Genomic DNA, 43,851 nt, shown 5'->3' with positions numbered 1-43,851 from the left:
GAGGTTCTTGAAGGGAAGAAGAATTCGAACGGCGAGTACGAGTATGTAATCCGTCAGGTTACACAGAATATCGTTCTGAAATTCGGTCCGGACTATGTAGCGAATATGTCGGTTAACGGTACGGCTGTATGGTCGCACGGCGAAACGATTTACATCCGTGTAGAGCGTGAAGATATTGCCAGCATCTACTCGGTAGCCGGTCAGCTGGTGAAGAGAGTCGAACTGCCTGAGGGCGATACGCCGATCCCGATGCAGCGTGGCGTATATGTGGTAACGCTCAAAGACGGTTCGGTACATAAGGTGATTGTGAAATAAGAGTACAGCTTAGTTAAAGTCTTGTGAAAGAATGAAGTTGTCAGATATTTAAAGATTGGGGAGGGTGTGTCAAAAAACGTAATGTTTGGGCACACCCTCTTTAGGTGTGTAAGAAAGTGTGAAATGCGAGGCGCTAAGGATGAGAGCTAAGGTATGTGACCGAGCCCACATTCCGTAAGCAACGAAGCAGTTTACTCGTTAGATACATCGTCTTTTTTAATTTCTATGCGTCAAACTTGTACATTCCTTCCTCAAGATGTTGTGGAGCATGGCGGAACCATGTCCTGAGGAAGGAATTTCCATTCTTTTCAATTCCTCCACCTCCCTGAATACCAAGACCGGATATGAATACGTACCATGCTCTTTTCCTATGGGGAAGAAACTGTTTATCAAATAACTTAACCGTCTTCCTAAGTGACAATTCGCCAGGTCGTTAAAAGAGGCATCCGAAGCGAAGGGTAAGTGAGGTAAAGCGATTACCTTCGAGGTGTTTCACGTTGAATCCTTGGGTCAGTGTACCGTTCATGGCCACATAGCCGCGGGTTCCGTTCGCATCGAGAACCCTCGAATATCGGAATGTCACGTCGCCTCTGATTTGCGCGGCCGTAAGGAATTCGTATTCGCGGGCGAGGTATAGCGCGTTGTATTTCGGCTTGGTCTGGTCTTCGCCGGGCGTAGCGTACTGACCGTCCTTAGCCATCGTCCCTCCGCCCGAAGTATAGCGCGCGCCGACGGAAATACCGTATCCGTTCTTACCTCGCACGAGGTTGCGCACGGTGGTGGCGTGGTAATGTACGTAACGGATCGTTTGTTTGCGGTAGTAAGGGTAAAACGACAAGGTTTGCTTTCGTTGATACAAGTCAATGCCTCCTTTGAATGTCCATCGCGGATTGAAGTCCCGCACTCCGAGGTCGGCCGTATAACCGACGCTCGCGTTCAGTCGTTGCTTGTCGGCTACTTTCAGCGGATCGTAATATACGATCACGGTCGTGCCACCCGGCCGACTTTCATGTTTGTAGACGTTTTCGAGGTTCTCGAGACTTTCGTTTTCGAGGTGTAAGTCGAGGCGATGATGGGCGGAACCTCTTTTCAGCAGAAATGCCCCGTTGTACTCGTAGATATCCGAATGATGTCGGCTGTGCAGCACCTTTGCCGAAGCCTCTTTGCCATACCCGCCTTCACGCTGCTTGTACGTCAGTTCGTGAGACATCCGGAAGTCGTCCGAGCGATCAACGTGCAGTTGCACCGAAGCGCCATGGTAACGGTTATACATGGGCGTATTCTCATATTTTTGAGTGTAGCCCGTCTCTCCGAATTCTTCGACAGCCCCGAAAAAAGCTCCATAGCTGATCAGCGAGTAATATCGTTTATCGGTTGTGCCGTATGTGTTGAACTCAAGCCCTTCTACACTGCGGCGATAAAAATAATGGGCTCCGAGTTCGAACGTTGGGTGAAGACGCCATGAAGCGCCGGCTGTGACCGACATGTCGAGCAGCTTGTTCTTGTGGCGCAGGTCTTTTTGTTTGGCGTAATTGGCGGCATGGTAATCGACTCTCGCGCCCAGCGTCAGCCGATCGGTGACATCTGCACTGATCGCGCCAGCCAAACGGTACGTTTCGAGGTTTTTGACGCCGCGTGTCGTATCGGTGTATTCCACGATGTCGAAAGGTTGTTCGTAAGGATGGATAAAGGCCGATCCTCCCATATCTTTGCCTGTGAAATACCGGTAACTCATACCTCCGAAGAAGACGATTCGCGGCGAAAGACGGAAGAATGATTCGGTCTGTCCGCCGAGCGTGTAGCTGTCGTCCGACTGATGATAATTGATAAACCCTCCGTTTTCCTTTGTGGCAAAGACATCGGCCACGGCCATCTTTCCGACGGGCAGGTACCGGATACCCGTTGCATTGTATCCGGTAAGCCGCGCATCGGAACGTTTGATATAACCGTAATCGATCCGTCCGGGGTATCCCGTCGTGTCTTGCGCTGCGATGCAGGCGGAGCTTAACACTCCGCCTACCCACATCAGCATGCGTATATAAAATCGTTTCTGCATACGGTTTATCATCTCTTTCTTCTGCGATTAGTCTTTCAACGAGGATTGCCGGCGCTGGTGGAAGTCTTTCGTCGAATTGTTGCTGTCCATATAGATGATACGCGCCCCTTTCTTGAGCGACGCCTCGGCATCGATACCGCTCGGGTCGGTGCTGGCTTTGCCGTCGATTTCGGTGCCTTTGTCGTATTTATATACGAGCTTGGCCTCGTTGCCCGGCACGGCTTTCGTGGCTTCCAAATCGACGTTGCGATACAGCGTGTACCCCTTCGCATTTTGGTGATTTACATATCCGGCATCGATCTTTGCCGTCAGACGCTTTTGATTTTCTTTTTTGCCGGCCATAAATACTTCGATGCCGTCGAGTACCCATTCGTCTTTGATTTTCAGACGTGCAAAGACCGGATTTACTTTGCCTGAATAGTAATTGAAGTTACTCTTATCGTTGGCAAAAGCCGCAGGAGTGACATCTTTTGTTGTAAAGATAAAGAAAGCAGGGCTTGTATTACTTAGCGCCCAGGCATTACCTAATCCGTATTTTACGGCCGAAAGATAATGCGTGCTCGGGATAGCCGCCGAAGGAGCAGGATAGTATATGGTGTTGTCGTATGCAGAAACATCGTATGTGCAGTAATATTCGGCTTTGCTGAGGTCGACCGACTTCGTATACGTCTTCGTATGATCGATCGCGCCACTCAGTGCAATCAAGATTTGCTTGCCCGGTTCAATCGTTACGTTTTTCGGGAAGTACCAAATACCGTTGCCTGCAGGAACCCATCCTTCGCTTTCGTACATTAACTTTCCTCCTACATAATCCTTGTTGGGAGCAAATGAATTAGAAGTCGGGAATGTCATCCCGAGGCATAGATTGTCGAGGCTGGCCGGTTGGGCGGAATTGTTATACAGAATCACATATTGATCTCTGCTAAAATTCCCGGAACCGTCGTTTTTCGGACATCCTCCGATATACAGCTCCTTGATCACGACTTGTCCTTTCTTCGATTCCGAAAGGTCTAATACAAACAGATTGGCCGATGTTGCCATCGAGATGGCAATATCGCTCTTAGTTCCACTGTAGATATACGAATGACCGCCACTTTGACGCATATCGGTTGCCGATGCTTTATAGACGCCGGCGGGTACTTTAAACGAGGCTTTGCCTGTCTTGTCGGTTTTTTCCTTCAGGGAAGAACCTTTGCTGTCGGTCAGGGTCACTTCTACGCCTTCGCCCGGTTTAAAGGGACTTCCTTGCGGATAAGCCAATTGGATTTGGACTGCAAAAGTTTGGTAATCTTTCTCATCGTCTTTGCATGACGTGCATAAAATCAGTGTACTGATCATCAAATAAAGAATCTTTTTCATCTTACCTTGTTTTTAAATTAGTTATAAATAAATTGTAATGATATTTCGTTATAATTTCAGTCGTAGCGAAAGTCCGTATGTGAACTGCGGAATGAACCCGCTTTCATATAAAATAGTCTCCGTATGATTATCCGAGAATTTGATTTTCCCCATATTGTTGAAAAAATTGTAGGCATAGAAGGAGATCGATGCCAATTTGCCGATTTCTTTCGTAATGTTGATATTCGCCGAAAAGTACGGCGATATCCGGTTCGGATTGAAAAAGTAATTGGTTGGTGATTTGAGTACCATCTTGGCCAGCTCGTTGTATAAATCTTTGTCGTTCTCTTTGGCCCATGCGAATTTCTCGGCAAAAGGAATCTTTGTATCGGGATCCTCCCACGTCGAGTAGTACCGCGGATAACTGCCGACATAGACATCTCCCTGATATATATTGGTATCTTCGCCCGAAAGATCCTCCGGTTTGTTCACTACGAAACCGTAACTTTGCCCCTTGTATTGACTGAGCCGGCGACTGTATCGATATAAAGACGTTTCGAGTTTGACGCTAAAAATCATTCGGATGGCTGGAATATGCGTTTCGGTCGTAACGTTCAGGTTTACCTCTTCGGAGAGACCCCCGTTCGAGACGGAAGGAGACGCCGGCTGAATGGTCGATACGATACTGCCTCCCGTTCGGTGCGAAGTCGCGCTGGTCGACGAACCGACGTAATAGCCGATATACCTGAACGGCCTGTTATCCGTCATGGTCTGTGCGGGAATTGACGCAATCAGGGTTTCGTCTATTCCTTTGTAGCGGTAGTAATTTCCGTCGAGGCGGAGTTTGGTTCTGATGGAGCGGATGCGTGGAAACTCGACGATCCATTCGATGCCGTTTCGTTCGATGGGGGATCCGTTCCGATAGAAGTAGTTGGTCTTATACGTATCGCGCCTTGTATATTCGAGAGGATGGCTGCTGTGTGTGCCGGTCTTGTCCGATACGGTCACGATACCCGTATTCCGGTCGATCGTATATTGTCTGTTCTGCAACGGAATGATACTCTCTTCGAGCGCTTTTTGATCGGTCAGCAGGTAAGAGTAGGGGGTGTGTTCGAGCGTGCAGATATACGGATCGACGGTTTGGCTTCGGAAGAGCGAAAGAGAAACCTTCACGTCACTGATGGAAAGCTCTGTACCGATTTCGAACTGTTTGTTCTGTTGCCAGCGCAGATTGGAATTATGGCGAGGCAGTGTCGGCGTAGTATAGTAGGCATAAAACGTGCTACCATCCGCCATGGAACCGGGGGCGAAGGCCAGGTCGTCCGAATACGTTGGTCTGGGATAAAGCACTTCGAGCGAAGGTAGTTTGACGGATTTTCCCCATCCTGCGTAGAAGCTGAAGTCTCTGAGTAGGCCGTCCGCATTTTTACGCAGCGTGTATTTCGCATTGACTCTGGGCGAGAAGCTCTGTACCGTACCGTAGGCCGAAGAGCGGATCATCGTTATGTCCGAGCGTATGCCGGCTGTTACTTCAAGCAGTGAGGCGTTCTGTCGGAGGGGCAGACTCAGTTTCTCTTCCATATACCAGGCAACGTTATGCACGAATGGTTTTTCGTTGTAACGGTAGGGGCGCCACGTCGGGGCATAGCGCAAGTCGTTGTAGTAAACGCCTCGGCCCTTATTGCCGCTGCTGTTCAGCTCGGCACCGGCCATGAGCTTGTGTGAAAGAGTTCCGAACCGATGTTGCCAGTCGGCTTTCATCTTAGCCGTGTAGTGGAGAGGTTTGCTGTCGTGATATTGCAATACATACCAGTAGCCGCGCGGAAGCAGGAGAACAGGAGCATTCGGATTTTCGTCATAGTTCGTTGCGATGAAATACCCTTGTTCCAACGAATGGATAGATGCTTGCGACGACGAACTGCTTTTGTTCGTGTTCGACTTCGATAGCCGGTCGGAATAGCTGACCGATCCGGAGAATTCCAGATTTGTGATCCACGCCTTGTTAAGCAGCCATTTGGCGCTTAGGTTGCCCCGCAGATTGTTATCTTGCATATGCGTGTACGTTTCTCTGAACGCATCGGGATCGGCTTTCGAATCGTAGCCGCCGATGTTGCCGGTTAGCCCCAGATTGAACAAGAGGGGCATTCCCCGGCTTTTGTTTAAGGTATGTGAATAGTTTACCGTAAGCGTATTCCGTGCGTACGATGTGTGTGGTGAAGCCGGGTCGGAAACGGATTTCGTATGCTCGAAGCTTGTGTTGAGGGTTCCGGCATTCGTACCGAGCGAAAAGCCCTTGCTGGCGGCTGCCTGCTTATTTCTTGGCGTGGTAGATAGTTGCACCGTTAGCGGTGTCCTTCCTTTGCGCGTGTGGATCTTTACGATTCCGCTCGATAAGTCGCCGTGTTCGACCGACGGAATACCCGTCACAACTTCGATCGATTCGATATTCGTCGAACTGATGCTCCGTACGTCGGCTCCTTTCGTTTCGTCGAAAGCCGCGTTGTTTTGTATGCGTACCCCGTCTACCTCGACGGCCGTTCCGAACGAGGCATTCCCTTTCTCGCCTCCTCTGCCTCGCAAGACAAAACGTTCATCCCTCGTGAGCTCTTGGCGTATGGAAGTTTTTCCGCCCGGCAGTAACGAACGGATATTGCTCACATTCATGATTTGTGCATGGTCTAACGTTGTACGATCGATGGTGTAGGATGTCGTCAGCTCACGCGGTTTCTGGCGTGCTGTAACGACGACTTCGTCGAGCGACAAATTTTCTTCCGTGAGCAGAAAAACATGCTCCGGCATATCGTTTTTGACTTCAATGTCGAACGATTTTGTGATGTAGCCGAGGCAATGAATCAACAGTACAACCTTGCCGCCGGGAACGTCTTTCAGTATGAAACGTCCTTTCTCATCGGCTACCGTCCACAAGCGACTGTCGGCAAACGAAACGGTGGCGAAACCGACCGCCTCTTTACTTTGACTGTTCAGTATTTTCCCCGTTATTGTAAACGACTGACCCAATAAACATTGTGTACAGACCGAGCACCATATGATAACCCCAAAAATATATCCACGCATGGCTGTTATAATCAGACTGCAAAGATAGCGTACCCGGTCTTACGCTCAAATCCCCAATAATGGGGATAAAAATCTCCAATGCAACAAGACTAAAAAATATAAACGATAATTTATTCTTTCTTTTCACAGCTTACTGGAACTAACGAAATTTATATACGGACGGAAATTTTTGCACATCCGTATGTACGTGAAAGTGGAATGGAATCGGCGACCCGAATCATACTTGGAACCCAGCTTTCCGCAGAAAGGGAGGGGGGATTACAAAAAGTCTCCAGTAACGCGGGCAAACGTTACAATCTTCCGTCTACCGTTTCGCGCGGCAAAACGCTTCTGACGTCATACACTACGGCGTTCGTTTTGAGCAGTCCGGAAAGATCCAACGCTCCGAACGCTCTGTGCGCAACGGCAAGAATCACGGCGTCGTACTTCCCTGTCGGCTGTTCGGTCACGACGTCGACGCCGTACGCTTCCCGCACGTCGGACGAGTCTACCCACGGATCGTATATCGTGATGCGGTTCGTATATTCCTGTAGCGTGTGATGAATGTCGGTTACTTTCGTGTTTCGCGTGTCCGGACAATTTTCTTTGAAGGCGAAACCAAGTATTAAAATTTCGGCGTTCTTCACAAGAATACCTTTTTTATTCATGCACTTGATCGTCTGGTGGGCGATGTACGCGCCCATGCCGTCGTTGAGGCGTCGCGCGGCCGTCATGATACGGGGCAGCACACCGTAGACCTGTGCTTTTTGGATCAGATAATAAGGGTCGACGCTGATGCAGTGTCCACCGACGAGTCCGGGGTGTAGCCGTATAAAGTTCCATTTGGTGGCGGCCGCCTCGATCACGTCGTGCGTGTCGATATTCATTGCGTTAAAGATCTTGGCCAGCTCGTTCATGAAAGCGATATTGACATCGCGCTGGGCGTTTTCGATGATTTTGGAGGCTTCGGCCACACGGATCGAAGGCGCTTTATGCGTTCCGCCCGTCAGTACGGAGCGATAGATTGCGTCGATTCGCTCGGCCGCTTCCGGCGTAGAGCCTGACGTTACTTTTTGAATCTTCTCTACCGTTCGCTCCTTGTCGCCCGGGTTGATTCGCTCGGGCGAATATCCGGCAAAGAAATCGATGTTGAGCTTCAAACCCGAAACCTGCTCTACGACGGGAAGACATTCTTCTTCGGTCACCCCCGGATAGACAGTCGATTCATACACGACGATGTCTCCTTTTTCGATGACTTTTCCCACCGTCGTGCTGGCGTCAATCAACGCTTTCAGGTTCGGACGGTTGTACACATCGACCGGAGTAGGGACGGCGACGACATAAAAGTTACAGTCGCGAAGGTCTTCGACGTTTGTCGTACATCGGAAACCGTTCTTCAAGGCATCCTGCAACAGTTCGTCGGACACTTCGAGCGTATCGTCGTGCCCAGCCATAATCTTTTCGACCCGCGCGGGGTTCACGTCGAAGCCGATCGTCGGATATTTCGTGGAGAAGAGGCGTGCCAGAGGTAAGCCGACATACCCCATTCCGATGACGCAGATTTTTGTTGATTTCATGGAACAAAGGTAATCACATCTTCCCGAATCTTCCAAATCGAAGTTTTTATGGCGATATCGCTTACGCTCTCCGCGCCGAAGATACAGAGGACAAATACGTTGTTTTTCACGAAAGACATTTGGTTACCTTCTTTCAAACATCTACCTTTGGGCATTGTTTTTTTAATGTTTTCGGCAAAGATGAAATACATCGATCGATTTATGATTGTGGCTTTTGGGCTGATTCTTGCCGGTCATCTGTATGCGCAAAAGAATGGCCGGACGGAGGTTTTTTCGAACCGTGTGAAAAGTCTTCAGGCTCAGGTGGCCGGAGAACTGATTTCGGAACCTTATATCGAGCTGGATGGTGACCGCCGGCTTGAGGTCAGTTTCGACGTGTTGAACCATACGCAGGGACGATATGCTTATTCGGTCATTCATTGCGACGCGGACTGGAAACCGTCGGTGCTGACTCCGATCGAGTACATGGACGGCTTTCAGGGCATGACCATTGAGGATTATTCTCCTTCTTTTAATACAACTGTATCTTACATGAACTACCGCCTTTTCCTGCCTAACGACAATATCCGTTTTAAAGTATCAGGCAATTATTTGCTGCAAATTTATGAAGAAGAAAAACCCGACCAAATCGTTTGTTCGGTACGATTCGGGGTTTATGAACCGCTTATAGGGATTGATGCTGCGGTCAGTGGTAATACGGATATATCGCTCAACAGAGAGCATCAGCAGGTCAGCTTTCAGATCGATCGAAAGGGAGTCACGGTGAACTATCCGCAGACGGAATTGAAGGTCTATGTTTATCAGAACAACCGGACGGACAATGCGGTGAAGAATGTGCAGCCGCAGATTATCACGAATAACCGGCTAACGTATGAACATATCCGCGAACTGATTTTCGAAGCCGGCAACGAATACCGTCGTTTCGAATTTTTGACGCATCGTTACAACGGACTGAATATCGACGGTATCGGGTTTCACAATCCGTACTATCATGCCGACGTGATGATCGATCAAAGTCGAACGCGCACCGGCTACCGTTACGATCAGGATCAGGACGGGCGCTTCTTCGTCCGTTGCAGCGGTTGTAACGACCCGGATACGGAAGCCGATTATTACATCGTTCATTTTACGTATGCTTCCGAACCGTTGCTCGAAGGCGATGTTTATCTGCTGGGGGACTTTGTGCAAAATCAGTTCAATGAGACGAGCCGGATGGAATATAATCCTCAAACACGGCAATATGAAAAAGCGCTGATGCTCAAGCAGGGATATTATAATTACCAGTATGTGCTGCTTCCTCATGGGGAAACAAAGGCGCAGACTTTACCGACGGAGGGCGATTATTACCAAACCGAAAACGAATATACGATTCTTGTCTATCACCGTCCGATGGGGATACGTTATGACCGGCTGATCGGTAAACTGACCCTTCGCAACAGGCAATTTGTTTTATAAATTAGCACCATGGAAGAAAACAAACAAACAACAAAAAAGAAAAGTCGTCTAAAATGGATTGTTCTGTCCGCTCTTTTACTGCTGACGGGGTATGGAGTATACCGTTTGGTCACGTTTTATTATGCTCCGCATCGTTCAACACGCCAAATTTACCTCGTACCCAGAGACGCTGTATTTATCCTTCATTCAAGTAATCCGGTCAATGACTGGAAGCGATTCAGCACGAGTGATCCGTGGCAATGCCTCAGACGCAGTCCTTCGTTTGCCGATGTCGCACGCGATGCGAACAAGCTCGATTCCGCTTTGCAGGCTAACGAGCGACTTCTCGCGTTGGTAGGGAAAAGAGACCTGATGATTTCGGTGCATCGGATGCGCCATGGGAAGCTCGGTTTTCTGTACGTTCTCGACTTGCAGAAGATTTCGGAAGTACAGGCCTTGAAGGAACAGATCGACAAACTCTACGCGTGGATGAACTACGGGGTGACGTATCGGAAATACAAGGACACGGAAATTGTCGAGCTGCGTGATCCCAAAACACGCGACATGCTTTATACGGCTTTTGTAGACAATCATTACATCGCGTCGGCGACGGCCGGACTCATCGAAGCGTCCATCTCGGAACGCAACGAACCGATCATCGGATTAGACCCGCTTTTTATCGAAGCCGACCAATCGACCGATGATGACGGGGTGTGCCGCATTTTCGTGCAGCATGCCACCCTGCCTCGCTTTCTCGATCTGTATATGGGTAAGCGAAAGGGCTATCTGCCGGCGATCGGTGCTTCGATGGCATACACCGGACTGAGCCTGCAAGCCGATAAGGAAAAATTTGCATTGAAGGGGTATACCTTTCTGAAAGATACGGTCAGTCCTTATATCGCTACACTCCTGCATTCGGAGGGCCGGGAAATAACAGCTCATAAGATACTGTCCGATCGTACGGCTTTTTACACTAATATCTGTGTCGATGATCCCTTAACGTTCGTGGAAGAGATGGAAACGATGCTCTCCAACGATGAACCTTCACTCTATGCGACTTATAAAGAATCGTACGAGCGCATTGAAAACATGTTCGATATATCCTTGCGAGACGATTTTCTGAGCTGGATGGCCGGTGAATTTGCCGTAACCGAGCTTGAACCGGGACTGTTGGGGCATGACACGGAAATGTTACTTGCCGTTCGTGCCGAAGACCTCGGACGGGCGCAGGAAAAGATGGCATACATCGAGAAGCAGGTGAAAAAGAACACGCCGGTTCATATTCGCAAGGCGAATTATAAAGGATATGAGATCAATTATGTAGAGTTGAAAGGTTTCTTCGCGCTCTTTTTCGGGAAAATGTTCGAGAAGTTCGAGAAACCTTACTATACGTATGTAAATGATTTCGTCGTTTTCAGCAATAAACCGGCGACGTTACTCTCTTTCATCGAAGATTATGAGCAGGAGCGTACGTTGCGTAACGATAACGGATTCAAACAAGTGCTCTCGCAAATCGACGACCGGTCTACTTATTTCGTCTACACGAACAGCATCAAGTTTCTGCCGCTCATGGAGCCGCTGTTGAACCAGAAGACATGGGAAAGTTGGTCGGCCAACCGCGAGATGGTTTACTCGTTTCCTTATTCCGCTTTGCAGATCGTTGGCAATCGTCAGAAGGTCGCTTTGCGGATGGTCATGAATTATCATCCTTATCGGCCTCCGGTTATGTCGGAAGAAGAATTACGCGAAGAGGATGATACCGAGATTTCGGAAAAGGCGGCCATCGATGAGCTGAACCGTTTTTATGCCGAGAAGTTCCAGGGCAACATCTATCGCGAGTTTTATCCCGAAGGTGCGTTGAAGAGCGAATGTGAGATACGCAATGGGCAGCGTCACGGCAAATATCACGAATATTTCGAAAATGGCAGCTTGAAAATACGCGGCCGGTACGATCAAGATCATCCCACGGGAACATGGAAGTATTATACGGAAGACGGCACACTGGAGAAAAAGGTTCGACTGTAAGAGATTTTCTCTCTTTATCTTGATGTGCCGATAGGATGGTTGGAGACAGGTAAGGAAGGAGAGATTCAGAAACGTTTTCTATTTGTTTTTCCGGTGAAGAAGCTGCTCCGGTTCAAATCGATTTTTTCGCTTGTGAGGATAATCAAATATTCATCGACGGCTGCGAGCAGGGCCGTTGCAAGCACCGTTTTCAGAATGATTTCGTTTACTTCGTTTTCGCATACGATGAACAGCATCGTGGCGAAGACAAGCACTACCGTCAGTTTGTTTCCGAGCGTATGAATGGATAGAAACCGTCCGAAGCGGTATCGGGCGGTGCACAGTGCGAGGCCTCTGACGGTCACGATAGCCGCCAGTTCCCAAATATGCTCGATGACGAGCGACTCGTATTTCGTGCAAAAGACGATCCCTGTCATGCCGAAGAATATCCAGTCGCCGAATGAGTCGAGCCGTGCACCGGTGGCGCTTTGGCAATGATAACGTCGGGCAATGAAACCGTCTGCCGCGTCGGTCAGACCGATCAGCAGGATCATGGCCGCCAATGCAGGTGGTCGATCAGCCACCGCGAGCATGACCGGCGAAAGGATGATGCGCGAAATCGACAGGATATTCGGAATTTTTTTCACTCCTTTATTCATTCTTCGTTTATCAAGGTGGGCGTTCGTTTTTACCCGTATCTGCTGCAAAGGTAGTTAAAATTTCGTGGTATAGGAGGTTGGCTTTCCATCGATTTCCGAGCAAAAAGGTTCGACGTCGAAGCAAAAAGGTTCGACGTCGAAGCAAAAAGGTTCGATGTCGAAGCAAAAAGGTTCGATGTCGGAGCAAAAAGGTTCGACGTCGGAGCAAAAAGGTTCGATGTCGGAGCAAAAAGGTGCGATGTCGGAGCAAAAAGCTCGGATGTCGAAGCAAAAAGGTTCGATGTCGAACCTTTTTCTGACGAAATGGCAGGAAAACGACAAAATGTCTCTCCAAGATAGTGCGATTGTGGCTAAGAATACGCAGGAGGAGGGCAGGAAACAGGGGCAGCGGTCTGGTGTTTTTATCCTGTCGGTATAAAATCTCGGGGATTTTATCTAAATTTGCGGCTTCTTAAAAAACGATAAAATATGCGTTCAGTTTGTGTGTATTGTGCGTCCAGCTCGCGGATCGACACGGGATATACCGAGGCGGCCGAAGCTTTGGGAACACTGCTTGGTAAAGGCCGGTGGCGGGTGATTAACGGAGCCGGAAGTTTCGGCTTGATGCGTGTCATTTCGGATGCGACGTTGAAGGCGGGAGGAACGGTCGTCGGGGTCATTCCGCATTTTATGGTCGATAACGGGTGGTGTCATTCGGGGCTTACGGAGCTGATTCGTGTCGAGACGATGCATGAGCGCAAGCAACGGATGGCCGATATGTCCGATGCGGTCATTGCTCTGCCGGGCGGTTGCGGTACATTGGAAGAGTTGATGGAAATCATCACGTGGCGGCAACTGGGACTGTATCATCATCCGGTAGTGATTCTCAATACGAATCATTATTATGATCCTTTGTTGGAGATGTTGAACCGCGCCGAAGACGAACAATTTATGCGTTTGCAGACACGTATGTTGTGGCAAGTGGCCGAAACGCCGGAAGAAGCTATGCGGATGATTGATGTCTGAGAGGGCAGGATAGGAGCGGGGGCGGTTCAGTTTTTCAATCCGTATGAGGTGCTTCGGCCGCCGTCGCCGTGTTTGTGCAGAATTTTTTTGTCGATCAGGTCTTGAATATCTCTGAGCGCCGTATCAGGAGAACAGAGATTGATATTCGCCCAAATGGATGAAGTGATTTTATCGTCCATACCTTCCCACAACAAATTGATCATCTTTACTTGACGGTCGTTCAGACGTACCAGACGATATTTCTCCCAGAACTTCGACTTTTCCAAAATACGTGTGATCGATGCTTCGGCTTCGGTCAGCGCCGCTTCCAGACAATGGAGAAACCACATGATCCATTCGGTAATATCCAGATCATGATTGCAAGCGGTTTCTAACAGTTGCCGGTACGTTTCTTTTCGTTTGCAAAACTGCTCCGACAAGCAGAAAAAACGTTGCGGGAAGTTATCGGCTCGTGTGAGGAAGAGCTGCGAGATGGCCCGTGCGATTTGCCCGTTGCCCGTTGCGAACGGATGGAGGAGCCAGAAATAGATGTGTGCCACTGCCGCTTTGAGAACCGGATCGGTCGGGTGCTTTGTATTCATCCACTTGACAAATCGTTTCATCTCGTTTGAGATCGGCGAGGTATCCTGCATGGCGAAATAATGAAGCGACCCGGAAGAAGTTGCCGTTGTAACAGCTTCCGTATGAGACGATGGGTCGGGAGAGAGGAGGCTTAGGGCATCCCTCCACCCCCAAATACGTTCTTCCGTGACGGGTTCGAGATAATTTCGCAGTACGTCGGTCGAAACACCGACGATGCCGTCGACAGTAATATCGATATCATGATCGGGCTTCTGCTTCTTTTCCAGTTTAAGCTGATGAATCACAGATATACGTACTTTGTCGGCATCGAGTGTGTGTCCGTCAAGTTCGGCCGATCGGAGAATTTCGTTAGAGATCGCATTCAACAGGGCATTTTTTTTCAGATCGATTCCCAGCAAGCTCGTCTTGCCGACAAGTCGTCCCTGCCGGTTACGCACTTCCCCCAATATGGACATTACTTCCTGGGAGTTCCATGTCAGGTAGGGCCATTCTTTTTCTTGCCATATAGCTGTTTTACGCATATTCTCCGTAAGATTTGCGGCAAAAATAAGGAACTTTTTCGGAAATAACGAACGAATATCAGACTAAAAACGCAAAACTTTGTTAACTGTTGCTTGTTAGGTTGTATGTAAATGATTTGTTTCGTTACATAAAAATTGTGAGGGCGGTCTTATCTGTTTGTATTTTAAAAGAATAGGTGGTATGGTGCGATGTTTTGATAAAGGTAGAGGAAGGAACATGGAAATGGAGTTATCAACACTTTTGGATGTGTATTGTTGAAAACTATTTTTTATGGCTTCGCGAACGGAGGCTATTTTTGTCACTTATCCTTGCGAAGAGACGTAAAAAAAGAAGGATAAAATACGGAGGAAAAACGCTATGATGGAACACGGTACAAATTATTCATTTTTCATAGAGGCTTTGCAGCCTCTGACTTTTCATTCGGTAAAGGGCTTATCCGACCGGTTTATTTCGGAACTTTCGGAAGACGAGCGAAACAAACTTTTCGATGAACTGAAGCGCAGCGGCAACTTGCAGGAAACCGAACCGCAACTCTCTGCTTATCTTTACGCGTTCGGCGATATGCAGGAAGCTCGTCTACAGAGGGCTTACGATCGTTTTCCTCAACCATTTTTCAGCGAAGAGATCGAATGGATTGATTATGGTTGCGGGCAGGGGCTCGGAGCGATGGTGTATCATGATTTTCTGCAGGTACGAAATCTTACCTCGTCTGTTCGTCGGTTTACACTGATTGATCCATCGGAGCGTTGTTTGCAACGAGCGGCTTTACACGTGCGTCGCTTTTTTCCGCATTCCGAAATCCGTACGGTATGCAAATACATCGATGAATTGACTGCGGACGATCTCTTCTCCGGTAATCCGTCCCGTACGTTGCACCTCCTTTCCAATCTCCCCGGCATGGCGACCCGCACGGTCGAACATATCGCAGACATTTTTGGTGATGCACCCGAGGGAGATCATCAATTTGTTTGCGTAGGGCCTTATTATCGGAATATGCCGGAACGCATGGAACGGCTGGATACCCTGCTCGAACGATTGAAAATACCGAAAGATAGGGTCGTTTCGGAAGACTGCGGGGAAGATGAGTTTGTGCCCGGCCAAGCGTGGACATCTGCGTTGCGGATCTTCGCGAAGGGTAGGGAAGAGCCGAAGTTCGAGACTCCTTCTGAAGCACCGCCTGTTTCGCTTGTTGAACCGATAGAGATTCCCGAACCGGAATCTCCGGAGCAAGCCTCTTCCGACGATGATCAAAAAGAAAAGCCGCAGATCGAACAAATTCTGGAGACCCTGAACGATCCGGAGGAGCCGGAATATGTCGTTCAATTACGTGTTGAAGCTGAACGGGGTGAAGCCCGTTCACAAAACAGGCTCGGTTATTTGTACGACGTGGGGAAGGACGTATTTCAGAACGATGCCGAAGCGGTGCGATGGTACCGGCGAGCGGCGGCGCAAGGCTACGCTATGGCGCAGTATAATCTGGGCAATCATTACTTGGCGGGACGCGGTGTGCCGCAAGATGACGGTGAGGCGATCAAATGGTTCCGTCGGGCGGCTGAACAGGAAATTTTACCAGCCATGAATAATCTCGGGGTGATCTACGCGACGGGAAAGGGCGTCAAACGGGATGAGACCGAAGCGATCAAATGGTATCGTAAAGCAGCTCAAAAGGGAGATCAAACAGCTATTCGGAACTTACGGAAACGTGGAATTTCTCTTTGATGTTTTTCCGTCGGGATACTTAAACTGTTACCTTGTTTTTGTTTAAACGGTTAATAAATCAGGTTTTTACAGAGTGGGAGAAAAATAAGTTGGTGAAACGACAAGGATCGGACTTGCTGCCGAATCGCTGCCGCGTTAAGACGTTTTTACCCCCTTAGAACTGATTTTTTATTTTGGCAAAAAATCTTACCTTTGCGGCAATTTTTCAAAAACATGTATATTATAAGATGAGTAATCGATTTGCCGAATATAACACGTTCGATTTGTCAGACATTAACAAAAAAATACTGCAAAGATGGCAGGAAGGAAATGTCTTCCACCAGAGTCTGAATATCCGCAAGGATGCCCCTTCTTTCGTTTTCTACGAAGGACCTCCTTCGGCTAACGGTATGCCCGGCATTCATCACGTCATAGCGCGTTCGATTAAAGATATTTTCTGCCGTTACAAGACGATGAAGGGCTATCGTGTCGACCGCAAGGCCGGATGGGATACACACGGCTTACCTGTGGAACTTGGGGTAGAGAAAGAACTCGGGGTCACGAAAGAAGATATCGGCAAAAAAATATCGGTGTCCGATTACAATATGGCTTGTCGCAAAAACGTGATGAAATTCACGAAAGAATGGGAAGACCTGACACAGAAGATGGGCTATTGGGTCGATATGGATCATCCGTATATCACCTACGACAACCGATATATCGAAACGCTCTGGTATCTTCTCAAAGAATTGCACCGGAAAGGCCTTTTGTATAAAGGATATACGATTCAGCCTTATTCGCCTGCCGCGGGTACGGGGCTTAGCTCGCACGAGTTGAACCAGCCCGGTTGCTACCGCGATGTGAAGGATACGACGGTGACGGCACAGTTCTGTGCTAAAATGCCCGCCGCAAAAGAAAATGACTTCTTGAAACAAGTATTCGGCAAAGAGACGGACAACGTATATTTCCTTGCGTGGACGACAACTCCTTGGACTCTGTCGTCGAATACGGCATTGTGTGTCGGTGAAGCCATCGATTACGTGGCTGTTCGTTCTTTTAACCCGTATTCCGGAGCGCCGAACGTCTACATTCTGGCGAAAGCTTGTATGGATGCGTACTTCAATCCGAAAGCGGCCGAACTGTCACTCGACGAATACAAACCGGGCGACAAGCTGATTCCGTTCGAAGTGCTTGCCACATGCAAAGGTAAAGACCTGATCGGCATCGGGTACGAACAACTGATACCTTGGTTCAATCCCGGCGAGGGCGCGTTCCGTGTCATCTCCGGCGACTACGTGACGACCGACGACGGTACGGGTATCGTGCATATCGCACCGACCTTTGGTGCCGATGACGCGCGGGTAGCCAAGAACTTCGGCGTCCCGCCGTTGCAGCTTGTCGACAAAGCGGGTAACCTGCGTCCCGCCGTCGATCTGAAAGGCCGTTTCTACTGTCTCGAAGACCTTGACGAGGATTATGTGAAGAAGAACGTCAACGTTTCACTCTATAAAGACTATGCCGGTCGTTATGTAAAGAACGACTACGACCCGCAACTCAATGGAAACGACGAAACACTCGATATCGACTTGTGCGTCATGCTTAAACAGCAGGGATTGGCGTTCAAGATCGAAAAGCATGTGCACAATTATCCGCATTGCTGGCGCACCGATAAACCGGTACTTTACTATCCCTTAGACAGCTGGTTTATCCGAACTACCGCCTGCCGCGACCGGATGATCGAACTCAACGAAACCATCAACTGGAAGCCGCAAAGCACCGGAACGGGACGCTTCGGTAAATGGCTCGAAAACCTTCAGGACTGGAACTTGAGCCGCAGCCGTTATTGGGGTACACCGCTTCCGATCTGGCGTACCGACGATGGTGCGGAAGAACTTTGTATCGGATCGGTCGAAGAACTGTATCACGAAATCGAAAAAGCTGTTGCCGCTGGTTTTATGACGAGCAATCCGTATAAGGATAACGGTTTCAAACCGGGTGAATATACATCGGAAAATTATGACCGGATTGACTTGCATCGTCCGTATGTCGATGAGATCACGCTGGTTTCTCCGCAGGGAAAACCGATGAAACGAGAGATCGACCTGATTGATGTATGGTTCGACTCCGGCGCGATGCCTTACGCGCAGATTCATTATCCGTTCGAACATAAAGACGCGTTCGACCGACGCGACGTCTATCCCGCCGATTTCATTGCCGAAGGAGTAGACCAGACACGCGGATGGTTCTTTACGCTCCATGCCATCGCCACGATGATCTTCGACAGTGTGGCGTTTAAGAATGTGGTATCTAACGGACTGGTGCTCGACAAGAACGGAAATAAGATGTCCAAACGTCTCGGCAATGCGGTCGATCCGTTCGAGACGATCGAAAAATACGGTTCCGATCCGTTGCGTTGGTACATGATTACGAATGCCTCGCCATGGGATAACCTCAAATTCGATGTCGAAGGCATTGAAGAAGTGCGTCGTAAATTCTTCGGTACATTATATAATACGTATTCGTTCTTCGCACTGTATGCCAATGTAGACGGTTTCACCTACGGAGAGCCGGATGTGCCGATGACCGAACGTCCCGAAATCGACCGCTGGATATTGTCGCTGCTCAACTCGCTCGTCAAAGACGTGGATGAGTTTTATGAAACATACGAACCGACCCGTGCCGGACGCGCGATCTCGGATTTTGTGAATGATCACTTAAGCAACTGGTATGTTCGTCTGAACCGTCGCCGCTTCTGGGGCGGAGGCATGACACAGGATAAGCTCTCGGCTTATCAGACGCTTTACACCTGCCTTGAAACGGTCAGCAAGCTGATGGCGCCGATTTCGCCGTTCTACGCCGATCGATTGTTTACCGATTTGATTTCCGTAACCGGACGTGACAAGGCGGAGTCCGTACATCTGAGCGACTTCCCCAAGTGCAATGAAGCGATGATCGACAAAACGCTCGAAGAGCAGATGCAGATCGCGCAGGACATCTCGTCTATGGTGCTCGCATTGCGTCGTAAAGTGAATATTAAGGTACGTCAACCGTTGCAAACCCTCATGGTGCCGGTGACCGACGACCGGCAGAAGGAACATATCGAAGCGGTAAAAAACTTAATCTTAAGCGAAGTCAACGTAAAAGAACTCAATTTTGCGGATAACTCGGCCGGTATACTGGTGAAAAAGATTAAGCCCGACTTTAAGAAGCTGGGGCCGCGTTACGGAAAGGTTATGAAACAATTGGCCGCAGCCATTCAGGCCATGACGCAAGAAGATATAGCTTTGCTCGAACAAAACAGTTCGTTTACGTTCAACCTTGAAGGGGTGGAAAGTGTTATTGTAGCAGACGATGTTGAGATCATATCGGAAGATATTCCCGGCTGGCTTGTGGCCAACGAAGGACGCCTGACAATCGCGCTCGACATTACCGTCACGGACGAGCTTCGCAAGGAAGGATTGGCACGCGAATTGGTGAACCGCATTCAAAACCTGCGTAAAAGCAGCGGACTGGAGATCACGGACAAGATACGTATCGCCATGGTACCCGCTCCGGAAATGAACGGAACAATCAGTGATTATGCCGATTATATTCAAAAGCAGGTGCTTGCCGAGTCGATCGAAATGACGGAAAATCTGCCGGATGCGACAGAACTCGATCTGGATGATTTTAAATTATACGTAAACATCGAAAAAGTTTGAGCCGACATGGTGTAATATCAAAAGAATATCGTATTTTTGAAAACCAAATAAAAGGAGGACTGAATTATGGCTGAGAAGACAAGATACTCGGATGCGGAGCTGGAAGAATTTCGCGCCATTATCATGGAGAAGCTCGATAAAGCGAAGAAAGATTACGACTTGTTGAGATCGGGGATTACGAATGCCGACGGCAACGACGTCTCCGACACTTCACCGACATTCAAGGTGATGGAAGAGGGGGCGGCTACTTTGTCGAAAGAAGAAGCCGGCCGTTTGGCGCAACGTCAGATGAAATTTATCCAGAGCTTGCAGGCAGCGCTTATCCGTATCGAGAACAAAACATACGGGGTATGCCGTGAAACAGGTAAGCTGATCGCGAAAGAACGTCTGCGTGCGGTACCTCATGCTACACTGAGCATCGAGGCCAAACAGAGCGGAGTAAGATAAGCGGCGCGTCTGATGAAAGGAAAAAAAGCGTGGGGAGCAGTAGTCGTTATTTTGCTGCTTCTCTTTCTTGATCAGGCTTCGAAAATATGGGTGAAAACCCACATGCAACTGCACGAAAGCATTGAAATCTTTTCATGGTTTCAGCTTTACTTCACCGAAAATCCCGGCATGGCCTTCGGGATGGAGTTTTTCAACAAGCTCGTGCTGTCCGTCTTTCGCATTGTGGCGGTGATTGCCATTGCGTACTACCTGATTCGCCTCGTACGACGCAACTATTCGTTCGGCTTCATTGCTTGCGTTGCACTGGTTTTTGCCGGAGCACTCGGTAACATTATCGACAGTGTGTTCTATGGCGTCATCTTCGATCACAGTTACGGACAAGTCGCTACGTTTATGCCGGCCGACGGAGGGTATGCTTCTCTCTTGCACGGCAAAGTCGTGGACATGTTGTATTTTCCGCTCATCCGAACCACTTTCCCGGACTGGTTTCCGATATGGGGCGGAGAGGAGTTTATTTTCTTCCGGCCGATCTTCAATCTGGCCGACTCATCTATTTGTGTCGGAGGAGCGATCTTGTTGCTGTTTTATCATCACACTCTTTCCAAGAGTCTTTCGACGAAGTAGGTTCGATACATGCCGGACAGGAAATTTCAGCGATTTTTCATCGGATGCTCGGCTGTCATCTTGTTGTCGGCATGCAGCCACACACCCAAAGGAATTATTCCGGAGAAAAAAATGTGCGATGTGCTGATCGATATGCAGATGGCCGAGACGATCATCAACGATGATCCGTATAAATACGGATCGTTTCGGCAAAAAAACGCGTTGTTCCAGTCGGTCTTTAAAAAGCACAATTTGACGCAGGCTGAATACGACAGCTCGTTGATATGGTACGGTAAAAATATCGATATCTATATGCGTGTCCACGATATGGCGATGGCTGAAGTAGACAAGCGTATAAACGCCCTTGGTGAAGTGAAAGCCGAAGCATTCGATGTACCACTGGCCGACTCGGTCGATCTGTGGGTTGATAAACGATGCTATATTTTCTTTCCTAAGTCGTTGTCTAACAAAATTGTGTTCGATCTGAAACCTGCTGAAGCGTATCCGTCCGATTGTCGTTTCGTGTGGGAAATGCAAGTCTGGGGACTGACGCCGGGCAGGCAGGTGTTGGAAGTGAATCTGCGTGCCGACATGTCCGATTCGACCCTTGTCGTAAAAGACTCAATCGTCGGGGACGGGTTTCATCAATATACTTTGCAGGGTATGCCGTATGAACCGGTACAGCGTGTTTACGGGTATATCCGTATGAAATCACCGGCTGTTCCAGATCCTAAAATCTACATCGACCGAATCCGGCTGATGAGGTATCGAGTCGGAGAGTAGGCGTTTTTTCGCATGCTCCCTTAATCGGTTAATATATCTGTTCAGGCGGCGCCGTTCGTGTTCTTCTTTCGAAATAGACGGAGGTGCGACCTCGAATTGTTTGTAGGCTTGTGCATTCCGCGCATTCCGTTTTTTGGCGCGGTGACTCGGCCAGAAGATGGTTCGGGCAATGTCTTCGGCATCGAACGTTATATATGGACTCGGAAGCGTTTGTTTGTCATCTAACGTCGTTTTTTTTACGTTCATTTTCATCAATATCATCATCTCTTCGATTTGTCTTTCCGATAACATCATTCCTCCCGATTTGTTTATACCTCTATCCGGATCGTTTGCCGACTTGTTGTTTTTATTCAGATCATACAGCATGAAAACGGAAGGCGGGAGCAGATGAAGTTTGCGATGGCTTTCGGGGCGGATGATGCTGTCGAACGATTTGACGATGGGTAATTCCAGCGGACTGTGTTTCATCTGCTGTTCGGGAGTGGGAGCGGGGTTGATCAGCGTGCCGGAGCGGATGGCTCGAAGGGTTTCTTCGTTCAGTTTTAACTTTTCCTGCCCCGACAACACGCGCTGTAACCACAACGAGTCTTTTGCCGACCAATCTTTCTGTGCCGATGCGGTGATACACACCTGCAATCCTAATACTAAAAACAACACGTAGCGTCTTTCCATAGCCCGATATCTATATATTTCGGGCAAAAATAAAAAGGTGAGGGAGAAAGGTTCATGCGCTTGTGTGCAAAAAAACGTAGGAGATGTTTATTTCAAAAAAAATAAACGTTTTTCCATCGATGTTTTACTAAAAAATATGGATTCGGCGTGTGTGATGCTATTCAGCCATCCAGCAGTCAGTCCTTTGGGTATTGATTCGTTGAGTTGTTGAGTTGTTTATAGCCCTGCGGACGTTGAATTGTTGATTTGTTGAGTTGTTTGCCCGCCATGGCGTGGATATGAACATCCCCCTTGCCCCCTTCAAAGGGGGAAGAGCGAAGCGAAGGGGGATGTCATCCCTTCAAAGGGGGAATTTACATGGTACACGACGAATCATGTACCCGGAAAATGACCATTAACCATTGACAATTAACATTAAATTCGCGTCGTTTGCGTAATTTGCGTTCGAACATCGTCATTTGTCATTCGTCAATTGTCATTCTTTACTACTCTGACTACCTTGACTCCTTTTACTACTCTGACTCCTTTTCTAACTAACCTTTAAACGCCCTCAGGGCTTTAAATCTCCTGTTCTATTTTGTACTTGTTGCGGCTCGGAGCATTACGCGAGATCAGTTCGCCGATAAATCCGGCCAAAAAGAGTTGCGTACCGATTACCATAGCCGTGAGTGAGATGTAGAAGTAGGGCGAGGTGGTTACGAGCGGCCGCAGGTCGCCGTTGTACATGGAAACCAGTTTCATGATCAGCACGGCGACGAGCGCTACGAACCCGATCAGGAACATCACGCTTCCCCAAAGCCCGAAGAAGTGCATGGGCTTTTTCCCGAACTTCGAGGTGAACCACAGTGAAATCAGGTCTAAGTATCCATTGACGAAGCGGTCGAGACCGAACTTCGTTTCGCCGTATTTACGCGCTTGATGATGCACGACCTTCTCGCCGATCTTGTTGAATCCGGCGATTTTGGCCAGATAGGGGATATAGCGGTGCATGTCGTTGTAGACTTCGATATTCTTCACCACTTCGCGCCGATACGATTTCAGTCCGCAGTTAAAATCGTGCAGATTGATGCCCGAGAACTTCCGTGCCGTAGCGTTGAAGAGTTTGGAGGGGAGGTTCTTGGTCAGCTTGTTGTCGTAGCGTTTCTTTTTCCATCCCGACACGATGTCGTAGCCGTCTTCCTTGATCATCCGGTAGAGTTCGGGAATTTCGTCGGGGCTGTCCTGTAAGTCGGCGTCCATTGTGATAATCACGTCACCCTCGGCGCGTTGGAATCCGCAGTGCAGCGCCGGCGACTTACCGTAATTACGGCGGAACTTGATGCCTTTCACGTGTGCCGACTGTCGTGCCAGATGCTCGATCACCTGCCATGAATGGTCGGTGCTTCCGTCGTTGACAAAGATGATTTCGTAACTGAAATGATGTTCGTTCATCACCCGTTCGATCCACGCGTGCAATTCGGGCAGCGATTCGGCTTCGTTATACAGAGGTACGACTACTGATATATCCATCGGTTTTATTTACGTTGTTTTGGTTGGCAAAGGTAAAATAAAAATTTGTTTAAGGGAAATTCTACCTCGTGTATAAAACACGCGCCGGATACATTCGTTTACTTTGCATCCGGCGCGCTCATGAAAAAGCTCAAATTTCTCTCGCTTTGGAGCCTCTTGTCGGATTCGAACCAACGACCCCGAGATTACAAATCACGTGCTCTGGCCAACTGAGCTAAAGAGGCAGGTGGGAAAGCTTTCTACATCGCACCGCTACAACCAAGTACCCTTGCTGCGGTCAAGCCCTGGGGGGATTCCGAGGGAGCTGGTCGTGTAGGACTTTCCCGGCGCAAAGATACGCTCTTTTTCCAACTAATCAAATTTTTTTTCGTTATCCTGAAAATTCTCGTACTTTTGCGCAAACAAAAAAGTACATGAACACGACCGATCGTTTTCTTCGTTACGTCTCGTTCGATACCCGGTCGGACGAGGACGCGCAGACGACGCCCAGCACACCCGGGCAACTGCATTTGGCCGAATATTTGGCGCAGGAACTGACGGCCATCGGGATGGACGACGTCTCGCTCGATGCCAACGGTTACGTCATGGCCACTCTGCCTGCCACCACACAGCGTGAAGGCATCCCCACCATCGGATTTATCGCTCACATGGATACCAGCCCCGATATGACGGGCAAGGACGTGAAGCCGCGCATCGTGACGTACGACGGCGGCACGATCGTGCTGAACGAGGCGGAGCGGATCGTGCTCTCGCCCGATACGTTTCCGGAGCTGGCCAACTACGTGGGGCAGGAGTTGATCGTTACCGACGGGACGACGTTGCTGGGGGCCGACGATAAGGCCGGCGTGGCTGCCATCGTATCGGCCATGGAATACCTGCTTACGCATCCGGAGATCGCTCACGGCAAGGTGCGCGTCGCCTTTACGCCCGACGAAGAGATCGGGCGGGGAGCCGACCGGTTCGACGTCGACAAGTTCGGTTGCGACTGGGCATACACGATCGACGGCGGGGAAATCGGCGAGTTGGAGTACGAGAATTTCAACGCCGCGGAGGCCGTAATCACGATCAAAGGGCGGAACGTACATCCCGGCTATGCCCGAAACAAGATGGTGAACGCCGCTCTGCTGGCTACGGAGCTGAGCGCTTCGCTGCCACCCGAACAACGGCCGGAGAAAACGAGCGGGTACGAAGGTTTTTTTCATCTCACACGCTTGGAAGCGACCGTCGAGGAGGCTTCCTTACATTATATTATTCGCGATCATGACCGGTCTCTTTTTGAGCAGAAAAAAGACTTGCTCCGTAGGCTCGTACATGAGATGGAGGCGAGGTATCCCGGTTGCGTAACGATCGAGGTGCGTGACCAGTATTACAATATGCGCGAAATCATCGAGCCGAGAATGGAGATGATCGAGTACGCGCGCGAGGCGATGCGTGCGGCTGGCGTTACGCCGCGTATTCGTCCGGTGCGGGGCGGTACGGACGGGGCGCGTCTGTCGTTCATGGGATTGCCCTGCCCGAACCTGTTTGCCGGAGGACTGAATTTCCACGGACGATACGAATATCTGCCGGTCCGTTCGCTCGAAAAAAGCAAGGAAACGATTATTCAACTATGTCATATCATAACCAATCAAACGAAATAGAAATGAAGACAACACCATTTACCGATTTACACATCGCACTGGGTGCGAAAATGCATGAGTTTGCCGGATATAACATGCCGATCGAATATGCCGGAATTATCGAAGAACATCAGACCGTATGCCGGAGCGTAGGCGTTTTCGACGTCTCGCACATGGGCGAAATCTGGGTCAAAGGGCCGAAAGCGCTCGAACTGCTTCAGAAAGTGACGTCGAACGATGTCGCTTCGCTGCCGGTCGGGAAGGCGCAGTACAGCTATTTCCCCAACGAGCAGGGCGGTATCGTCGACGATATCATCGTGTATCATTACGAAGACGAGAAATACCTGCTCGTGGTCAATGCTTCGAACGTGCAGAAAGACTTCGACTGGTGCGTGAAGCACAACACGATGGGCGCCGAGCTTGAAAACGCGTCGGACAATATGGGGCAGCTGGCCGTGCAGGGGCCGAAAGCCGCCGAGGTGATGCAACGCCTGACGCCGGTCGACCTCTCGTCGATTCCTTACTACGGATTCGTCACGGGCGAATTTGCCGGATGTCCGAACGTGATCATCTCCAACACCGGTTATACCGGCGCGGGAGGGTTCGAACTGTATTTCTATCCGAACGAAGGACGCAAGATCTGGGATGCCCTCTTCGAGGCCGGTAAACCCGAAGGCATCCGCCCCATCGGACTGGGAGCGCGCGATACGCTGCGTCTGGAGATGGGATTCTGCCTCTACGGAAACGATATCGACGACACGACGTCGCCCATCGAAGCCGGTTTGGGGTGGATTACGAAATTCGTCGACGGCAAAGACTTCGTCAACCGCGCCGCGCTGGAGAAGCAGAAGAAAGAAGGAGTGGCTCGCAAGCTTTGCGCTTTCGAACTGTTGGAGAAGGGCGTGCCGCGTAACGGCTACGAAATCGTTTGTCCGCAGGGCGAAGTGATCGGCCGCGTAACGTCGGGTACGATGTCTCCGACGATGAAAATCGGTATCGGTCTCGGCTACGTGGAGGCCGGCCACGCCAAGGTGGGCGAAGACGTGTGCATCCGTGTGCGTAACCGCGACCTGAAGGCGCGGATCGTCAAACCGCCGTTCCGCAAATGAAGAAGAACAAAATCCGTTTCGGCGTAGTCGGTACGAATTTTATTACCGACTGGGTGATTGCCGGCGGGCGCGAAGACGAACGGTTCGAACTCTCGGCCGTTTGTTCGCGCTCGCACGAAACGGCGCGGGCTTTCGCCGACAAACACCGTATTCCGCATACGTTTACCTCGCTCGAAGCGATGGCGGCCAGCCCCCTGATCGATGCCGTTTACATTGCTTCGCCCAACGCGTTTCACGCGCAGCAGACCATCCTGTGCATACGCCACGGCAAACACGTGTTGTGCGAAAAAGCGTTGGCCTCGAACGCTGCCGAAGCGCGCGAAATGATCGCCACGGCACGTCGTCAGGGCGTCGTGCTGATGGAGGCGATGAAACCAACGCTCACGCCCGGCTTCCGCGCCATCGGCGAGCAACTGCCACGCGTCGGAACTCTCCGGCGCTACTTCTCCTGTTACTGCCAATACTCGTCGCGCTACGACAAACTCAAAGAGGGCGTTGTGCTCAACGCCTTTCAGCCCGCACTGAGCAACGGCGCCACGATGGACATCGGTGTTTACACGATTTATCCCATGGTCGTACTCTTCGGCCGACCGAAGACCGTCCATGCTTCGGGCGTCAAACTTTTCAGCGGTGTCGACGGGCAGGCAGCCGTTCAATTTTCGTACGACGGAGGCCTCGACGCGACCGTCCTCTACGGAAAAATCGCCGACTCGACGCTGCCTACCGAAATTCAGGGCGAAAGCGGAACGATTACGGCCGACCGCATCAACATCATCAGTCGAGTGAGCTTCACTCCTCGCAAAGGCGAAACGGTCGACCTGCTCGTGCCTCCCACCCATAACGAATACTACTACGAAATAGCCGAATTTATCGACCTGATCCAATCCGGCACGATGGAATCGGCCGTCAACTCGCACGCCCACTCGTTGATCACGATGGAAATACTCGACGAAATCCGCCGTCAGCTCGGTGTGCGCTTCCCTGCCGACGAACGCTGACATAATAATTGTTAATGGTTATGACCTTGCGGGCGTTGAGGTGTTGAGGTGTTGAGTTGTTGATAGCCCTTCGGGCGTTTAGTTGTTGAATTGTTGAGTTGTTTGCCGTGTAGGGGCGAACCTGTGTGTTCGCCCTTCGATGGCGTGGATATGAACATCCCTCCTTTCCCCCCTTCGAAGGGGGGAATTTACGATGTTCCGAACGCAAATGAACACAAATGGCGCAAATGAACGCAAATGAAAACTTGTGCAACTTGTCATAAACTTGTGCAACTTGTGGTATCTGAATGTTGATGACTGAATGCTGAATAACCATTGACAATTGACAATTAAATCTGCGTTGATTTGCGGTTATTCGCGTCATTTGCGTTCTGATAATCTGCCAACACGACACAAAAAATAAGGGCGAATACACAGGTTCGCCCCTACATTAACTACTTGCTGACTACTCTTGACTACTTTTCACTTTTCGTTTTTCACTTGATCAGGATCTTCGTTACTCGTTCTCCTGTCTGCACCAGATACACGCCCGACGGCAACGGCTGAACGTGATCACCGGAGGGGAGCGCGAGCGTCTTCACGAGGGCACCTTCTACATTATATATATGTACCGTTTCGGCTTTGGGCAGCGTGAGATACAACGCGCTGCCGGCGGCGAAGACGCGCAACCCGTCGACCGTTTGATTGGCTGTAGTCTCATTGATCTTAAAGTCTTTCCAGACAGGCGCAGCCTGATACTTCGCCTTGGTGCCTTTGGGTACCTTTAGTGTTACGCCCGAGAGGGTAACGTTGTCAAAGACATCCGCATCGATGGCAAGCGGCGTGTCCCAACCGACGATTACCTCCGTCAGGGCTTTGCAATTCTTAAAGGCCGAATACGCTATATCGCTGACAGCGCTTGGAATATGGATGCTTTTCAGTGAAGTGCAGCCGTAAAAGGCGTTATATCCGATTTCAGTAAGAGTAGCCGGCAGCGTGATGCTTTGCAGCGCTGTGCAATTGAAAAAGCCGTGAAATTCAATTTCGGTCAGCGTAGCCGGCAGCGTGATGCTTTGCAGCTCTTTACATCCATCAAAGGCACATGGCCCAATTCTGGTAATGCCCGCCGGTACGGTAAAGGACGTAGCCGGTTTCCCTGCGGGGTAGTAGATGAGGCGGGTCTTTGCTTTGTTGTAGAGCACGCCGTCGGCCGCGGTAAAATGGGCGTTGCCGGGATCCACCTTAAAGGCCGTTAAAGCCGGGCATCTGATAAAAGCATAATCTTCTATTTTCGTAAGGACAGCCGGTAGCGTAATGCTTTGCAGCGCCTTGCAATAAGAGAAGCCGTGAAATTTAATTTCGGTCAGCGTAGCCGGCAGCGTGATGCTTTGCAACTTGCTGCACTCGGTAAAGGCGCATTTTCCTACGGAGGTCACACCATTGCCGATGGAGACGGTTTTGATCTCGTCCCGGAAAGCATGCCAGGGCCGATTGGTGCCTCCCGGAAAGGTATAGTCCGGCATGGCCCCCGTTCCGGTGATGGAGAGGGTTTTGGTGCCGGCATTATAGTTCCACGTAAGCGGCCCGGTGGTGCCGCTGTTCTGCGCCGCAGCGCCAAGGGCTGTCAACAGCAGCCCCATGATCAAAGTAAATGTTTTCTTTTTCATTGTTTTGTGTAATTTAATTGTTCGCAATTTAGTGGTCAGCGTAAATTAATTGTCAATTGTCATTCCGGGTACACGGTGTAGAGACGCCCATATTAATTGTCAATTGTTAATTGTCAATTGTTATTCTTTACTACTCTGACTACCTTTAACTACTTTGCTTCCTTTTTCACTTTTCACTTTTCGTTTTTCACTTAATTGTGTTCATTTGCGTCATTTGCGCCATTTGTGTTCGGAACATCGTTAATTAATTGTCAATGGTTATTCCGGGTACACGTTGAATCATGTACCCGGTAAATAACTACTAAATAATGGTTTTCATTCATCGTCGAATGGTTTTCATTCATCGTTGCATGATTTTCATTCATCGTTGAATGGTTTTCATTCATCGTTGCATGATTTTCATTCACCGTTGCATGATTTTCATTCATCGTTGAATGGTTTTCATTCTCGGTTGAATGGTTTTCATTCATCGTCGAATGATTTTCATTCATCGTCGAATGATTTTCATTCTCGGACTTCTTCCGCGCACGCTTGGCGGAAGTTTTACGGTGTCTCGGTCGGATTGTCCGGCTGAGGCGCGGGCTTTTCGGTTCGGCGAATGAACCGCTTACGCATTTCTTCGACGTGTGCCTTGACGGCGGCATCGGCTCGTCCGGCGGCTTTGAGGAACTGGTAGACCTCGTCGGCGCGCGCCATGGCATCGGTCGAGGCGGCGAAGATCGTGTCGTCCAAACTTTCAAGGAGCGCGGCTAAGGGTACGCGGATGTCCCAGAGCTGGGAGACGAGGCGTACATCGCGCTCGAACTCCTCGCGGTTAAAGTTGACCGGCAAGTACTTGCCGAAATGGTCGGCTCCGCGCAGCGCCAGATTGACATACTCTACGCTTTTCTGCCCCATGACGCGGCGACGCTTCTTCTGCGCGGCCGAAAGGGCCACGAGGAAGGGCAACTGTTCGTTGATTTCGACGATTTTGGCTTTGGCCGCGGCCACGGCTTCGTCGGTTACCCGGGCCGAAATCAGATTGCTCATACGATTCTCCTTTCGTTTAAGGGTTGGTTACTGCGGGCTCGCTTACTTGCGTGCGGCCGGAGCCCGTCGGCCGCGAAAAAAACTGTTCTTTTCATAAGCTCTGTGTTTTTATGATGAAACCATACATAACGCCCTTCGCTCCGCATGAGACATGCTGAGACGTAAGGGGTTGCGCTATCGGTCGTATTTGTGTGCCTTCGCGTTTCATAACCTTGTTTCCCTTTTCATTGTTTTTACCGGTGCAAAGATATGGTCGTCTTTCGGGTAGCACAATGAGTAAATTACTCAATTTCGTATGAGTAAATTACTCAATTTTGCCGTCCGAACGCAAATGATCGTAAAGTGAAAAACGAAAAGTGAAAAACGAAAAGTGAAAAACGAAAAGTGAAAAACGAAAAGTGAAGAGTGAAAAGTAGTCAATGTAGGGGCGAACCTGTGTGTTCGCCCTTATTTTTTGGTGGTTATCCGAACGCGAATGACGATGTTCCGAACGCAAATTACGCAAATGGGCGCGAATGAACGCAAATTTAATGTTAATTGTCAATGGTTAATGGTTATTTACCGGGTACATCATTCGGCGTGTACCACGGATTCCCCCCTTCGAAGGGGGGTAGGGGGGATGTCGACCGGTAAACAACTAAACAACTAAACAACTCAACATTTCAACGCCCGCAAGGGAACACAAGGGCTGAAAGCCCGCTCCCCGTCAGGGTGGGGGATCGACGCCCATTCCTTGTTTGAAGGGCTGAAAGCCTGACTTAATCGGCAGCCATCAGCCATCAGCCATCAGCTTGCGTAATTCGTAATTTGTAATTCGTAATTGTTGTAGCCAACCCCTCAACCCCCGCAAGGCATAACCATTAACAATTATTATGTCAGGCTTTCAGCCCTCCCGACGGAATACGTCCTTTTTCCCCAACGCTCCGCTTCGCTTCGCATTGGGCTGAAATAATTCGGGCTTTCAGCCCTTGTATTCCGCAGGGCATGTAATATGTCATTCCGAACATAGTGAGGAATTCATCGCTCGCGCTCTGAATGACAAATGTCCGAACGCGTAAATCAATGACGAATGACGATGTTCAGAACGCAAATAACCGCGAATAGACGCGAATTTAATTGTCAATGGTTATGCGGGTACATGGTTCGGTGTGTACCGGGCATTCCCCCTTTGAAGTGATTACATCCCCCTTCGCTTCGCTCTTCCCCCTTCGAAGGGGGGAAAGGGGGGATGTCGACCGGCAAACAAATCAACACCTCAACAATCCCTCCCCCGCAGGGCTGACTGCTCAATGACTATATTGTATCCGCGAAGAATAAGAGAGGTATTTCACTAACATCACGATGCCCATCACAAACGATGTACCCATAATAAGCATTCCCACGACGAGCATCCGTATGGCTTCCCACGAGCCTGTTTCAAATTCGTAATATTCCGAAAGCAACGCGAGGGTCATGTATAAACTGCCCATTACGAAGAGTACCGAGAGGATCGATCCCAAAATAACCGCCGGAAGGGGTTGCTTACGAATCAGAAACAATACACCTAACAATACCGCTAATCCGATCGTGATCGGATGGAATGTTCCGATCAGAAGAAGCGTGAAAAAGGCTTCGGGAATCCATTTCGTCCATGATTTCGTTTTGTTCATCATTTTCTGTATTTGATTACGTCCGATGATAAAACGGACATCGTCTTTGATTATTGTAGCGCGTTCGGTTTTTTCCTGTTCGGCTGACAGACGCTTTTCTTCACCCTAAAAAGAAAACGGCCGCAAGGAGTCGTTTCCCCTTGCAGCCGTCGTCCAAAATAGTACTCAGTTTACTGCTCCCTTAACGGTTCGGGAGCGAACACACCAAAAAAAATCGTTTTTTATTTCTCTTTGATTTCGGGCAGAAGAAAATCCGTAAAGCATAATGCCGCCAGCGCCGTGCCGTAGCGCCGTTCGATGGTCATTCCTTCGGTCACGAAATTCAGATCGCCCAGATAAAACTTGCTGTATGTACGCTGATGCAGATCGTTGATAACGCGAATCAGACGCGCTTCCAGCTCTTCGATGCGGTAACGTCCGCTCACTTCGCAGACCAACCCTCCGGCTTTCTCGTCGAAATTCTCGTCCTTATACATCCACGCATATACGAGCCCGGCCGAGATAAACTCATCCTGATAACCGTGCGAAACGGCCATAATCGTTTTCAACTCCGACCCGAACGGAGGCAGATCGACTTCGTCCATCGTCACCAAATGGGCCGTAGCCGGAATAACGGACGAATACGTCATGATGTTAAAATCGGCAATTCCCGCATCGAACAATGCCATGTGATACGAACCCGCATGCTTTTCCAGATCGGAATCGCCGCTACCTTTTGCCATAAAAAAGGTATTCGGAATCAGATTTCCTACTTTCTTTACCATCTTTCAAATCTGTTTTTAATTCAATTAATATTCAATGTATGATTCAGCCGCCTGCCGTCAATCATCATTCACAGACTTTCAACCCAAACGGCCGACAAAAATACAAACATCTTTTGTATTTTAGGGCGATAAGATGTAACTATTTTACGATTTTTCGGAGAATGCTTACGTTTTTGTATTAAAAAACGTACACGACTCCGAGTCCGGCCGTGCGGACTCCGAGTTGAGGCATCAGGGCGAATTGTCGTTCGTCTCCGTTTATTCCCAGCAACCGATGCCACACGGGAAGCATCAGGTAACCTGCTTCGGCACTGAGTATGCCGACGCCCGCTCCGGCTATCACGTCGCTTACCCAGTGAGCGTTGTTGATGACCCGCAGCGCGCCTACCGCCGCCGCAGCGGCATAACCGCCTACGCCGATCCACGGCGAATGATCGCGATATTCCTTGTACAGGATATGCGCTCCGGTGAAGGCTACGGCCGTATGCCCCGAAGGGAAAGCGTTGTATTCGCCCCATTGACGCGGACGCTCTACGCCCGTCAGCTCTTTCGTAGTGTAAACCAACGCGAACATAAGGCTGTACGATGTAGCCAGAATCAGGGTTCGGTCGCGAAAATTGTGTCGCGCTTCGACGCCCGGCACGAAATCGAGCCCCCACGCAACGGCGGCCTGCATGATTGGAAGCGAGTTATCGATGCCGTAGTGACGGTCGATATGTTTGTTGACCTGCCTTGCAATGTGTTTGTCGAAACGTCGGATCTGGCTTTCGTTGAACCGTGCGGCCGTGCCGTAAGCGAGGCATAACGTCGGGACAATGAACCGAGTGATGATAGGCTGACGCTTTTTCCTTTCGGCATCACCAAGCGAAAAGGTTGAGAATCTTTCCGACGAGAACGTTAGAGATCTATTCGAGTCCACCATCGTGGTGTGCGAATCTTTTTCGAGAAAGCGCCGCTCCGGCGAAACAGGAAAAACACCGGGCGTGTCGTCCTCCGAAGGGGTTGCGTGCAGCGAGCAGGCCGTGCCGAGCAGTAAAAGGAAGTACTTTTTTATCATCCTTCGGTGGGGGTATGAGAAATGAAATAACGTTGGGTCGCCCATCGGTAGAGGAGAAAGACGAGTGCTCCGAGCAGACTCCCCACAATCATCCCCGCCCATACGTCCGATACGAAATGGGCGCCCAGATAGATGCGCGAATACCCCATCGCCAAGGCCCAGACGAAAATAGCGATTGTGTACGGCCGTTTTCTAATCAGCAACGACGAGAGCATGGCAAAACCGAACGCATTCGTCGTGTGGCCGGAGATGAAACCGTACAATCCGTTGGCGGTGTATTCTTTCAACAACCTGACGTGTTCGAGGTAAAGCGGGTGCGTCGTCGGGCGGAAGCGCGAAAACAAGGGCTTGAAAACGAGGTCGGAGGTGAGGCAGCAAAGCAGAATAATCAGTCCAATCGAAAGGGAAGCCGGTAGTCGGTCAGGTCTCTTACGAAAGTAAAACCAAAGCGGTACCAGCACTACCGGACACCAGATGAGCGTACCCGAAAACGGCCACAGCAACGCGTCCGTCAGAGGAGTGTGCGTACTGTTGATCCACGTAAACAGATCGTGCTCGTAGGCCAGCAGTTCTTCCATTTCAACCGGTTTTTTGATTCATGACGACAAGTCTTTTTCTTTCAGTTTTTCGAGCATGTCGCGGGTCATCGTGTCTAAATCATATTGCGGTGCCCAGTCCCATTCTTCGCGCGCGCAGGTGTCGTCCATCATGTTCGGCCACGATTCGGCGATGGCCTGACGCAACGGGTCGATGCGGTATTCCATTTCGAAGTCGGGCAGGTATTTCCGGATCTGTGCGCAGATGATTTCCGGGTCGAAGCTCATCGAGGCGATGTTGAACGCGTTGCGGTGTTTGAGGCGCGACGGGTCGGCCTCCATGAGTTGGATGGCGGCATGGAGCGCGTCGGGCATGTACATCATGTCCATAAAGGTGCCGGCTGCAATGGGGCAGAAGAACTTTTCCCGCTTCACGGCCGAGTAAAAAATATCTACGGCATAGTCGGTCGTACCGCCGCCCGGAGGAGCGACATACGAGATCAGTCCCGGAAAACGTACGGCACGCGTGTCTACCCCGAAACGACGGAAATAATAGTCGCTCACCAGCTCGCCGGTCACTTTCGTTACGCCATACATCGTGTGCGGGCTGCGCACCGTATCCTGAGGGGTTTTGTCTTTCGGGGCGTCCGGCCCGAACGCTCCGATGGAACTGGGGGTGAATACGGCACATTGCTTCTCGCGCGCTACTTCGAGCACGTTCAGCAGTCCGTCCACACCGATCTTCCACGCCAGCTGCGGTTTGGATTCCGCCACAGCCGAGAGCAGCGCGGCCAGATTGTAAATCGTATCGATCTGATACCGGCCGACCGTGTCGGCGATCTGTTGCCCGTTTGTAATGTCTACCAAAGCCGAAGGTCCGGACTCGGCCAGAATTCCCTTAGGTTCCGCGCCGGAAATATACCCGGCTACCACATTTCCGTTGTAACGCTTTCTCAACTCCATGGTCAGCTCCGAACCGATTTGTCCGGTCGAGCCTATCACCAATATGTTCTTCATCTTTTTTTGTTAGTTAAATTAACGGATTACTTCCAATTTTCGAGGCGCAAATGTACACGATAATTTTTTAATTTACGCATAGAGGTATAAAAAGTTTTGCTGCGTATCATGATTCGTCGGTTTCACTTTGTTGCCTTGTCTTTTTCAAATATTCCCGGTTCGGTATCTTGACTAAATAGGGTAAATAAATACGGCATAGCTTTACGAACCCATAGATATTTTGTAAGTTTGCATCCGTTCGGGAGTGTGTGAATCCGGACAATCGCAGAAGACATCATACCATGATATGAACACCAAATCAATGAATAAACCGGATATCCGGGCGTTCGAATCGCTGTTTCGGCGGATGCAGCCGAAACTGTTTGCATTTTGCCGTAAGTATGTAGACGATGAGGAATGTGCCAGAGACATCGTGCAGGAATGCTTTATCAGCTTATGGGAGCATTATGACTCCCGAATACATTCGTACGAATCGTATTTGTTTCGATCCGTACACAATCGCTGTCTGTCTTATATCCGTTCGCGCAAGGTCAGTGCAGCCTGTGAAGAGGCCGTCAGATGGCGTATTCGCGAAATCGAACTGCACCCGGAGATTCCTGATCCCTTAGCTGATCTCTATGTTAAGGAATTACATGGGATGATGCATCGCATAATGGAGAAGTTACCCGCAAAATGCCGGCAGATTTTTGAGATGAGTCGCTACCGAGGGATGAAAAATCAAGAAATCGCCGAGAAATTGGGGCTAAGCATCCGCACCGTAGAAGTCCAGATATATAACGCGTTAAAAGTTTTTAAAACAGCGTTCAATGACTATTTACCGACTTTGTTGATCATTTTTTTCGTTTTTCGCTAAGTAGTTCCGGTATTTGGCGCGTCATATCCAAAAAAGAGCGATACAACATGACGCAGACGGATACGCTGATCATAAAATATCTGACGGGCAGTGCTTCTTTCGAGGAGCAGGCGGCGTTACTGAAATGGCTTGAAGAAAGCGAGGCGAACAGGATGTATTTCCGTTCGATGAAAGACGTTTATGATTCGGGACGTATGAAATACGAGCGACAAAACAGTCGTGTTGAGTCGCAATGGGATATGTTCCGGAAAACGGTTTTTGTCAATCAACCCGCAGGCAAACCCTTCGTCAACCGTTTCTCTTGGATGCGCTATGTCGCGTTTGTTATCCTTGGTATGCTTTCGGTTTTTGGGAGTCGTCATATAATGGAAAAAAAGCCGGAGCATACCGTGGCTCAAACCCGTATAGAAACAGGCGTCGGCGATAAATCGAGAACGATACTGCCGGATGGAACGGTTGTGTGGCTGAATGCGTGCAGTTCACTTTTATACGGCGATTTCTCTGGCGATCATGAGCGAACCGTATACCTGAAAGGGGAAGCGTATTTTGAGGTGAAAACGGATAAGCAGCGTCCATTCTCTGTATGTACCGAAAGACTGACTTATCGTGTGACAGGTACTTCATTTAATGTATATGCGTTCGAAGAGGAAGAAACGAATTCGGTTGCCTTGCTCGAAGGAGGGGTTACGATCGAAAGTGGAAAGTGGCTGCATGCCCTCCGTCCGGGTGAAGTATTTACGTATGATAAAAGCACCTGTACTTTTACGGTCGAGAAGAAAGATGTGGAGCTTTTGTCTTCGTGGCGTCGGGGCGAATTTGTTTTCGATAAGATGACGTTCGGAGAGTTGATCCATCGCCTCGAACGACTGTATCATGTAAAATTCCTCTGTGACAATCCCGAAGTACAACGAGCCACTTTCGGAGGGACGCTCAAAGATTATGATTCGCTCGAAACAATTATGAATGTGCTGAAAACAAGCCTTCGTATCAGTTATACTATAGACGAAAATACCGTATTTATCCGATGAAATTCAGACAGATTCATAAATATATAAACCTTACAAAGAGAGGAGGAATGCGTATGATATAAAGAGGAAAATAAGAACCGAACTACGGATAATTCTGCTTGTTCGGAAATAACCCGACCGACTGTCCGACAATGACAGTCTGCATTTTTTTAAATCAAATAATAACAATTGTTCAATTAAAATCGCAATACAACAAATAAATATGGAAAATGCATTGAACTATATGAAAGGTCATCTTCATCAGACCTTGCGAAAATTATGCCTGAAAATCGGTCTGACAGCCGTTGTCTTGTTGTCTGTCTCGTCCGTTTTACAGGCTGATGTAACGCATTCGCAGCATGCAAAAATCAATCTTGCTCTTGAAAACGTAACACTCCCCGATGTTTTTCGTGAAATAGAGAAACAGTCGGAGTATCGTTTCTTTTACAATCGTGCGATAGTAGATACACAATCTAAACTCAGTATCCGGACAGGCGAGAAAGAACTGCCGGAGGTGCTTAATCAGCTGTTCGGAAATACCGATATGAATTACAAACTGGTCGATAAGTATATCGTGATCACCCATAAGGACAAGACCGGAACGGGCAATCCCGGTTTGCAGCAGGCTACCGACAGGAAGTCGATCTCCGGACGGATTACCGATGCACAGGGCGAAGCCGTGATAGGAGCTAACGTCGTAGAGGCGGGAACGACTAACGGTACGGTAACGGATATCGACGGGCGTTTTACGCTCGAAATTTCTGCCGGAGCATCCCTACATGTATCGTATATCGGTTATGTCGAACAGACCGTTTCTACTGCAGGAAAAGATGTGATCGATGTGATACTGCGTGAAGACACAAAGGCCCTCGAAGAAGTCGTGGTGGTCGGTTACGGTGTGCAGAAGAAAGCGAACCTGACCGGTTCCGTTTCGACGGTTAAATACAATCAGGAGCTGGAGAACCGACCGATTACGAATCCTTCGCAAGCACTCTCCGGAAAAGTGTCCGGTGTATGGGCCAGCCAAAACTCCGGTGCTCCCGGTGCCGACGGTGCAACGATTCGTGTTCGTGGTTACGGCACCCTGAACAATACCGATCCGATGATTCTCATTGACGGTGTGGAAGGGCGTATGTCGGACGTGAATCCGAGCGACATCGCCTCGATCACGGTCCTTAAAGACGCGGCATCGGCAGCGATCTACGGTTCTCGTGCGGCGAATGGTGTTGTCCTGATCGAGACGAAGAAAGGTGAAGGCGAGCAGGTGCGCATCAACTATAACGGATATTTCGGGGTGCAGCAGCTCGGACGGAAATACGATCTGATTACCGATAGCCCGCACTATATGCAGCTATGGAATAAAGCCGTCACGAACGAAGGTGGCGATCCGCTGTTTCCGCAGGACGTTATCGATGCTTTCGCTTCCGGCAAAGATCCGTATAAATATCCGAGTACGAACTATTTCGATGAAGTGTTCCGAAATGCTTTTACGACACAGCACAACGTGTCCGCAACGTTTGGCGGAAAAAAATCGAACAGCTACCTTTCGATGGGGTACCTGAAAAATAACGGAACGATTAAAAACACCGACTCGGAACGCTATAATCTTTCTATTAACAGTGAAGCCAAAGTAGGCGAGTGGCTGACTTTCGGCGGAAGAGGGCGTGTGATGCGTACCGTATCGAATCAGTCGTTTGTCGATTATGACGGAGGCTACTCTTCAGGGATCGAACGTGCTTTCTATATGATGTCTAACGGCCATCCGTTCTCTACTCCCTATTTGCAGGACGGCAAAACATACGGAGGCACACAGGCGCTCTACCTTTCGGGACCGAAAGCCGGACTCCCGATCGTCGATACCCGTAATCCGTTCCCCGATTTGTATAACGGTAAGAACGAGGCGACGACGAACTTCCTCAAAGGGAATGTGTATGCTACGTTGCGCCTGCTCGAAGGACTGACTCTGAGCGCGCACTACAGCGGACAATATTGGCATCGGAATATCGATAATTATAATCAGTTGGCCACCTGCTATACGGATCTGAACCGGTCGAACCCGACGAAACCGCTCGACTATCCGTCTACGTTGCAGATATCGCGTACCATGGTCGATGAATATTATTCGACATTCTTTACGAATTTGAATTACAATCGCGTATTTAACAAAATTCATGACGTGAGTCTGTTGCTCGGATATCAGCAGGAGGCTACGACACGCCGTTACACGAAAGCGAAAAAAACGGATCCGTCCAAACCCGAGCTGCATCAGATTGCTTCGGGAACCAGGAATCCTTTTGCCGACGGGAATAAATACATGTGGCGCATGATGTCGTGGTTCGGTCGGATCAACTACGCCCTGAACGGAAAATACTTGGCCGAAGTCAACCTGCGTGCCGATGCGTCTTCGCGTTTTGCCAAAGGGCATCGCTGGGGACTCTTCCCATCTTTCTCGGCCGGCTGGCGTTTGGGAGAAGAACGGTTTATCAAAGACCTCGATCTGTTCAGCAATTTGAAGTTGCGTGCTTCGTGGGGTAAACTCGGAAATCAGAACATCGGGAACACAGCTAATCCGAGCAACGCCGATTATTTCCCTTACCTGACGGTTATTACACAAGATTATCCGAACAGTTATAATTTCAACAATACGTTGGCGCCCGGCGCGGCTATCACCGCTTTGGTCGATCCGAATATTACGTGGGAAACAACGACCTCGACCGATTTCGGGTTCGATATGGGATTCCTGAATAATCGCCTGAATCTCGAAGCCGATTATTTCCGGCGTCTGACAACCGATATTATCGTCCAGCTTCCTATTCCATCCGTCTTGGGAGATATGGGCGCTCCGTTCGAGAATGTCGGTAGAATGAAGAATACCGGAATGGAGCTGGGGATAACCTGGCAAGATCAAGACAAAGGCTCGGGCTTGTCTTACAGCATCGGAGCGAATCTGACGTATGTAGACAATGAGGTGACGAAATTCCGCGGAGGCAAATCTCCGGATCAGCTTTTCCTCATCCGAGAAGGCTATTCGTATAAGACATTGTACGGCTTCATTCAGGAGGGTATTTATCAGACCGACGAAGAGGGTGCAACACACATGAAAAACAATAGCTTTAAGCCCAAAGAAGGCTATATTCGTTACAAGGATGTGAACGGAGACGGCAAACTGGATTACCGCGATAAAGAGGAAATCGGTAATACGATCCCGAAATTTACGTATGGTATCAACGGCAGTCTCTCGTGGAAAGGTTTTGACCTGAATGTACAGTTCTCGGGAATAGCCGGAGTGAAAGGGTATTTCAGAAATGACTGGACTATTCCGTTAGGTGTATCCGGAGGAACGATCACGAAGAAGTGGGAGGGTGCATGGACACCGGAAAATAAGAATAATGAAATACCGCTGATTACGCTCGATGCCGATTGGCATCGTCAGGAGTCGTCGTTCTGGTCGGCTAACATGTCGTTTTTAAAGTTGAAAAATATTCAGTTAGGATATAACGTGCCGAGAGATGTTACTCGTAGCCTGTTTTTGCAAAAGTTATACATTTATCTGAACGCAACGGATGTATTTACGATCGTGAGCAGCAAATACGAAGGTTTTGACCCCGAACGGGATTCGTTCGACAGGGGCGGCTATCACTATCCGATTCCGCGTGTTTTCTCTTTAGGACTGAATGTAAGTTTTTGATGTTTAACAATTCAAAATGAAAGAATGATGAAAAAAATAATCTATATGATGCTCACCGTCGTCACATTGACGGGACTCAGCTCATGCGAAAGTTATCTGGACATATTGCCGGATGATAAGATTACAAACGAAATCTTCTGGACTTCACCGGATGATGCGAAACTGGCCTTGAACGGAGTGTACAGTGTATTGAGAAATAATTATGTGTACGGTTATGGAGGCGGTTATGACGCTTGTACGCCGAATGCCTATCAATGGGCGCATTGGGAAGGCAAACAGAAACAGGTCGGCAACGGAACGATTACGTCCGGTATCGGAGGAATCGTTTCTAATCGCTGGAAATATTGTTACGGAGGAATTTATCGTGCAAATTACTTTTTGGAAAACATAGATAAGGTTCCGAATATGGACGCGGCGGCAAAAGAAGTGATGCTGGGCGAAGTCTATTTCTTGCGTGCCCTTTTCTACGACCTGCTCGTGCGTTCGTATGGAGGCGTGCCGCTCGTGCTCAAAACAATCACGCCGGAGGAGGGACGTAAGCTGACACGTGCATCGGCCGAAGAGGTCTGGAAACAAGTACGTCAAGACTTCGACGAAGCCATCAAGCGTTTGCCTAAAAACTCTCCGGATAACGGACGGGCGACGTTAGGCGCAGCATTAGGGATGAAGATGAAAACGTACATGTACACCTCCGAATGGGAGAAAGTGTTGGAATATTGCGACAAAATCGATGCGTTGAACAAGTATCAACTTTTCCCTACGTATTATGGTTTATTCCAGTATGAAAACGAGGGTAATGCCGAAACGCTCTTTGCCTTGAGCTTTATGGACGGGGTGTTTCAGCAGGGAAGTATCTTCGACCGTTACTGGCAACCTCAAAATTTGAAATACGGAATCGACGGCTCCAACTCGGTTGCGCCGACTCAGTTGCTGGTCGATGAATATGAGACCCTTGACGGTACTCCGGTCGACAAGAATGATCCTTACAAAAACAGAGACCCACGTCTCGACTTTACCATTCTGCGTCCGGGTGCTTATTTTCAGGGGCAGTTGTATCCGACCGAGATTAAGAACCATACAGGACAAAAGGTCGGTTTCGGTATCCGTAAATATACGATCGAGACGATGCCGGTCGTAGGTCGTCAATCTCCTCTCGATTTTATGATTCTGCGTTATGGCGATGTGCTGCTGTGTCGCGCCGAAGCGATGATTGAGCTGAATAAGGATATCGATGGAGCGATCGATCTGATCAACCGTATTCGTACCGAACGCAAAGACGTGAAGATGCCGCCGGTGAAGAAGGGGCTAGGACAGGCCGAAGCCCGGAAAACGCTACGTCATGAACGGCGTATTGAACTGGCGCTCGAAGGACAATTCTGGGATGATATCAAACGTTGGAACGCCGGACCGGAATACTATCCGTGCGACGTGTTCGGAGCCTTGGGCGAAAAGCTGGAAACGAAGTTTCCGAACGGGTATAATATCAAGAAAGACAATGTGCTTCCGATTCCCGACAGCGAGATATCACTCAATAACAATTTGAAGCAGAACGAAGGATATTAATAGGAAAGGAGGTCAAGTTATGAAATTATCGCGTCGTTCTTTCTTAGCGCAAAGCACTGCCGGTATTGTGGCCGGTTTGGGAGTCCCGACGTTTGCAAGCAACACGGTGCCGGAAATTTCAGAGGCAGTGTCCGGCAAGCAACAAGTGCAGGGACGTCTCAAACTGGCGGTATCAACGTATTCGTATTGGGGATTCCGTGAGCGGAAAGATTCCATCGAATCGTGTATTCTCAAAGCGGCCGATATGGGCATCGAAGGGGTCGATGTACTGCATCGCCAGATGGAAAGCGAAGATAACAGCTATTTGCAGAAGCTGAAACGATTGGCCTACGAAAACGGTGTCGCTTTGGTATGCCTCTGCATTCATCAGGGATGGGTGAATCCCGATAAGGAGTATCGTCAGCGGATGGTAGACCATACGATCCGTTGCATCCGGTTAGCTTATAAGATGGGAATCCCTGCGCTGCGCCTGAACTCGGGCACATGGGGAACCAGCGGCTCGTTCGATAACCTGATGAAAGCGCGTGGAATCGAAAAACCTGTCGAAGGATATACGGATAATGATGCGTTCGGATGGGTAGAAGATGCGATCTACAAGTGTCTGCCCGTAGCCGAAGAATGTGGCGTGACGCTCGCTCTCGAGAATCATTGGGGCATTGCCGGTACACCCGAAGGGATGCTTCGGATCAAGAAGAATGTCCGTTCCAACTGGTTGAAATTCCTTGTGGATACGGGTAATTTCCTCGAAGAGCCTTACGACAAACTGGCTCAGGTACTTCCCGAAGCGATTTTTATCTCGGCCAAGACGTATAACGGAGGTGGGACATGGTACACGCTCGATCTTGACTATGATCGTATCATCAAACATATCTACGACGTCGGCTTCAGGGGCTACCTTACACTCGAGTTCGAAGGCAAGGAAAACCCCGATACCGCCGTACCTGCTTCGATTAAAATGCTGAAGGGCTATATCGACAAGTATTACACCGACTATATCGCCCGCTAATCGCGTCTTTCCTTTATAAGAGCCTGCCCCACGCACCGTTGGGGCAGGCTTTTTTGGGTTTGACTATCATGTATATTATCTAACGGGAGTAAGTCTCCAACGAGCCTGAGTAGTGGGAATCGGCCGGCCGGCGAGACAAGGGGGTCCGTATATTACATCGCGGTAAAGAAAACCGGCTTTCCGAATCGGGAAACGCGGCGATGATTGAAAGCGCTCCGAATTTCGATGACAGAAACCTCAGTCTCTGCCACGAAAACTTTTGTTTCCGCCACGGAAACCTCAGTTTCTGCCATGGAAACCTCAGTTTCCGCCACGGAAACTTTTGTTTCTGCCACGGAAACTTTTGTTTCT

The 43,851-nt window shown here is 49.4% G+C and carries 36 protein-coding genes and 1 tRNA gene; 18 read left to right on the top strand and 19 right to left on the bottom strand.

Annotation, left to right across the window (positions count from 1 at the left end; all coding sequences use genetic code 11):
• On the top strand, positions 1-315 hold a 315-nt coding region (locus EII41_RS14170; protein ID WP_185711882.1), incomplete at its 5' end, for a hypothetical protein.
• Positions 316-748: 433 nt separating this feature from the next.
• On the opposite strand, the gene EII41_RS09400 is transcribed toward EII41_RS14170, so the two are convergent.
• The 4 genes from EII41_RS09400 to EII41_RS09385 form a co-directional block, all read right to left on the bottom strand.
• Positions 749-2,371, bottom strand: coding sequence for a DUF6850 family outer membrane beta-barrel protein (locus tag EII41_RS09400; protein ID WP_124790378.1), 1,623 nt, complete (start codon positions 2,369-2,371; stop codon positions 749-751).
• Positions 2,372-2,398: 27 nt separating this feature from the next.
• Positions 2,399-3,730 carry a DUF4876 domain-containing protein gene (locus EII41_RS09395; RefSeq protein WP_124790377.1) on the bottom strand — a complete coding sequence of 444 codons (1,332 nt, stop codon included), beginning with the start codon at positions 3,728-3,730 and terminating at the stop codon, positions 2,399-2,401.
• 48 nt (positions 3,731-3,778) lie between these two features.
• The gene (locus tag EII41_RS09390) at positions 3,779-6,727 is read right to left on the bottom strand and encodes a TonB-dependent receptor (protein WP_260425542.1); all 2,949 of its coding nucleotides are present in this window, start codon (positions 6,725-6,727) and stop codon (positions 3,779-3,781) included.
• Positions 6,728-7,074: 347 nt separating this feature from the next.
• The gene (locus EII41_RS09385) at positions 7,075-8,340 is read right to left on the bottom strand and encodes a nucleotide sugar dehydrogenase (protein WP_124790375.1); all 1,266 of its coding nucleotides are present in this window, start codon (positions 8,338-8,340) and stop codon (positions 7,075-7,077) included.
• A 180-nt stretch (positions 8,341-8,520) separates the two neighbouring features.
• Here EII41_RS09385 and EII41_RS09380 point away from each other — a divergent pair, with 180 nt between their 5' ends.
• Positions 8,521-9,795, top strand: coding sequence for a DUF5103 domain-containing protein (locus tag EII41_RS09380; RefSeq protein ID WP_260425541.1), 1,275 nt, complete (start codon positions 8,521-8,523; stop codon positions 9,793-9,795).
• A gap of 9 nt (positions 9,796-9,804) precedes the next feature.
• Positions 9,805-11,799 (top strand): DUF3352 domain-containing protein, encoded by a 1,995-nt coding sequence (locus EII41_RS09375; RefSeq protein WP_260425540.1) that lies wholly within the window; start codon positions 9,805-9,807, stop codon positions 11,797-11,799.
• Positions 11,800-11,864: 65 nt separating this feature from the next.
• Here EII41_RS09375 and EII41_RS09370 read toward each other — a convergent pair whose 3' ends face one another.
• Positions 11,865-12,425: a CDP-alcohol phosphatidyltransferase family protein gene (locus EII41_RS09370; protein ID WP_185711881.1), complete on the bottom strand. Its 561-nt coding sequence runs from the start codon at positions 12,423-12,425 to the stop codon at positions 11,865-11,867.
• A gap of 166 nt (positions 12,426-12,591) precedes the next feature.
• Between EII41_RS09370 and EII41_RS09365 the strand changes: the two genes are divergently transcribed.
• Together EII41_RS09365 and EII41_RS09360 are read left to right on the top strand one after the other, a co-directional pair.
• Positions 12,592-12,855, top strand: a complete 264-nt coding sequence (locus EII41_RS09365; protein ID WP_124790373.1) for a hypothetical protein — start codon at positions 12,592-12,594, stop codon at positions 12,853-12,855.
• A 50-nt stretch (positions 12,856-12,905) separates the two neighbouring features.
• Positions 12,906-13,442 (top strand): TIGR00730 family Rossman fold protein, encoded by a 537-nt coding sequence (locus tag EII41_RS09360; RefSeq protein WP_124752358.1) that lies wholly within the window; start codon positions 12,906-12,908, stop codon positions 13,440-13,442.
• 26 nt (positions 13,443-13,468) lie between these two features.
• On the opposite strand, the gene EII41_RS09355 is transcribed toward EII41_RS09360, so the two are convergent.
• Positions 13,469-14,545: a Fic family protein gene (locus EII41_RS09355; RefSeq protein WP_124790372.1), complete on the bottom strand. Its 1,077-nt coding sequence runs from the start codon at positions 14,543-14,545 to the stop codon at positions 13,469-13,471.
• A 358-nt stretch (positions 14,546-14,903) separates the two neighbouring features.
• On the opposite strand from EII41_RS09355, the gene EII41_RS14310 reads away from it, so the two are divergent.
• The 5 genes from EII41_RS14310 to EII41_RS09330 all read left to right on the top strand — a co-directional run bounded on the left by EII41_RS14310 (position 14,904) and on the right by EII41_RS09330 (position 21,778).
• Entirely contained in the window at positions 14,904-16,265 is a 1,362-nt protein-coding gene (locus tag EII41_RS14310) for a tetratricopeptide repeat protein (protein WP_221620716.1), read from the top strand.
• A 227-nt stretch (positions 16,266-16,492) separates the two neighbouring features.
• Positions 16,493-19,945: an isoleucine--tRNA ligase gene (ileS, locus tag EII41_RS09345; protein WP_124790371.1), complete on the top strand. Its 3,453-nt coding sequence runs from the start codon at positions 16,493-16,495 to the stop codon at positions 19,943-19,945.
• 66 nt (positions 19,946-20,011) lie between these two features.
• The gene (locus EII41_RS09340; RefSeq protein ID WP_124752355.1) at positions 20,012-20,392 is read left to right on the top strand and encodes a TraR/DksA family transcriptional regulator; all 381 of its coding nucleotides are present in this window, start codon (positions 20,012-20,014) and stop codon (positions 20,390-20,392) included.
• A gap of 12 nt (positions 20,393-20,404) precedes the next feature.
• Positions 20,405-21,016, top strand: a complete 612-nt coding sequence (locus EII41_RS09335; RefSeq protein ID WP_124752354.1) for a lipoprotein signal peptidase — start codon at positions 20,405-20,407, stop codon at positions 21,014-21,016.
• 9 nt (positions 21,017-21,025) lie between these two features.
• On the top strand, positions 21,026-21,778 hold the full coding sequence (locus EII41_RS09330; RefSeq protein WP_124790370.1) for a DUF4296 domain-containing protein: 753 nt from the start codon (positions 21,026-21,028) through the stop codon (positions 21,776-21,778).
• On the opposite strand, the gene EII41_RS09325 is transcribed toward EII41_RS09330, so the two are convergent.
• From EII41_RS09325 to EII41_RS09315, 3 genes are all read right to left on the bottom strand, one after another.
• On the bottom strand, positions 21,707-22,450 hold the full coding sequence (locus tag EII41_RS09325) for a DUF4858 domain-containing protein (protein ID WP_124790369.1): 744 nt from the start codon (positions 22,448-22,450) through the stop codon (positions 21,707-21,709). The two genes, EII41_RS09330 and EII41_RS09325, sit on opposite strands and share 72 nt — an antisense overlap.
• Positions 22,451-23,008: 558 nt before the next feature.
• Positions 23,009-23,959 (bottom strand): glycosyltransferase family 2 protein, encoded by a 951-nt coding sequence (locus EII41_RS09320; RefSeq protein ID WP_124752351.1) that lies wholly within the window; start codon positions 23,957-23,959, stop codon positions 23,009-23,011.
• 147 nt (positions 23,960-24,106) lie between these two features.
• Positions 24,107-24,183: transfer RNA gene (locus EII41_RS09315), tRNA-Thr, on the bottom strand.
• A 189-nt stretch (positions 24,184-24,372) separates the two neighbouring features.
• On the opposite strand from EII41_RS09315, the gene pepT reads away from it, so the two are divergent.
• From pepT to EII41_RS09300, 3 genes are read left to right on the top strand one after another with little or no spacing between them, the layout of a single operon-like run.
• Positions 24,373-25,599 (top strand): peptidase T, encoded by a 1,227-nt coding sequence (gene pepT, locus EII41_RS09310; RefSeq protein WP_124790368.1) that lies wholly within the window; start codon positions 24,373-24,375, stop codon positions 25,597-25,599.
• A gap of 2 nt (positions 25,600-25,601) precedes the next feature.
• Complete coding sequence (gene gcvT, locus EII41_RS09305; protein WP_124790367.1) at positions 25,602-26,687, top strand: glycine cleavage system aminomethyltransferase GcvT; 1,086 nt, start codon at positions 25,602-25,604, stop codon at positions 26,685-26,687.
• Positions 26,684-27,685 carry a Gfo/Idh/MocA family protein gene (locus EII41_RS09300; RefSeq protein WP_124790366.1) on the top strand — a complete coding sequence of 334 codons (1,002 nt, stop codon included), beginning with the start codon at positions 26,684-26,686 and terminating at the stop codon, positions 27,683-27,685. The genes gcvT and EII41_RS09300 overlap by 4 nt, the downstream gene beginning before the upstream one ends.
• Positions 27,686-28,161: 476 nt before the next feature.
• Here the strand turns inward: EII41_RS09300 and EII41_RS09295 are convergent, their stop codons facing one another.
• The 9 genes from EII41_RS09295 to EII41_RS09260 all read right to left on the bottom strand — a co-directional run bounded on the left by EII41_RS09295 (position 28,162) and on the right by EII41_RS09260 (position 35,383).
• Positions 28,162-29,331, bottom strand: a complete 1,170-nt coding sequence (locus tag EII41_RS09295; protein ID WP_124790365.1) for a leucine-rich repeat domain-containing protein — start codon at positions 29,329-29,331, stop codon at positions 28,162-28,164.
• A 251-nt stretch (positions 29,332-29,582) separates the two neighbouring features.
• Positions 29,583-29,822: a hypothetical protein gene (locus EII41_RS14165; protein WP_124790364.1), complete on the bottom strand. Its 240-nt coding sequence runs from the start codon at positions 29,820-29,822 to the stop codon at positions 29,583-29,585.
• 52 nt (positions 29,823-29,874) lie between these two features.
• Positions 29,875-30,360, bottom strand: coding sequence for a hypothetical protein (locus EII41_RS09285; RefSeq protein WP_124790363.1), 486 nt, complete (start codon positions 30,358-30,360; stop codon positions 29,875-29,877).
• An 875-nt stretch (positions 30,361-31,235) separates the two neighbouring features.
• Positions 31,236-31,367 carry a hypothetical protein gene (locus tag EII41_RS14560; protein ID WP_260425539.1) on the bottom strand — a complete coding sequence of 44 codons (132 nt, stop codon included), beginning with the start codon at positions 31,365-31,367 and terminating at the stop codon, positions 31,236-31,238.
• A gap of 279 nt (positions 31,368-31,646) precedes the next feature.
• Positions 31,647-32,012, bottom strand: a complete 366-nt coding sequence (locus EII41_RS09280) for a hypothetical protein (RefSeq protein ID WP_124790362.1) — start codon at positions 32,010-32,012, stop codon at positions 31,647-31,649.
• A 218-nt stretch (positions 32,013-32,230) separates the two neighbouring features.
• On the bottom strand, positions 32,231-32,773 hold the full coding sequence (locus tag EII41_RS09275; protein WP_124752311.1) for a pyruvoyl-dependent arginine decarboxylase: 543 nt from the start codon (positions 32,771-32,773) through the stop codon (positions 32,231-32,233).
• 178 nt (positions 32,774-32,951) lie between these two features.
• Entirely contained in the window at positions 32,952-33,830 is an 879-nt protein-coding gene (locus tag EII41_RS09270) for a phosphatase PAP2 family protein (RefSeq protein WP_185711880.1), read from the bottom strand.
• Complete coding sequence (locus EII41_RS09265) at positions 33,827-34,408, bottom strand: phosphatase PAP2 family protein (RefSeq protein ID WP_124790360.1); 582 nt, start codon at positions 34,406-34,408, stop codon at positions 33,827-33,829. The genes EII41_RS09270 and EII41_RS09265 overlap by 4 nt, the downstream gene beginning before the upstream one ends.
• An 18-nt stretch (positions 34,409-34,426) precedes the next feature.
• Positions 34,427-35,383, bottom strand: coding sequence for an NAD-dependent epimerase/dehydratase family protein (locus tag EII41_RS09260; RefSeq protein WP_124752308.1), 957 nt, complete (start codon positions 35,381-35,383; stop codon positions 34,427-34,429).
• Positions 35,384-35,684: 301 nt separating this feature from the next.
• Here EII41_RS09260 and EII41_RS09255 point away from each other — a divergent pair, with 301 nt between their 5' ends.
• The 5 genes from EII41_RS09255 to EII41_RS09235 all read left to right on the top strand — a co-directional run bounded on the left by EII41_RS09255 (position 35,685) and on the right by EII41_RS09235 (position 43,500).
• Entirely contained in the window at positions 35,685-36,236 is a 552-nt protein-coding gene (locus tag EII41_RS09255; protein WP_260425538.1) for an RNA polymerase sigma-70 factor, read from the top strand.
• A gap of 47 nt (positions 36,237-36,283) precedes the next feature.
• Positions 36,284-37,264 (top strand): FecR family protein, encoded by a 981-nt coding sequence (locus EII41_RS09250; RefSeq protein ID WP_124790358.1) that lies wholly within the window; start codon positions 36,284-36,286, stop codon positions 37,262-37,264.
• Positions 37,265-37,466: 202 nt separating this feature from the next.
• On the top strand, positions 37,467-40,931 hold the full coding sequence (locus tag EII41_RS09245) for a TonB-dependent receptor (RefSeq protein WP_124790357.1): 3,465 nt from the start codon (positions 37,467-37,469) through the stop codon (positions 40,929-40,931).
• Positions 40,932-40,955: 24 nt separating this feature from the next.
• Positions 40,956-42,494 (top strand): RagB/SusD family nutrient uptake outer membrane protein, encoded by a 1,539-nt coding sequence (locus EII41_RS09240; RefSeq protein WP_124790356.1) that lies wholly within the window; start codon positions 40,956-40,958, stop codon positions 42,492-42,494.
• Positions 42,495-42,513: 19 nt separating this feature from the next.
• A complete protein-coding gene (locus EII41_RS09235; RefSeq protein WP_124790355.1) occupies positions 42,514-43,500 on the top strand; it encodes a sugar phosphate isomerase/epimerase family protein in 987 nt (328 codons plus the stop codon).
• A gap of 152 nt (positions 43,501-43,652) precedes the next feature.
• On the opposite strand, the gene EII41_RS09230 is transcribed toward EII41_RS09235, so the two are convergent.
• The coding region (locus EII41_RS09230; protein ID WP_221620715.1) for a hypothetical protein at positions 43,653-43,851 on the bottom strand (199 nt) is incomplete at its 5' end.

The organism is Tannerella forsythia (assembly GCF_003860135.1).
Lineage (GTDB): Bacteria > Bacteroidota > Bacteroidia > Bacteroidales > Tannerellaceae > Tannerella > Tannerella forsythia_A.
The sequence above is the reverse complement of the archived record's forward strand: the minus strand, read 5'-3'. Positions and strand labels throughout refer to the sequence as shown.

Coding starts and splice junctions, on each gene's coding strand:
- EII41_RS09400 (WP_124790378.1), bottom strand. CDS start 2,371: ATGCAGAAACGATTTTATATACGCATGCTGATGTGGGTAGGCGGAGTG.
- EII41_RS09395 (WP_124790377.1), bottom strand. CDS start 3,730: ATGAAAAAGATTCTTTATTTGATGATCAGTACACTGATTTTATGCACG.
- EII41_RS09385 (WP_124790375.1), bottom strand. CDS start 8,340: ATGAAATCAACAAAAATCTGCGTCATCGGAATGGGGTATGTCGGCTTA.
- EII41_RS09380 (WP_260425541.1), top strand. CDS start 8,521: ATGAAATACATCGATCGATTTATGATTGTGGCTTTTGGGCTGATTCTT.
- EII41_RS09375 (WP_260425540.1), top strand. CDS start 9,805: ATGGAAGAAAACAAACAAACAACAAAAAAGAAAAGTCGTCTAAAATGG.
- EII41_RS09365 (WP_124790373.1), top strand. CDS start 12,592: ATGTCGAAGCAAAAAGGTTCGATGTCGGAGCAAAAAGGTTCGACGTCG.
- EII41_RS09360 (WP_124752358.1), top strand. CDS start 12,906: ATGCGTTCAGTTTGTGTGTATTGTGCGTCCAGCTCGCGGATCGACACG.
- EII41_RS09355 (WP_124790372.1), bottom strand. CDS start 14,545: ATGCGTAAAACAGCTATATGGCAAGAAAAAGAATGGCCCTACCTGACA.
- EII41_RS14310 (WP_221620716.1), top strand. CDS start 14,904: ATGATGGAACACGGTACAAATTATTCATTTTTCATAGAGGCTTTGCAG.
- ileS (WP_124790371.1), top strand. CDS start 16,493: ATGAGTAATCGATTTGCCGAATATAACACGTTCGATTTGTCAGACATT.
- EII41_RS09340 (WP_124752355.1), top strand. CDS start 20,012: ATGGCTGAGAAGACAAGATACTCGGATGCGGAGCTGGAAGAATTTCGC.
- EII41_RS09335 (WP_124752354.1), top strand. CDS start 20,405: ATGAAAGGAAAAAAAGCGTGGGGAGCAGTAGTCGTTATTTTGCTGCTT.
- EII41_RS09330 (WP_124790370.1), top strand. CDS start 21,026: ATGCCGGACAGGAAATTTCAGCGATTTTTCATCGGATGCTCGGCTGTC.
- EII41_RS09325 (WP_124790369.1), bottom strand. CDS start 22,450: ATGGAAAGACGCTACGTGTTGTTTTTAGTATTAGGATTGCAGGTGTGT.
- EII41_RS09320 (WP_124752351.1), bottom strand. CDS start 23,959: ATGGATATATCAGTAGTCGTACCTCTGTATAACGAAGCCGAATCGCTG.
- pepT (WP_124790368.1), top strand. CDS start 24,373: ATGAACACGACCGATCGTTTTCTTCGTTACGTCTCGTTCGATACCCGG.
- gcvT (WP_124790367.1), top strand. CDS start 25,602: ATGAAGACAACACCATTTACCGATTTACACATCGCACTGGGTGCGAAA.
- EII41_RS09300 (WP_124790366.1), top strand. CDS start 26,684: ATGAAGAAGAACAAAATCCGTTTCGGCGTAGTCGGTACGAATTTTATT.
- EII41_RS09295 (WP_124790365.1), bottom strand. CDS start 29,331: ATGAAAAAGAAAACATTTACTTTGATCATGGGGCTGCTGTTGACAGCC.
- EII41_RS14165 (WP_124790364.1), bottom strand. CDS start 29,822: ATGAATGAAAATCATTCGACGATGAATGAAAACCATTCAACCGAGAAT.
- EII41_RS09285 (WP_124790363.1), bottom strand. CDS start 30,360: ATGAGCAATCTGATTTCGGCCCGGGTAACCGACGAAGCCGTGGCCGCG.
- EII41_RS14560 (WP_260425539.1), bottom strand. CDS start 31,367: ATGTTCGGAATGACATATTACATGCCCTGCGGAATACAAGGGCTGAAA.
- EII41_RS09280 (WP_124790362.1), bottom strand. CDS start 32,012: ATGATGAACAAAACGAAATCATGGACGAAATGGATTCCCGAAGCCTTT.
- EII41_RS09275 (WP_124752311.1), bottom strand. CDS start 32,773: ATGGTAAAGAAAGTAGGAAATCTGATTCCGAATACCTTTTTTATGGCA.
- EII41_RS09270 (WP_185711880.1), bottom strand. CDS start 33,830: ATGATAAAAAAGTACTTCCTTTTACTGCTCGGCACGGCCTGCTCGCTG.
- EII41_RS09265 (WP_124790360.1), bottom strand. CDS start 34,408: ATGGAAGAACTGCTGGCCTACGAGCACGATCTGTTTACGTGGATCAAC.
- EII41_RS09260 (WP_124752308.1), bottom strand. CDS start 35,383: ATGAAGAACATATTGGTGATAGGCTCGACCGGACAAATCGGTTCGGAG.
- EII41_RS09255 (WP_260425538.1), top strand. CDS start 35,685: ATGAATAAACCGGATATCCGGGCGTTCGAATCGCTGTTTCGGCGGATG.
- EII41_RS09250 (WP_124790358.1), top strand. CDS start 36,284: ATGACGCAGACGGATACGCTGATCATAAAATATCTGACGGGCAGTGCT.
- EII41_RS09245 (WP_124790357.1), top strand. CDS start 37,467: ATGGAAAATGCATTGAACTATATGAAAGGTCATCTTCATCAGACCTTG.
- EII41_RS09240 (WP_124790356.1), top strand. CDS start 40,956: ATGATGAAAAAAATAATCTATATGATGCTCACCGTCGTCACATTGACG.
- EII41_RS09235 (WP_124790355.1), top strand. CDS start 42,514: ATGAAATTATCGCGTCGTTCTTTCTTAGCGCAAAGCACTGCCGGTATT.